Origin of the sequence: Isoptericola sp. NPDC019482 (assembly GCF_040632295.1) — a bacterium.
Lineage (GTDB): Bacteria > Actinomycetota > Actinomycetes > Actinomycetales > Cellulomonadaceae > Isoptericola.
In genome coordinates this window covers 1-56,743 of the sequence record NZ_JBEYBQ010000008.1, presented here as the reverse complement: position 1 = coordinate 56,743, position 56,743 = coordinate 1, and the positions used below count along the sequence as shown (strand labels likewise).

The window sequence follows — 56,743 nt, the reverse complement described above, 5'->3', positions numbered from 1 at the left end:
ACGAGGGGTCCGACGGCGGGCGCTAGCCCTGCTGCGTTGTCGCCGGGCCGGGCTCGACGGCGGGCCGGCCGGCGTGCGCACCGCGCACGACGACCCAGGTGAGCCAGAGGACCAGCCCCCACAGGGGGACGCCCAGCACCAGGTGGGCGGTGCCCAACCAGCCGACGCTGTCGGCGAAGTACAGCGGCACCTTCACCGCGAGCCGCACCGCGAACAGCCCCGCCCAGAACCAGGTGGCGAGCGTGTAGCGCCGCATCAGCTCCGGGTCCTTGCGCCACTCGACGAGAGCGGCGAGGGGGCTCGGGGCGGGGTCCGTCGTGCCGGGCGCGGCACGGTCGGGCGCGGCGTCCTCGGGCGCGGCCTCGTCGGCCGCGGCGGCGGACCGGTCGCCGTCGCCCTGGCGGCCCCGCTCGGCGGCGACGTCGGCGAACCCGCCGCGCACCGCCTCCACCACCAGCCCCACGACGGGCCAGCGGACCGCCAGGGACACGAGGATGGCCGCGAGGTAGGCGGCATTGGTCCACAGCCCCCACACGTAGAAGTTCTGCGCCTCGCCCGAGCGCCACGCCCAGAACACGCCCACGCCGATGCCGAGCAGCCCGCCCAGCGCCTGGGTGATCGGGGTGCGCTGCGCGAGCCGGGCCACGACCGCGACGAGGGCCGCGCCCACGGACGCGACCAGCGCCCAGGTGAGGGCACCGCGCTCGTCGCCCCCCATCGACGCGACGACGTAGATGACCACGAACAGCAGGCCGGGCAGCACGGCCTCGACCACGCCGCGCACGCCGCCGACGGCCTGCCCGAACGAGAACGAGTCCCCCGTGACCGCCCGCACGCCGCGCGCGTCCGGGGCGGGCGTGGTCGGCTCGCCCGCCGTGGGGTACCCGCCGCTCACTCGCCGGCCCGCGCGCGCAGCTCGTACCGCGGGTTGAACATCGTGCGCCGGCCGTCGATGTCGCACACCAGGCCCTCGACGCGGATGCGACGGCCCGGGTCGATGCCCGCGATGGCCCGGCGCCCGAGCCACACGAGGTCGAGGGAGCCGGAGCCGTCGTACAGCTCGGCCTCCACGGTGGGCACCCCCTCGCGCGGGCGCAGCACGACCGAGCGCAGCACGCCGGCCGCGCTCGCGCGACGGCGGTCGCCCAGGTCGGCGACGGGGGTGCAGCCGCGGTGGGCCGCTGCCTCGTGGCGCTCCTCGTCGGCGGCGACCTCGTCGGCGGAGGCCAGCGCGTGCCGGACGGCGGTTCGCAGGGACATCAACAGCTCCAGGCTGGTGGACGACCCGGCCTCGCGGCCGGGTCGGTCACCGGATCTCGGTGATCTCCGGCCCGCGGGTCAGCGGGTCGAACGACGGGGTCTGCGGCGCGGCGCCCTCGGGGCCCGCGGTGGTGTCCTCGCCCGGCGCGTCGCCCTGGCGCGCGCTCTTGGGCAGGGTGAGGGTCAGCAGGTCGCGCGGCGGGCGGGGGTTGCCGTCCCGCACCACGACGACGTTCGCGAACACCGACTCGAGCTGCTTCGCCGCCTCGGGGTCGACGGCCGCGCGACCCGACAGCACGCCCCGCAGGAACCAGCGGGGTCCGTCCACGCCCACGAAGCGGGCGGGGCGCACGGCCGGCTTGCCGTCGGGCGCGGTGGCCGGGATGCGCGCGATCAGCTCGCGCCCGAACGTGCCGGGCACGTCGTCGACGGTGCCGCCCTGGCGCGTGATCGACGCCCCGATCTCGGCGCGCACCTCGTCCCAGATCCCCTCGGTACGGGGCGCGGCGAACGCCTGCACCTGCAGGCCCGAGCCGTTGAGGGTCGTCGAGACGCCGGTGACCTTCTGCGTCTTCTTGTCGACCTCCATGCGCAGCTCGAGGCCGGGCAGGACGGGCAGCCAGATCGCGCCGAGGTCGACGCGGGGACCCATGCCCGTGACCTGGGTCGAGTCGAACGGGCCCCGCTCGGGACGCTCCGCCGCCTGATCGGAGGCGGGGTCGGTGCCGGTGGCGGGCGCCGCGTCCTCGGCGGTCGCGGGCTCGCGGGCCTCGTCGGTCGCCTTTGTCGACGCGTTGCGCCGGAACAGCCCCACGGAGGATCTCCTTCTCGTCGTCCTGCTCGCCCGATGGCGAGCCCTACCCATCTCCCACAGTAGACCGGTTCGCGCATGCCTCCGGTCCGTGTCCGGGGGGCGTCAGCCGCCGGCGAAACCGCCGCTCGAGCCGAACCCGCCCTCGCCGCGGTGCGACCCCGGCAGCGTCGTCGCCACGAGGAAGCGGGCGTGCTCCACCCGCTGCACCACGAGCTGCGCCACGCGGTCGCCGCGGCGCAGCCGCACCGGCTCGGCGACGTCCGTGTTGAGGAGGATGACCTTGATCTCCCCGCGGTAGCCCGCGTCGATGGTGCCCGGAGCGTTCACCACGGTCACGCCGTGCTTCGCGGCGAGGCCGCTGCGCGGGTGCACGAACGCCGCGTACCCCTCCGGCAGCGCGATCGCCACGCCCGTGGGCACGACGACGCGGCCCTGCGGAGGGATCTCGACGTCGACGGTGGTCACGAGGTCCGCGCCCGCGTCGCCCGGGTGCGCGTACGCGGGGGTCGGCACGTCGTCGAGCAGCGTGACGAGCACGTCCACGGTGCTGGGGTCGGTGCTCACAGGGCTGGCGGTGTCAGGCACCCGGGAAGCGTAGCCGACCCACGGGCGGTGGACCGGCGGGCACGGGACCGGGACCGGGAGGGACGAGGCCCGCACGAGTGCTGGGATGATGGCCCCATGAGCGAGCACGCGCCCCACCCGACCCCCGTGACCGGCCCGGCCTTCCGGGAGCGGCTGTCCCCCGGCCCCGCGGCCTGGTGCGGCGCCGTCGGGCTGGGCGTGATCGTCGGGGTGACGCTGTGGCCGCTGGCGCACACGATCGCGGCCGTGGTGGGCGTGCTCGTCGCGGCCGCCACCCTCGCGGCACTCGTCGCGACCGCGCCCGTCATCGAGATCGCGGACGGGCGCCTGCGCGCCGGCAAGGCGCAGATCGCCGTGGACCTCCTGGGCGAGGTGACCACGATGGACGACGCCGAGGCGATGCGCACCGCCCTCGGCCCGGCCCTCGACGCGCGCGCGTTCGTGTGCCTGCGCGCGTGGGCGCGCACCGGCGTCCGCGTGGACCTCGAGGACCCGCTCGACCCGACCCCGTACTGGCTGCTGTCGACCCGGCGACCGCAGGAGCTGGCCGCCGCGCTCGCCCGCTGAACCCGCGCCGCCGGGCGCGGTTCGGGGCCCCCGGACGCCGACCGGGGACGACGAAGGCCGTCACGTCCTCGACGTGACGGCCCGTGTCGTCCGTGGTGCTGGCGCCCCGACCCGGCGGTCGGTCAGGCGGCGCACTCCGTGCAGATCATCTGGCCGTTCTTCTCGTAGGCCAGCTGGCTGCGGTGGTGGACGAGGAAGCAGCTCGTGCAGGTGAACTCGTCGGCCTGGCGGGGCAGGACGCGGACCGCGAGCTCCTCGCCGGACAGGTCGGCGCCGGGAAGCTCGAAGCCTTCCGCGGCCTCCGTCTCGTCCTCGTCGACGACACCCGACGACTTGTCGGAACGACGCGCCTGGAGCTCCTGGATCGAGTCCTGCTCCACGTCCTCGTCGTTCTTGCGGGGGGCGTCGTAGTCGGTTGCCATCTGTGTGGTCACGCTCCGTGATGTCGGTGTCGGTACGCGCTGATAATGCTCGGTGACCGGGTTTTGTTCCCGGTCGGCCCACGGATTGTGCACCATTTCGGGCGGGCGCGCGACACCGCGCGCTGTTCCTCGTGTCACAGCCTGAAGATCGGCCGCTGACCTGCACCGATGCACCCCGGTGCCAGCGTGTTCGCCCTGGGCGTGACGGGCGCGCTGACGCGATTTTTCACCCCGGTGCGCGAGGGCGGAACGACCGAACCTCGTCAGTCGTCAGGGCCCGGCATGCCCTCCGGCCGGTCGGCCCCCGCGGCCTCGAGGAGGCGGACCAGCTCGTCCACCACCGGGGTCGCGCCCGCGACGGTCATGGCGCTGCCCGGACCCCGGCCGTGCAGCCCGCCCACCCACGCGCCGGCCTCGGCGGCGACGAGGGCGCCGGCTGCCATGTCCCACGGGTTGAGCCCGCGCTCGTAGTAGAGGTCGAGCGCGCCCTCCGCGAGCAGGCACAGGTCGATCGCCGCCGAGCCGAGGCGCCGGATGTCCCGCACACGGGGCAGCACGTGGGCCAGGACCTCGGCCTGTCGCGCCCGCCGCTCGGGCGCGTACCCGAAGCCGGTCCCCACCAGCGACCGGGACAGGCCGTCCGGGCGGCTCACCCGCAGGGGCCGCCCGTCGCGCTCCGCCCCGCCGCCGCGCGCCGCGGTCCAGGTGTGCCCGTCGACCACCGAGTGCACGCAGCCCGCGAGCGCCGTCCAGCGAGCCGGGTCGACGGGACCCGCCACGACGGCCACGGAGACCGCGTACGACGCGACGCCGTACAGGTAGTTGACCGTGCCGTCGATCGGGTCGAGCACCCACGTGAGCCCCGACGTCCCCGCCACGTCGTCGCCCTCCTCGCCGAGGATCGCGTCGTCGGGCCGCTCCGCGGCGATCCGACGGCGCAGCTGCGCCTCGACCGCCCGGTCCATGTCCGTCACCGGGTCGACGTCGTTGGACTTCGTGGCGGCGACCGTGACGCGCTCCGGGCGCCCGGCGCGGACCTGCTCCCCCGCCTCGCACGCGAGGCTGCGGGCCAGCTCCCGCAGCGACTCGACGTCGGCCTCTGCGACGACCCCCTCGACGACCCCCTCGACGACCCCCTCGACGACATCGCCCGGGAGCCGGTCCGTCAGGGGGCTCTCCGCTCGTGGTTCCACGGGCTACATCTTGCCCGATCGGCGACCCCACCGGGCGGTCCAGCCCGGCCCCGGGTGCGGCACGGTCCAGCCCCGCGCGAGGGACGCGAGCCGGAACCCGAAGACGAGCGCCACCACGCCGAGCGCCGTCCACGGCTGCAGCAGGCCCTCGTGCCACAGCACGGCGGTGAGCCCGGCGCCGACGAGCGCGGGCACGGCGTAGAGCTGGCGGTCGGCGAACACGAGCGGCACCTCGCCCACCAGCACGTCGCGCAGGATCCCGCCGCCCACGGCCGTGAGCACGCCCACCACCATCGACGCGAGCACGCCGGCCCCGAGGTCGAGCGACTTGGTGGTGCCCTGCAGCACGAACAGGGACAGCGCGGCGGCGTCGAGCACCAGGACGGAGCGCCGCATCCGTTCCAGGCCCGGGTGGAAGAAGAAGATGATCACGCCCGCGGCGAGCGCGGCCAGGACGAGGCGCCAGCTCGAGATGCCCACCGGGGGCGTGTCGCCGATGAGGACGTCGCGCAGGATGCCGCCGCCGAGCCCTGTGACCCACGCGAGGACGAGGACGCCGAACGCGTCGAACCGCTTGCGGACGGCCGCGAGCCCGCCCGAGACCGCCGCGACGAAGACGGCGACGAGCTCCAGGTAGGAGACGGGGCCGGAGGTGAACGCGTCCACGGGACGCCATCCTCGCAGGCGCGCCGGCGGGCGGCTCGTCGGTGGGCGCGCCAATCGACGGCACACCGACGCGCCTGCGCAGCGCCGCCCCGCGCCGATGGCACCCTCGAACAGGCGGACCCGCCCCGACGGACGACCCGTGGGCGACCTGTGAGGGAGGAAGCATGGCCGAGCTCGAGCTCGTGAGGCTGCACGAGGACGGTGAGCGCCTGGTCCTGCGCGGCCCGGACGGCACCGAGAGCACCCTGCCCATCACGGAGGCGCTGCGCGCCGCGGTGCGCCGTGACCGGCCGCGCACGGAGGCGCTGCGCGCCCAGGCGGCGACGACCCTGCGCCCGCGCGACCTCCAGGCGCGCCTGCGTGCGGGGGCGTCGGTCGAGGAGCTGGCCGAGGAGTCCGGGCTCCCCGTCGAGCACGTGCAGCGCTACGAGTGGCCCGTGGCCGCGGAGCGCGACCACGTCATAAGTCAGGTGCGCGCCCACCGGCTGCCGGGCGACGACGAGACGACGACGCTCGGGGAGGTCGCCGACACACGGCTGGCCGCGAGGGGCGTGACCGCCGACGAGGCCCGCTGGTCGGCCCGCCGCGACGGCACGGCGCCGTGGGTGGTCGAGGTGCGGTTCTCCGCCGGCGACCGCGACCGGTCGGCCCGCTGGACCTTCGACCCCAAGGGCCGCGTCGTGACGCCGCTCGACGACGAGGCCCGCTGGCTCGGCCAGCCCGACGACCCGGTCTCGCCCGACGTGCTGGGCGTGCCCTCGACGGGCGGCCGCACCGTCACCCCCCGCCGGCACGTGGACGACGACACCACCGCGCTGCTCCTGGACGACCTCGCGGGACGGCGCGGTCAGCGTCCCGGCGACCGGCGCCGGCCGCCGTCGCGCTCCGTGGACGACGACGTCGTGCCCGCGCCGACCCCCATCCCCGTGGGCCAGGTCAGCGCTCCCCCGACCACACCCGTCGCCGAGTCCGGTGGGACGGAGGAGGGCGACCCGGCCGGCGCGAGCGTCGTCGACCTCGGGTCGCGCCGGGCGGTCCGCCCCGCGGCGCCGGAGCGGTCCACGCACCCCTCGGCGGCGCGCCGGCCCGTGCCGGGCGTGCTGCCGCTCGACGGCGACGAGAGCGACGCCGACGGGGCGGACGGCGACGAGAGCACCGCGGACGCCCGTGCGGACGCGCGGTCCGACGTCGTCGACGACGCCCCGGCGCCGAGCGGTCCGCCCGCGCAGGGCGCCGCCGGGCCGCAGCCCGCTGCGCCCGCTCCCCGCAGCGACAAGCCCGCGGGGGCTCGGCGCTCAGGCCGCAAGGGCCGCGCGCAGGTGCCCAGCTGGGACGAGATCGTCTTCGGCGGCGGGCGCCCGTCGTCCTGACCTCGGGCCCGTCTCCGACCGACGGGGCTACGCGCCGTCGCCCAGGTCCAGCTGGTCCGTGACGGCCGCGCGCCGACGGGCGTCGGCCTGCGTCATCCGCCGCATGTGGTGGCGCCGGCACAGCACCTCGTAGGAGACCGGGCCGCCGTCGGGCGCGCCGGCCACGTCGCCGACCACCACCTGGTCGCCCTCGACGACCATGACGCCGCCCACGGTGCGCGCGTTGTGCGTGGCCCGCGCTCCGCACCAGCACAGGGACCGCACCTGCAGCTCCTCGACGCGGTCGGCGAGCTCGATGAGGCGGGCGGCGCCGGGGAACAGCCGCGTACGGAAGTCGGTCGTGATGCCGAAGGCGAAGACGTCCAGCTCCACCTCGTCGACGAGGCGCGCGAGCTGCTCCACCTGGGCCGGGGAGTAGAACTGCGCCTCGTCGCACACGAGGTAGTCGACCATCCGGCCGGCCTGCCGCTCGGCCGCCACGACGTCCCAGAAGTCGGTGCCGTCCGTGACCTCGCGGGCGTCGACCTCGAGCCCGAGCCGGGACGACAACCGCGAGGCGCCGGCGCGGTCGTCGCGGGTGAAGATCAGCCCGGTCCGCCCGCGGGCGGCGTGGTTGTGGTCGGTCTGCAGCGCCAGCGTGGACTTGCCGCTGTCCATGGTCCCGGAGAAGAAGACGAGCTCGGCCATGGGCAGATCCTGTCAGACCGCGGGGCGTGACCTGCGCCTACTGGCCCACGCGCCCGTCCACGCACTCCCGCAGCAGGTCCGCGTGCCCGCAGTGCCGCGCGTACTCCTCGACGTGGCTGAGGAGCAGCTCCCGCAGGGAGATCGCGCCGCCCGGCTCCGCGCCGAGGTCGGAGAACCCGGCGTTGGTCGCCCCGAGGTCGTCGATCCCGTCGACCATGCGGTCCGTGGCCGCCATCTCCTCGCGCCAGCGGCGGAACGCCTCCTCGACGACGGCGGGGTCGGCGACCGCGCCGTCCCAGTCGCCGTCGCGGTGCGCCTCGCTGCGGTACAGCCATGGCGCGTCCTCGCCGGTCATGATGCGGCGCACGTGCCGTTCGTCCTCCGTGAGGTGCCGCACCAGGCCCAGCAGCGACATCGTCGACGGCGGCACCGAGCGGCGGGCGAGCTGCTGGGCGTCCAGGTCGGCGCACTTCATCTCGACGGTCAGCCGGTACGACCGGAGCGAGTCGAGCAGGATCGCCCGCTCGTCGACCAGCTCGACGTCGCTCTCCCGCGGGTCGTCGTCCGGGTCCACCCACATGTCCGGGTACACCGTCGCCCGGGTCCACCGGGACGCGGGCGCGGGATCCTGCTCACCGTCCTGCACGCGATGCTCCATCGCCACATCGTGGCACCGGAGCCCCGCACCGGCCACGGGATATCCGGCGCGGCTATGCCTGGGCGACCAGCAGCGGCACGACCATCTCCGCGGGCGTCAGCGACCCGTGCACGCCGGGCATCTCGCGGGCGCCGGACGGGTGCAGCCGCGAGTCCACGACGGTCGCCGCCCCACGTGCCGCGACCAGGACGTCGCCCACGGCGGGGAGCACGTGCTCGGCCACGGGGCCCAGCCAGCCGGCCGCGACCGCGTCGTCGCGCAGGACGACGAGCGCGTCCTCACCGAGCACCGCGGCCCAGCGCGCCGCGACGTCCCGCGGGTCGGCGCCGGGCGTGACGTACACGTGGCCGGCGCGCGGCTCGCCGCCCAGCAGCGCGACGTCCCGCGCGAGCTCCGGGTGCGCGGCGACGTCGTGCTGCAGCGACAGGTCGGCCGTCACCTGCCCGTGGTCGGCGGTGACCACGACGAGCGTGCCCTTCGGCACGGAGCGCACCAGGCGGCGCAGCTCGGAGTCGGTCTCCTCGAGGGCGTCGCCCCACTGCCACGACTGCGGGCCGTGCTGGTGCCCGGCCTTGTCGACGGCGCCGTGGTACAGGTACACGAGGCCGGGCTCGCGCAGCTCGCGGACCGTGGCGCCGACCTGGGCGTCGAGCCCCTCGGCGGGCACGTAGCGCGGGCCGCGCAGGGCCGCGCGGGTCATGCCGGAGCCCGCGAACCGGGCCGGACCGGGCGCGACGACGCGCACGCCGTCGGCGGCGAGGCGCTCGAGCACCGTGGGCTCGCGCTGCACGTCCTCGGGCTCGGCGCGCATCGGCCCGGAGAGCTTGGTGCGCCGGTACGGGTCCGACTGCTCGGTCCAGGAGACGGTGGTGGCCAGGCCGCCGGTCGCGGGGTTGCGCTGCGTGTAGCCCAGCAGGCCGGTGCGTCCCGGCGACGTGCCGGTGCCGAACGTCGCGAGGGCGGCCGCCGTCGTCGAGGGGAAGCTGGACAGCACCGACCGGCCGTCCGCGGCCAGCGACCGCAGGAACGGGGCGTGGCCGCCGCGCTCGGCGAGGTTCGCCAGCCCCAGGCCGTCGACCAGGACGACGACCGCGCGGCGCACGCCCGACGGCAGCCCGAGCGCGTCGCGGCAGTCGCCCGACCGCAGCCCCGTGGCGGTCGTGAGGTCCGCCCCCAGCGCGCCCGCGACGGCGGGCAGGACGGCGGCAAGCGACCCGGTGCCGTAGGAGGGGGCGAGCAGGCCTTCGGGCAGCGTGAGCGTCGCCGTCATCGGCCGACGCGCCCGCCCGCCCCCGTCGCGGCCGACAGGGAGCGCGAGAACGCGATCGCGCGGCGCAGGGCGTCCCGGCCCTCCGCGGCCCCGCTGACGCGCACGACGACGTCGTCGGGAGTGAGCGTGCCGGTGAGGCCGTGGTCGGCCTCGCAGCTCGGGTCCGGGCACTGCGCCGGCTCGAGGTCGACGCGGGAGACGGCGCCCCAGCCGATCGCGAGCGTGAGCTCGGACGCGCTGTCGCCGGGCCGGTGCTCGGCCGGCTCGTCCACGACGTGCGTGAGCGCGACGGACCGGATCTCGGTCAGCGGGACGGCCTCCGTGGTCGCGGCCGCCGACGACGGGTGGGCCGCGTCCCCCTCGTGGTCGTCCACGTGCGCCGTGACCAGGCGGGTGGGTGTGAGGGCCAGCACGGTGAGGTGCCGGCGCACGGCGTCGTCGAAGGTCGTCTCGGCCTGCACGAGGTGGGCGAGCACGTCCTCGTCGGCGAGCGCGACGTCGAGGACGTCCTCCACGAGGTCCGGGTAGTACCCGGCCCGGCGCACGTGGACGGACAGGTCGGCACGGAGGTTCTCACGGGCGGTGGCATGCGACACCCGGGCATTGTCCCATCCCCGAGGGCCCGCGTGCGCTCGGGGCTGCTAGGGCGCCAGCCAGGGCATCGCCGCCATGGCGAGGGTCGAGGTGGCCGCCGCCGCGAGCTCGGCGCGGAGCAGGACGTCGCCTCGCCGACGGGCCTCGACCGCGCAGGCGACGGCGTAGCCCACCGCCACCGCGGCCGCGACCACCGGCACGGGTGCGGTCCCGAGCGCCGCCGCGCCGTGGTGGCCCGGCGCGTGCCCCGCGGCCGGCCCGCCCGGCCCGACGGCCGCCGCCAGCACGAGCACGCCCATCGCCACCGGGTGCAGTGCGCGGAGCGCGCCCGGCCCGGCAGGCGGACCGTCGCACGCGGTGCGGCGCCGCGCGGCGAGCGCGACGAGGCCGAGCCCGACGAGCACGGCCGCCCACGCCCACGGGCGTAGCAGTGTGCCGCCCGTCAGCATCGTGTCGGCCATGCCGAGCAGCATCGCGGCCATGCCCGCCCCGGCCGTGGCCCCGACCGGGTGCCGCCCCACGAGGCAGCACCCGGTCCCGACCCCGGCCGCGGCGAGCGAGCCCGCGGCGAGCACGATGTGCACGGTGTGCACGGTCCGGCCTCAGTGGTGGTGCTCGTGGCCCACCGACGCCACCGGCGTGGCTCCGGGACGGGTCCACTGGATCGTCGGACGCCCGCCGGCGCCGTCATTCCCGACGCCGTCGGCGTCCGCACGCCAGAACCAGCAGGGCGCCTTGCCCTGCGGCCAGCCGTCCGGGTAGTCCTGCCATGCCTCCATGCGCCCGCGCGGCGTCATGTCCAGCAGGGCGAGCGCCGGCATCGTGGCCTCGCCACCGCGCCCGGTCAGCGTGCCGGTGAGGAACACCCGCTCGCCGACGCGCAGGAAGCACATCCAGGTCCCGAAGTCCGCCCCGTTCACGTCCGGGTCCGCCACGTCGACCACGGAGTACCAGTGCCGCGGATACCCCATGAACGCGACGAACGGCGCCAGCTCGTCGTACGGCGCCTGGGCGAGCACGGCGAACGACACGCCGCGGGCGTTCAGGTAGGCGGGGTCCTGCGCGGGGAAGTACGTCAGGGTGCAGCCCTCGCACTGGTTCTCGAACGGCTCGCCCGCGTGCCACATGTGCTTGTAGACGACGAGCTCCTCGCGTCCGTCGAACAGGTCGAGCAGGGTGGTCGGGCCGCCGGCCCCGACCACCGTGGCGGCCGCGTCGACCTCCGTCATGGGCAGCCGCCGGCGGGCCGCCGCGATGGCGTCGCCCTCCCGTGTGTGTGCCTTCTCCCGCACGAGCAGCTCGTCGCGGGCGGTCTGCCAGGCCGCCCGGTCGACGACGGGCGGGACGGCTGGCGCTGCGTGGCTCTTCCCGCCGCGGCGGGCGTGGCTCTCGGTGATGCTCATGGCACTCTCCTTGACGTCGTCGGACCGCCGGCATCGCGACGGGATGGCGAGCGCGCCGAGAATCATCGGCACGCTCCACCCGGTCGACGAACGGGAGGCGGGCCGACCGACAGCCTCGGCGAGATCGGCCCCGATCGGCCCGAGGCCTCAGCCGGGCAAGGCCCGGCGGGGCGCGTCAGCCCGCTGCGCCCCCGACCGCAGCCGGACGACGGCGTGCAGCACGCTCACGCCCACCGAGCCGGCGACGACGGGGTACAGCTCGAGCGACGCGAGCTCGGGGAGGTCGTCCGCCAGCACGGACACCCGCGCGAGCACGTCCTCGAGCGCGTCGATGTCCGCCTCGGGCGCGCCGCCGTACCCGAACAGGCGCGGCGCGGCACGCACGGTGCGCACCATCGCCGCCACGTCGACGTCGGTCAGCGGGGGGATGCCGTAGGCGACGTCGTCGAGCAGGTCGGTGGCGTCGCCCGCGAGGCCGAACGACACCTTCGGGCCGAACAGGGGGTCCTCGCCGGAGCGGATGACGCACGGCACCCCGACGGGTGCCATCGCCTGCACCTCCATGGCGGGCTCGTCCTCCCCCAGGACCTCCAGCGCGACCTGGCGCATGCGCTCGACGTCGGCCCGCAGCTCGGCCGCGTCGGCGATGTCGAGGCGCACGCCGCCCAGGTCGGTGCGGTGCCGCAACGCGGTCGACGCGGTCTTCAGCGCGACCGGCCAGCCGAGCGCGTCGGCGGCGGCGACGGCCTCCTCCGCCGTGCGCACGGTGCGCGACCGCCACAGCCGCACGCCGTAGCAGCCGAGCAGCTCCGCCGTCTGGTCCTGCGTCAGCACGCGGCCGTCGCCGCCCTCGGCGGCCGCGAGCCAGCCCTCCACGAGTTTGCGCGCCCGCCGCGCGTCCGTCCCCTCGGGCCGCACGTGCGTGCCCCGGTCCTCCGTGCGCCAGCGTGCGTACGTCACCACCTTGCCCAGCGCCGTCACGGCGTCCTCGGGCGTGGAGAACGCGGGGATGCGCACGGGCGTGCCGTCGGGGCCGGTCGCGGCCAGCTCGTCGGGCAGGCCGCTGAGGCCGAGCATCGACGCGACGGTGGTGCGCCCGGTGCGCGCGGCCGCCTCGGCGACGGCGCGCGCCACCGCCCCGGTCCGCGGCACGACGACGGGCACGTCGACGGCCACGACGACGTCGCACGCCCCCGGCGCGTACAGGGCGTCGGTCACCTGGGCGATCTGCTCGTCGGTGGCGTCCGGCGGCAGGAAGTCGGACGACGCCGCGACGACCAGCCCCGCGGTGGCCGCGGCCTCCGCCACGAGGGCCGCGAGCGCCGCGGACGACGCGAGGATGCCGACCCGGCCGCCGGCGGGCAGCGGCTGGTGCGCGAGCACCTGCGCCACGTCCATGAGCTGGTGGGTGTTCTCGGCCCGGATGACACCGGACTGCCGCAGCATCTCGTCGAGCAGGCGGCGCGGGGCCCGCGTCGCGCGCACCGCGTGCCCCGGCGGCACGACCTGGCCCGACTGCCCGGCGACCACCACGACCACCGGCTTGACCCCGGCGAGGCGGCGCGCGATCCGGGAGAACTTGCGCGGGTTGCCGATGGACTCGAGGTAGAGGCAGACCACGGCGGTGCGCGGGTCGTCCTGCCAGTACTGCATGAGGTCGTTGCCCGACACGTCGGCGCGGTGCCCCGCGGACAGCAGGGCGGAGACGCCGAGTCCGCGGCGCTCGAGCGTCCGCGTGAGCGTGACGGCGGCGGGCGCGGACTGGCAGAACATGCCGACCACCCCGGCGCGGGGCGGCCGCTCGGCGAGGCTCGCGTGCAGGCGGGCGTCCGGCGTCGTGGTGAGCAGGCCGAACGACGCGGGGCCGACCACCCGCATCCCGCCGGCGTGCGCGGCGCGCACCAGCTCGCGCTGGCGGGCCAGGCCGTCCGGCCCGGTCTCGGCGTACCCGGCGGCGAGCACGACGACGCCGCGGACGCCGCGCCCGGCCAGCCGGCGCACGGCCTCGACGGCGGCGGGCGGCGGCACCGACAGGAGCGCGAGGTCGACGCCCTCGCCTCCCAGCGCGTCGTCCCAGGAGGCGGCGACCCGCAGCCCGTCGGCGTCCGGCACGGGTCCGGGGGCGCCGAGCACGGTGAGCAGGGTGTCGCCGGGGTCGGCCGCCGCGACGTCCACGACGCGTTGCGCGAGGTGGTGCTCCGGCGTCGCTCCCCCGGGCCCGGCCGGGCCCGGCCCGACGAGCAGGACGCGGCGGGCGGTCAGCAGCGCCTGCATGGAGCGCGCCTCGGCGCGGTGCTCGCGGTCGGCCATCACCTCGCGGGAGCGCTCCGTGGGGTCGAGGTCGAACGCGACGCTGACCACGCCGTCGTCGAGGTGCTGGCTCACCGCGTACCCGGCGTCGCGGAAGACGGCGAGCATCGAGGAGTTCTGCGGCAGGACGTCGGCGGTGAAGCGGCGCACGCCGCGCTCGCGCGCCGCCGCGGCCACGTGCTCGAGCAGCACCGAGCCCAGGCCTTTGCCCTGCATCGCGTCGGCGATGTTGAAGGCCACCTCCGCCTCCGCGGGCGCCACCTTGTCGTACCGGGCGACGCCGAGCACGTCCTCGCGCGGGTCCCCGGCCTCGTCGACGCCGGGGCGCACGGCCACGAGCGCCACCCGGTCGCGCTGGTCGAGGTGCGTGAGGCGGTTCAGCTCCCGGTCGGTGAGGCGACGCACGGGCGCGAAGAAGCGGAAGTACGCCGACCGCTCGGACTGCGCCTCCTGGAAGCGCTGGATCGCGTCGGCGTCGTCCGGCCGCAGCGGGCGCACGTGCATGGTGGTGCCGTCGCGCAGCACGACGTCCGCCTCCCACGCGACCGGGTAGTCAGGGTCGGGCCGGGCGTGCTGCCGAGCGCCCGCCTGCTCGTCCGGAGTGTCGGGTACGTCCACCCGTGCAGGCTATCCGGGGCCTGCGACGGCGGCTCGTCGCCGCGCCTGCGCGGCCCTGTGGGCGCCGGCGACTAGAGTCTGGTGCCGTCCGCGGAGGACACCCGTACTCCCGCGAGCACGACACCGACACCGTCCGTCCCGCCGAGCCACCCCTCGAACGCCACATCGAACTCAGGAGCCGCACCGCATGGCGCGCAAGAGCAGCAGCGCACCCGCCACCGACGAGCCGTTCGACGAGAAGATCGTCGACATCGACGTCGCGGCGGAGATGGAGACGTCGTTCCTCGAGTACGCGTACTCCGTCATCTACTCCCGCGCCCTGCCGGACGCCCGCGACGGCCTCAAGCCGGTGCACCGCCGGATCCTGTACATGATGTCCGACATGGGCCTGCGGCCCGACCGCGCGCACGTGAAGTCGTCGCGCGTCGTCGGCGAGGTCATGGGCAAGCTGCACCCGCACGGCGACACGGCGATCTACGACGCGCTGGTGCGGCTCGCGCAGGACTTCTCCATGCGGCTCCCGCTGGTCGACGGGCACGGCAACTTCGGCTCGCTCGACGACGGCCCCGCCGCCCCCCGGTACACCGAGGCCCGGCTCGCCCCGCCGTCGATGGCGATGACCGCCGGGCTCGACGAGGACGTCGTCGACTTCGTCCCGAACTACGACAACAAGCTCACGCAGCCGTCGGTGCTGCCGTCCGCCGTCCCGAACCTGCTGGTCAACGGCGCGTCCGGCATCGCGGTCGGCATGGCGACGAACATGGCGCCGCACAACCTCGTCGAGGTCGTCGCGGCGGCCCAGCACCTCATCGCGCACCCGGAGGCCACGCTCGACGACGTCATGCGCTTCGTGCCCGGCCCCGACCTGCCCTCGGGCGGCAAGATCGTCGGGCTCGACGGCGTGCGGGACGCGTACCGCACCGGTCGCGGCACGTTCCGCACCCGCGCCACGGCCCGCATCGAGAACGTCACGCCCCGCCGCAAGGGGATCGTCGTCACGGAGCTGCCCTACGGCGTCGGCCCGGAGAAGGTGATCGAGAAGATCGCCGACGGCGTGAAGGCCAAGAAGATCCAGGGCGTCACCAACGTCCAGGACCTCACGGACCGCACCCACGGCCTGCGCCTGGTGGTCGAGGTGAAGACCGGCTTCGACCCGGACGCCGTGCTGGAGCAGCTGTACCGCACCACCCCGCTCGAGGACTCGTTCGGCATCAACAACGTGGCCCTCGTCGACGGGCAGCCGCGCACCCTCGGCCTGCTGGAGCTGCTGCGCGTGTGGGTGGAGCACCGCATCGACGTGGTGCGCCGCCGGTCGACGTTCCGGCTCGCCAAGCGGCAGGAGCGCCTGCACCTGGTGGAGGGCCTGCTGCTGGCCATCGTCGACATCGACGAGGTCATCCAGGTCATCCGCACCTCCGACGACGCGGCGGCGGCGCGCGAGCGCCTCATGAGCGTCTTCGACCTGTCGGAGCCGCAGGCCACGTACATCCTCGACCTGCAGCTGCGCCGACTCACCAAGTTCTCCCGCATCGAGCTGGAGAAGGAGCAGTCGGAGCTGGAGCGCGAGATCGCCGAGCTGCAGGAGATCCTCGCCGACGACGCCCGCCTGCGCGGCGTCGTCAGCGCCGAGATGAGCGAGGTCGCCTCCACGTACGGCACCCCGCGCCGCACGGTGCTGCTCGACTCCGCCGGCGGCGCCACCGCCCCCGCGGTGACGAACGGTCGCAGCAAGGCGCCGGCCATCAGCCTGGAGATCGCGGACTCCCCCACCCGCGCCCTGCTGTCCGCCACCGGGCTCCTGGCCCGCACGTCGGGCGAGGCGGCGGACGCCCCCCTCGAACGAGCGGGCCGACGGCACGCGCACGACGCGATGCGCGGCGACGTCGCGGCCACCACGCGCGGCGACGTCGGCCTCGTCACCTCCGCGGGCCGCCTGCTGCGGGTGTCCGTGCTCGACCTGCCCGCGCTGCCCCCGGTCGACGGCCCGCCGTCGCTGTCGGGCGGCATCCCGGTCAGCGAGCTGGTCGCGCTCACGCCGGGCGAGACGGCGCTGGCCGTGGTCTCCCTGGACGAGGACGCCCCGACGCTCGCGCTCGGCACCGCGAACGGCGTCGTCAAGCGCGTCGCGGCCGGGGACGCGCCCGCCAACCGCGACGAGTGGGAGGTCATCGCCCTCAAGGACGGCGACCGCGTCGTCGGCGCCGCCCCCGTGGGCGAGGACGACGAGCTCGTCTTCGTCGCCTCGGACGCGAGCCTGCTGCACTTCGACGCCTCCGCGGTGCGCCCGCAGGGGCGGGCCGCCGCCGGCATGGCGGGCATCCGCCTCGGCGCCGGGCAGCAGGTCGTCTTCTTCGGCGTCGCGCGTGCCGCCTCCCGCGACCTGCACACCGTCGTCACCGTGGCCGGCACGTCGGGCGCGCTGCCCGGCACGGGCGGCGGCTCCGCCAAGGTCACGCCGTACGAGCTCTACCCCGGCAAGGGGCGCGGCACGGGCGGGGTCCGCGCGCACCGGTTCCTCAAGGGCGAGGACGGCCTCGTCCTGGCCTGGGTCGGCGAGGGCCCCGCTCGCGCCGTCGGCGGCGCCGGCCAGCCGGCGGAGCTGCCGGAGAGCACCGACCGTCGCGACGGCTCGGGTCAGCCGCTCGCCGCGCCGGTCGCCGCCATCGGCTGACGACCGGCTGACGACTCGCTTCGAGCAAGCGATCTGTCGCGTCATCGCCTCCGATGACGCCACAGATCACCTGCTCGAAGAGTCAGCGGGCGAGCGCCTCGACGATCACGCCCGCCAGGTCCGCGGGTCGTGTGAACATCGGCCAGTGGCCGGTGGGCAGGTCGACGATCTCGTAGGCGTGGTGCCGGGCCAGCTCGGCGACGAACGGGTGCCCCTGTGCCACCAGGCTGCGCAGGGTCTCGGCCGACATCTCGCACGCGATGACCGTCGACGGGATGTCGAGCCGGCGGTCGTCGTCCGACAGCCGGTGCGCCTCGCGCACGGTCCCGCCCGGCTGCGGGATCGAGCCTGCCAGCACCTCGGCACGGATCGTGTCCGTCATGCCGCGCAGCGAGTCCTCCTCGAACTCGCTCCAGTCCAGCGGGTACTCGACGGCGTCGGCCGGGAAGTCCGCGTTGGTGGCCTGCCCGTCGGCCGCCGGCCCCGAGTCCACGTACACGACGTGGGCCACCCGGTCGGGACGGGCGTCGGAGGCCGCGTACACGAGCCCGCCGCCGGCGGAGTGCCCCACGAGCGCCACGGGCGCGTCGCCGGGCACCGCGTCGATCGCGGCGACCACGGCGGCCACGTGGTCCGCGAGGTGGATGCCCGAGCGGTCGGCGTCGGGCGACTCCATGCCCGGCAGGGTCACGGCGTGCGGCATGTGCCCCGCCGCGGCGAGCGCCGGGACGACGTCGTCCCACGCGGAACGGTCGAGCCAGAACCCCGGTACCAGGATGATGTCCATGCTCCGAGATTAGGAGTGACCTCCGACACGACCGGCTGCTTCACTGCCGGCATGCCCGATCTCGTGCTTCCCGACGGCTTCACCCTCACGACGGACCCCGCGCGGATCGACGCGTCCCGCGCGCACGCGCTCCTCGCCGCGCACGCGTACTGGGCGCAGGGCCGCTCCCTCGAGGTCCACCGCGGCGCGATGGCCGGGTCCCGCAGCTACGGGGTCCTCACGGCGACGGGCGACCTGGCCGCCTACGCGCGGCTCGTGACCGACGGCGCGACGTTCGGCTGGCTCGCGGACGTGATCGTCGACCCCGCCCACCGCGGGCACGGCCTGGGGCGCGCCGTCGTCGCGCGCGCCCTGGCCGACGTCGAGTCGCTCGGCCTGAAGCGCGTCCTGCTGCGCGCGTCGGACGAGGGCCGCCGGATCTACGAGCGCGCGGGCTTCACGCCCGTCCCGGAGCCCGGGAGCTGGCTCCAGCTCCAGGCCAGCACCCCCGCCACCAGGAGCGCCTGACCCACCACGTAGGTGAGCATCACCCAGAAGCCGGAGGCGGGCGGGTCGAACCAGCCGGTGAAGGCGCCCAGCGCGATCATCGCGTCCGACGCCAGGAAGACGACGCCCCCCGCCCCGGCCAGGGGGTGCACGCCCGTGGCGAGCACCGCCATCGCGACCAGGCAGACCCCGTACACGACCACGGCGGCCAGCAGCGGCCCGGGTGCGCCGGGGGCGCAGGCGACGACGAGCGCCACGGCCGCGAGCGCGTAGGGGACCAGGAGCGCCGGTCGTCGCGCCACGCTCGCGCCCCGGGTCGGCCAGAACGCGACGACGTACGCCACCTGCGCGAGCAGGAAGAAGCCCACCATCACGAGGAACGCGTTGTCGCCCTCGAACGCCGCGGGCGCCGTGTCCCCGAGCCAGGACAGGCCGAGCGCCACGGTGACCAGACGCACCAACCGCGAGCGGGGGGCGGGAGCGGCGCTCCAGAGCGTCACGGCGAGCAGCGGCATGAGGCAGGCCTGCGTCACCCGCGCCCACGTGCTCGCCTCGGCCACCTGGGCCACGAGGTGCAGCACGGTGAGCATCGCGAGCGCGACGGCGGCCGCGCGGGAGGTGACGGTGGGCAGGAGCCGCTGGGGCGGCGCCGGGATCAGCCCGGGATGAACGACGTCGGTCACGCGGGCAGCCTAGGCCCCTCGGCCGCCGGGTCGAAACCCGCTCCCCCGGCGGTCAGAGCCCGACGGTCAGAGCTCGATCGTCAGCAGCCGCGACCCGTGCCGCTTGCGGTAGCCCAGGCTCGCGTACAGCCCGTGGGCGCCGCTCGGGTTCTGCGTGTCGACGTCGAGCGCGGCGACCGCCATCCCGTCGGCGGCGAACGCCCGCATCCCCGCCGCGAGCAGCGCGACGGCGACCTTGCGGCCGCGGTAGGCGCGGCGCACGCCGAGGGTGTCGGTGAAGCCGAACGGGTGGCCGCGCACGGCGAAGTCCGCCTCGTACCGGGCCGCGACGTGGTAGCCGACGACGAGCGGCTCGCCCGCCCGCAGCGCGGCCGCGGTCTCGGAGTCGGTGCGCGGGTCGGCCAGGAGGGCGGCGACGTCCGGCTCCGGGTCCACGACGACGAACGACCACTCGGGCGCGTAGGTGGCGCGCCCGTCGCGCCACTGCTCGGGCGTCTGCGGCTCGCTCCCCCAGTGGTCGCGGAACGCGTCGTTGTGGGCCAGGCGCGCCGCCTCGTCGTGGGCGTCGTCGAGCGGCAGGAGCACGAGACCGTCGTCGAGCGCGACGGCGGGCAACGGGTGGGCGTCGAGGTCGCGCAGGTCCCGCTCGAGGTCGGAGTAGAAGCGCCGCGGCGTGAAGCCCGCGCGCTCGTAGAGCCGCACCTTCGGGGCGGGTGCGTCGTCCTCGAGGAAGCCCGCGATGCGGCCCGGGAGGTCCGCGCCGGTGGCGGCGAGCAGCTGGCGCGCCCGTGCCTCCTGCCAGGCGAACACCTCGCGGCCGATGCCCTCGCCGCGGCGGTCGGGGTGCACGGCGCCCCACAGGAAGGCGCGCACGCGCGCGGTGTCGCCGGGCATGGTCTCGACGTAGCCGTAGGCGCGCAGCACGCCCGCGGCGTCGAGGCCGAGGACCGAGTCGGTGTCGAACCGGTGCCACGGGGCGTCGAGGATCTCGAGCAGCTCGTCCAGCGACTCCCGGTAGGGCTCGCCGTCCGCCTCGGCGACCGTGTTGCGCAGGTGCAGCAGCGCGCCGGCGTCGTCGCGCGTCGCGGGTCGCCACGTCAGCCCGCCGGCCGTCAGCGGCGGGAGGACCGGCGGTGCTGCCGCGCGCTGCGCGAGGCTCGCGACGGGCGGGGCGGGATCGGCGGTGGTCACCCGTCGACGGTAGGTCTCACGGTGCGACCCGCGCACGGGATTTCCCCGCCCCGCGACTACGCTGCACGGGTGACGACCACGCTCGACCGCTCCGCTGCCGACGCCCGCTCCACGGCCCTGCGCGAGGCCCTGCGCACCCGCGTCGTGGTGGCCGACGGCGCCATGGGCACGATGATCCAGGCCGCGGACCCGACCCTCGAGGACTACGAGGGGCACGAGGGCTGCAACGAGATCCTCAACGTGTCGCGGCCCGACATCATCCGCGCCGTGCACGACGAGTACCTCGAGGTGGGCGTCGACGCGATCGAGACGAACACCTTCGGCGCCAACTGGTCCAACCTGTCCGACTACGGCATCGACGACCGGATCCGCGAGCTCGCCCGCGCCGGCGCGGCGCTGGCCCGCGAGCGCGCCGACGCCTTCGCGACCGCCGACCACCCGCGCTGGGTGCTCGGGTCGATGGGCCCCGGCACCAAGCTGCCGAGCCTCGGCCACACCACGTACGCGCACCTGCGCACGACGTTCGCCGAGCAGGCGGCCGGCCTGCTCGAGGGCGGCGCGGACGCCCTGCTCGTGGAGACGAGCCAGGACCTGCTGCAGGCGAAGGCCGCGGTCACGGGCTGCCACGACGCGATCGCCGAGGTCGGCCGCTCGGTGCCCGTCATCGTCTCCGTGACGGTCGAGACCACCGGCACCATGCTCATGGGGTCGGAGATCGGCGCCGCGCTCACCGCGCTGCAGGCGATCGGCGTCGACGCGATCGGCCTGAACTGCGCCACCGGCCCGGACCAGATGAGCGAGCACCTGCGCCACCTCGCCCGGCACAGCGAGGTGCCGGTCACCTGCATGCCCAACGCGGGCCTGCCGGAGCTGGGGCCGCACGGCGCCGTGTACCCGCTCACGCCCGAGGAGCTGGCCGCGGCGCACACGCAGTTCGTGCAGGAGTTCGGGCTCGGCCTGGTGGGCGGCTGCTGCGGCACGACGCCGGAGCACCTGCGCCAGGTGGTCGAGGCCGTGCGCGGCCGCGCGCTGCCCGACCGGAACCCGCAGCGCGAGAACGGCGTCGCCTCCCTGTACTCGCACACCGACCTGCGCCAGGAGACGTCGTACCTGGCGATCGGCGAGCGCACCAACGCCAACGGCTCCAAGGCGTTCCGCGAGGCGATGCTCGAGGGCCGCTGGGACGACGTCGTCGACATCGCCCGCGCCCAGACCCGCGACGGCGCGCACCTGCTCGACGTCTGCGTCGACTACGTGGGGCGCGACGGCGTCGCGGACGTGCGCGAGGTCGTCTCGCGGCTCGCGTCGGCGTCCACGCTGCCGCTGGTGATCGACTCGACCGAGCCGGCGGTGCTGCAGGCGGGGCTCGAGCTGCTCGGCGGGCGCGGCGTCGTGAACTCCGTGAACTTCGAGGACGGCGACGGCCCGGGCTCGCGCTACGCCAAGATCATGCCGCTGGTGCAGGAGCACGGTGCGGCCGTCGTCGCGCTGACCATCGACGAGGAGGGGCAGGCGCGCACCAAGGACGGCAAGGTCGCGATCGCCACCCGCCTCATCGAGCAGCTCACGGGCGACTGGGGCATGCGGGTGGACGACATCATCGTCGACGCCCTGACCTTCCCCATCGCCACGGGGCAGGAGGAGACGCGGCGGGACGCCATCGAGACGATCGAGGCGATCCGCGAGATCACCACCCGCTACCCCGGCGTGCACACGACGCTCGGCGTCTCGAACGTGTCGTTCGGCCTCAACCCCGCCGCCCGCACCGTGCTGAACTCGGTGTTCCTGCACGAGGCCACGCAGGCGGGCCTCGACTCCGCCATCGTGCACGCCGCGAAGATCCTGCCGCGCAACGCCATCCCCGACGAGCAGTGGGAGGCCGCCGAGGACCTGGTGTGGGACCGGCGGCGGTACGACGACGAGGGCAACCTCGTGCACGACCCCCTGGCGCACCTGCTGGAGCTGTTCTCCGGCGTCGACGCCACGGCCCTGCGCGACCAGCGCGCCGCCGAGCTCGCGGCGCTGCCCGTCGGCGAGCGGCTGGAGCGCCGCATCGTCGACGGCGCGCGCAAGGGGCTCGAGGAGGACGTCGACGAGGCGCTGACCGGCGGCATGAAGGCGCTCGACATCGTCAACACCCACCTGCTGGGCGGCATGAAGGTCGTCGGCGAGCTGTTCGGCTCCGGCCAGATGCAACTGCCGTTCGTGCTGCAGTCCGCCGAGGTGATGAAGACCGCCGTGGCGCTGCTGGAGCCGCACATGGAGAAGGTCGAGGGCGACGGGGGCCGGTCCAAGGGCACCGTGGTGCTCGCGACCGTGCGCGGCGACGTGCACGACATCGGCAAGAACCTCGTCGACATCATCCTCACCAACAACGGCTACACCGTGGTGAACATCGGCATCAAGCAGCCGGTGAGCGCCATGATCGAAGCCGCAGAGGAGCACGACGCCGACGTGATCGGCATGTCGGGTCTCCTGGTGAAGTCGACGGTCGTGATGAAGGAGAACCTCCAGGAGCTGGTCTCCCGCGGCATGGAGAAGCGCTGGCCCGTGCTGCTCGGCGGCGCGGCGCTGACCCGCACCTACGTCGAGGACGACCTGGCCTCCGCGTTCCCCGGCACCGTCCGGTACGCCAAGGACGCCTTCGAAGGGCTGCGGCTGATGGAGCCGCTCGTCGCCATCGCGCGCGGTGCGGACCCCGAGTCGGTGGGCCTGCCCGCGCTGCGCAAGCGCCGGCACGGCGTCGTCACCGTGACCGAGACCGCGCCCGAGGACCTGCCCGCGCGCTCCGACGTCGCCGCCGACAACCCGGTGCCGGAGCCCCCGTTCTGGGGCACCCGCGTCGTCAAGGGCATCCAGCTCGCCGACTACGCCGCGTTCCTCGACGAGCGCGCGACCTTCATGGGCCAGTGGGGGCTCAAGCCCGGGCGCGGGGACGACGGGGCGAGCTACGAGGAGCTCGTGGAGACCGAGGGCCGGCCCCGGCTGGCCGCCTGGCTCGAGCGCGTGCGTACGGACCAGATCATGGACCCGACCGTCGTGTACGGGTACTTCCCCGTGTGGTCCGAGGGCGACGACGTCGTGGTCGCCCACCACGAGGGGCCCGACGGCGGTTCCGGCGGCGAGCCGGGCACCGAGCGCCTGCGGTTCCGGTTCCCGCGGCAGCGCCGCGACCGGCACCTGTGCCTGGCCGACTTCGTGCGCCCGCGGTCGTACTTCGACGAGACCGGGCGGTTCGACGTGCTTCCCGTGCAGCTCGTCACCGTCGGCGACGCCGTCTCCGGGCACACGGCGAAGCTGTTCGAGGCCAACGCCTACCGCGAGTACATGGAGCTGCACGGCCTGTCCGTCCAGCTCACCGAGGCGCTGGCCGAGTTCTGGCACTCCCGCGTGCGCGACGAGCTCGGGTTCGCCGACGAGGAGCCCGACGACGTCGAGGGCCTGTTCAAGCTGCAGTACCGCGGGGCCCGCATGTCCCTCGGCTACCCCGCGTGCCCGGACATGGAGGACCGCCGCAAGGTCGTCGAGCTGCTGCGCCCCGAGCGTGTGGGCGTGACGCTGTCCGACGAGCTGCAGCTGCACCCGGAACAGTCCACCGACGCGTTCGTCTTCCACCACCCCGAGGCGAAGTACTTCAGCGTGTGACCTGTCCCGCAGGCCAGACCGCTACGAGAGACACGCCCGGGCGCCGCTACCATCCGGGACGATGACCTCCGACGAACTGCCCGCGCTCGCCGCGGCCCTGAGATCCGCCCTTCCCGACGGCGTCGTCCTGACCGACGAGTCGTCGGTCGGCCCCTACGCCCACGACGACGCGGAGTGGGCGGAGTACGCCGCTCCGGCCGCCGTCGTCCTGGCCACGAGCATCGACGACGTCGTCACGGCGGTGCGGATCGCGGGCGCGCACGGCGCCCCCGTCGTGCCGCGCGGCGCGGGCACCGGGTTGTCCGGCGGGGCGAACGCCATGCCAGGAGCGGTCGTCCTCTCCCTGGAGCGCATGACCCGGATCCTCGAGGTCGATGTGCCGGAGCGTTTCGCCGTCGCCGAGGCCGGGGTCCTCAACGACGACCTGCGCCGCCGCGTCGCGGCCGACGGTCTCTGGTACCCGCCGGACCCGGCCAGCCAGGCGATCAGCACGATCGGGGGGAACGTCGCGACCAACGCGGGCGGCCTGTGCTGCGTGAAGTACGGCGTCACGCGCGACTACGTCCTGGGCATGACGGTCGTGCTCGCGGACGGCACGGTCGCCCGGCTCGGACGCACCACGGCCAAGGGCGTGACGGGCTACGACCTCACCGGGCTGCTGGTCGGCTCCGAGGGCACGCTCGGGATCATCGTGGACGTCACCCTCAAGCTCCGCCCGCTGGCCGGCCGGGAGGACCGGGCGGTCGTGGGCTGGTTCTCCTCCCTTGCGGACGCCGGCGAGGCGGTGGCCGCGGTCTCCCGCGCCGGCATCGTGCCGGCGGCGCTGGAGCTCATCGACAGCACGTGCCTGCGTGCGGTCGCCGACTGGCAGGGCTGGACGCTGCCCGACGGCGCGGCGGCGCTGCTGCTCGCGAAGGTCGACGAGCCGGGCAGCACCGGCGAGGCGCTGGCGCACCAGGTCGAAGGGCTGTTCGCCGACGCGGGCGGCACCCACGTGGAGCGCGCCTTCGCCCCTGACGAGGTGGACCGACTGTTCCTGGCCCGCCGCCTCGCCTATCCCGCTCTGGAGCGACTGGGGCCCGTGCTCACCGAGGACGTCTGCGTCCCTCGCTCCGCCGTGCCGACGATGCTCGCGCGCATCGAGGCCATCGCCTCCCGGCACGAGGTGGTGATCGCCAACATCGCGCACGCCGGCGACGGCAACCTGCACCCGCTGATCATCGCCCCCGAGGGCGATGACGAGGCGAAGGCTCGCGCGAAGGCGGCGTTCGACCGCATCGTCGACGAGTGCCGCGCGCTCGGCGGCACCGTGACCGGCGAGCACGGCGTGGGACTCCTCAAGCTGCCCGGCGCCGCCGAGGAGCTCAGCCCGGTCACGCTCGCGCTGCACCGCGCCGTCAAGGACGCCCTCGACCCCCGCGGGCTCCTCAACCCGGGCAAGGCGTTCCCTGCCGTTCCCGCCCCCAGCGAAGGATGACCCGATGACCACCCTCGTCGCCGACGACGGCGTCCGCCTCGACTACACCGCGCACGGGGACCCGGCGGGCCGCGCCGTCGTGCTCCTGGCCGGGTTCAAGGCGGCAGCGACGTCCTGGCGCTACCAGGTCGCGCCCCTGGTGGCCGCCGGCTTCCGGGTGCTGACCGTGGACCTGCGCGGCCACGGCGCCGCCGAGCGGCCGGGCGCCGTCGCCATGGACCGCCGCGGGCGCGACGTCGGGGCCGTCCTCGATGCCCTCGACCTGCACGGTGCCGTGCTGGTCGGTGGCTCGATGGGCGCGAGCAGCATCTGGTCGTACCTCGCCCAGGGAGATGCGGACCGCGTCGCGGCGGTCGTCTCGGTCGACCAGACGCCGGCGATGCTCAACGCGGAGGGCTGGCCGCACGGCTTCTACGGCTACGACGAGAGCGTCGCCGACACGTACTTCGCCGCGGGCATCCCCGACACCGGCAAGGGCACGCCCCTCGCCCGGCGGGGGCTGCGGCTGGTGCGTCTCCTGCGCGCGATGCGAGGCGCCGAGCGGACCCTCTCGCCGGACGAGCTCGCGCTCCTCCACGACCACGCGACGCGCGACTGGCGTCAGGTGGTCGCCACCGCGACCATGCCCGTCCTGTTCGTCGCCGGCGCGGACAGCGAGTTCTGGCCCAGCACGCACGCCGCGGCGTCCGCCGCCCTGGCCCCGCGCGGCGAGTCGGCCGTCATCGCCCGCGACGGCCACGCGGCCAACGTCGAGCAGCCGCGGGAGTTCAACCGCGTGGTCCTGGAGTTCCTCGGCCGCGTCGCGCCGGCGCGCTGAGACCCCGGGTCGGGTGGCCCTCAGGCCGAGGTGGCCTCACGCCGAGGCGGCCACGCCGCCCCGCAGGATGGACGTCATCTTCTTGCCCTTGGCGACCTCGTCGACCAGCTTGTCCATCCAGCGGATCTGCTGCATCAGCGGGTCGTCGATGTCCTCGACGCGGACGCCGCAGATCACCCCGGTGATGAGCGACGCGTTCGGGTTCATCGCGGGCGCCTGGGCGAAGAACGTCTCCAGGTCGACCTCGTCGGCGATCACCTTCTCGAGGCCGGCGTCGTCGTAGCCGGTGAGCCAGGTCAGCACCCGGTCCAGGTCGTCGGTGCTGCGGTCCTTGCGCTCCACCTTCTGCACGTACAACGGATAGATGCTGGCGAAGGTCATCCGGCGGATCCGGTCGGCGGGCATCGGTCGCCTCCTGTCGTGACGGTCGGTTCTGCCTCGAGGCTAGCGCGCGGCGACGGCACCGTGGGCCGCCACGGACGCCCGCTCCAGCCGGGTCACGAGGGCGACGAGCCCGGCGGCGAGCGGGACCAGGACGAGGTTGCCCAGCAGCATGGGACGCAGGAACGGCAGCCCGGCGACGTAGCTGCCCAACAGGCCGTCCAGCCCCTCGGGGTAGAACGTGCCCCGCCCGAGCCACCACACGCCCGCGTTGGTCCACAGGTAGAAGAACAGCGAGCTGCCGACGCCGAACCCCAGCGCGGCGACCAGGCGGCCGACGGTGCCCCGCGTCCGCCCCGCCCACCACGCGCCGACGCCGATCGCGGCCCAGGCGGTCCAGGTGAACACCAGCACCGACGAGTTGCCGAGCAGCACGTCGCTCAGCGCGACCACGACGAGGGGCGCGAACATCGCGAGCCGGTGGCGCAGCAGCCCGGCGGCGGCGAACGCCGCGGCGGTCGACAGCTCGAGGTTGGGCGGCGCGCCGAGGTCGGTCTTGACGAGCCGCCAGACGACGGCGCCCGCGACGAGCAGGACCGCGAGCGTCGGGCGCCACCACCGGTGCACGAGCTCACGGACGGTGAGCGGGGAGTCGAGGCGCGGCGCACGCGTCCGCGAGACGGGGGCGGTCACTGCTCGATCTCCTCGAGCTTCCACGTGATGGTCTGCCCGTCCTCGGTCTCGAGCGACCCGGCGCCGACCTGGGCCAGCTCGTCGTCGACGTACAGGCCCCAGAACTCCGTCGCCGGGTCGGCCTCGCGTCCGCGGATCGCGGTGACATAGGCGTTCTCGCCCTCGCCCTGCACCTGCGCGTCCGGGTCCTTCTCCTGGAGGAGCTCGAGCGCCGTCTTGCCGTCCTCACCCGGGTAGGAGAACTCGCTGAGGTTCTCCGCGACCTGCTCCGTCGCGTCGACCGACGCGCTGGCAGATGCCGAGGAGCCGGCGTCGGGCGCCGTGTCGTCCGAGCATCCGGCGAGCAGACCCGCGGCCAGGGCGGTCGCGGGGAGCAGCGCGAGCAGACGGGACGAGGTCGAGCGGGGGATCTTCACGGCCAGAGGGTACCCATCACCGGAGCGCACCCGCCGCTCGGGCCGCCATGCGGACGGCGACGCAGGCCGGCACGAGTCGCGCTCAGGCGTCGATCCGGGACTGGTCCAGCGTGCTGGCCCCCGCGACGATGAACTCCTTGCGGGGCGCGACGTCGCTGCCCATGAGCAGCTCGAACACTCGCTCCGCGGCCTCGGCGCCCTCCACCGTGACGCGGCGCAGCGTGCGGTGCCGCGGGTCCATCGTGGTCTCGGCGAGCTGGTCGGCGTCCATCTCCCCCAGGCCCTTGTAGCGCTGGATGTCCTCCTTGTACCGGCGCCCCGCCCGGTCCAGCCTCTTCAGCGTCGCGGTGAGCTCGGCCTCGGAGTACGTGTACACGTACTCGTTCTTGCGCCGGCCGCTGCCGAGCACCTCCACACGGTGCAGCGGCGGGACGGCCGCGAACACGCGGCCCGCCTCGAGCATCGGCCGCATGTACCGGTAGAAGAGGGTGAGCAGGAGGGTGCGGATGTGCGCGCCGTCGACGTCGGCGTCCGTCATCAGCACGATCTTGCCGTAGCGGGCGGCGTCCAGGTCGAAGGACCGACCGGAGCCCGCCCCGAGCACCTGGATGATGGCGGCGCACTCCGCGTTGCGGAGCATGTCGCTGATCGACGCCTTCTGGACGTTGAGGATCTTGCCGCGGATCGGCAGCAGCGCCTGGAAGTCGCTCGAGCGGGCCAGCTTGGCCGTGCCGAGGGCGCTGTCGCCCTCGACGATGAACAGCTCGCTGCGGTTGACGTCGTCGCTGCGGCAGTCGGCCAGCTTGGCCGGCAGCGACGAGGCCTCGAGGGCGTTCTTGCGCCGCGAGATCTCCTTCTGCTTGCGCGCCGTCACGCGGGCGCGCATCTCGGCGACGACCTTCTCGAGGAGCAGCGCCGACTGGGCCTTCTCGTCGCGCTTGGACGACGTGAGCAGGGCGCCCAGCTCCTTCTCGACGACGCGGGAGACGATCGCCCGCACCGGCGCGGTGCCGAGCACCTCCTTGGTCTGGCCCTCGAACTGCGGCTCCGCGAGCCGCACCGTGACGACCGCGGTGAGGCCGGCGAGGACGTCGTCCTTCTCGATCCGTTCGGCCGCGTCCTTCGTGGAGACCTTGAGGCGCCGCGCGTTCGCCTCGATCTGCTTGCGGACGGTCTTGAGCAGGCCCTGCTCGAACCCGGACAGGTGGGAGCCGCCCTTGGGCGTCGCGATGATGTTGACGAAGGTGCGGACCTCGGTGTCGTACCCGCCGCCCCACCGCAGGGCGACGTCGACCTCGCAGTCGCGCTGCACCTCCTGCGGCGACATGTGACCACGGGAGTCCAGCACCGGGACGGTCTCGGTGAAGTGGCCGCTGCCCTTGAGCTGCCACGTCGACGTCACCGGGGCGTCGGGCGCGAGGAACTCGACGAAGTCGACCGCGCCGCCGTCGTGCTGGAAGACCTCCTCGTGCGGGCCGGTCTCCCCCGGGGACCCCGGCAGGCCGCGCTCGTCGCGCACCGTGATCTTCAGGCCGGGCACGAGGAACGTGGTCTGGCGGGCACGGGTGACGAGCTCGTCGTAGCTGAAGACCGCCGACTTGGGGAACACCTGACGGTCGGCCCAGTAGCGCACCCGGGTGCCGGTCACGCCGCGCTTCGCCTTGCCGACGATCGCGAGCTCCGACCCGGAGACGAACGGCTCGAACGGGGACTCCGGCGACGGGCCGGAGGCCTTGTCGGAGAAGACGCCGGGCTCGCCGCGGTGGAACGTCATGCCGTAGGTCTTGCCGCTGCGGTCCACCTCGACGTCGAGCCGCGCCGAGAGCGCGTTCACGACGGAGGCCCCGACGCCGTGCAGGCCGCCCGACGCCGTGTACGAACCGCCGCCGAACTTGCCGCCCGCGTGCAGCTTGGTGAAGACCACCTCGACGCCGGTGAGCCCGGTCTTGGGCTCGACGTCGACCGGGATGCCGCGCCCGTCGTCCTCGACGGTCACCGACGAGTCGGCGTGCAGCACCACGCGGATCGCCGTCGCGTGCCCGCCCAGGGCCTCGTCGACGGAGTTGTCGATGATCTCCCACAGGCAGTGCATGAGGCCCCGCGAGTCGGTGGACCCGATGTACATGCCGGGGCGCTTGCGCACCGCCTCGAGGCCCTCGAGGACCGACAGGTGGCGCGCGGTGTACCCGGACTCGGAGGTGGCAGTCACGGGAACGAGGGTAGACGACCCGAACAGGTGTTCCGTGTGCTCCACGCCGCTATGCCCGGAGCGAACCCGGCGCGGAACCGGGATGCTCGGGGCCACCGGTCTGGTTGGATGGTCATGTGAGCACCACGACGACCGAACCGACCCAGCCGCTGACCGCCGCCGACCGCTGCGACCGCTGCGGCGCCCAGGCGTACGTGCGAGTGGTCCTGCCTGTCGGAGAGCTCCTCTTCTGCGGGCACCACGCACGCGCGCACGCGGACGCCTACCAGGGTGTCGCCGTCCACGTCCAGGACGAGACGGACCGGCTCCACGAGGAGCACGGGGCGCGCTGACCCGCCACGACGGACGAACCACGAGAGCCCCGCACCACGGTGCGGGGCTCTCGTGCGTCCGGAGCGTTTCACCCGGCGATCACCCCGCACCGCGGTCCCGGCCCTCTCGTCCGCGGCCTCCCTCTCCTCGGCACCGTCCAGCACGATCTCGTGCAGGATCCCGAGCAGCAGGAGAGACCATGACCGGCACCGCACCCACCACGACCCGCGACACGTCGCGGCACGCACGCCTGCACGCCGCGCTGGCCCCGGCGCTCGACGGCGACGTCCTGCGGCCCGGCGAGCCCGCCTACGGCGCCGCGCTCCCCGGCTTCAACCTGGCGCTCGAGCACCGGCCCGCGCTGGTCGTGCGGGCGGCGGGCGTCGCGGACGTCGTCGCGGCCGTCCGCGGCGCCGCCGCCCACGGCGTCGGCGTCGGCGTCCGCTCCACGGGCCACGGGGCGCCGCCGACCGGCCCCGGCGAGCTGCTCCTCGACGTGTCCGGGCTCGACCGCCTCGACGTCGACCCCGGCCGGCGCACCGCGACCGTCGGCCCCGGCGTCCCCTGGTCCGCCGTCCTGGAGGCCGGGGCTCCGTTCGGCCTGGGCGGCCTGTGCGGGTCGTCGCCGCACGTCGGGGTCGTCGGGTACACGCTCGGCGGCGGCCTCGGCCCGCTGGCCCGCACCTACGGCTTCGCCGCGGACCACGTGCGCTCCCTGGACGTGGTGACCGCCGCCGGCGACCTCGTCACCGCGACCGCGGAGCACCACGCCGACCTCTTCTGGGCGCTCCGCGGCGGCGGGGGCGCCTTCGGCGTCGTCGTCGCGATGACGTTCGACCTGTTCCCCCTGTCCATCGTGCGCGCGGGGACCCTCTGGTTCGACGTCGACGACGCGCCCGCCGTGCTGCACCGGTGGCGCGAGCACACGACGACGCTGGCCGACGACGTCTCCACCTCGGTCGCGCGGCTGAACCTGCCGCCGCTGCCGGACGTGCCCGAGCCGCTGCGCGGGCGCGCGGTGCTCGTGGTGCGCTACGTCCGGCACGGCCACCTCGCCGCGCCCGACCCCCTCGTCGAGGACCTCCGACGCGTGGCTGCGCCGATCCTCGACGCGGTCGGGGACCTGCCGTACGCGCAGATCGGCGCGGTGCACGCCGACCCGGACGACCCGATGCCGTTCGTCGAGCGCGGCGGGCTGCTGCGGGAGCTCACCGAGGACGCCGTCGACGCGTTCCTCGGGGCCGTGCCGCCCGACTCCCCCGTCCTCGCGGCGGAGATCCGTCTCCTCGGCGGCGCGGTGGCCCGTCCGTCTGCCGTGCCGAACGCCGTCGGCGGGCGCGACGCCGCCTGCACGTTGTTCACCGGGGCGCTCGGCGCGCCGGTCGGTCCGCCCGACGTCGCCGCGCACCTGCAGGCCGTGCACGACGCGCTGGCGCCGTGGACCACCGGCGGCTCGCTGCTGAACTTCGCCGGCCCCCGGGACGACGTCTCCGCCGCGCTGGTGCGCGAGGCCTACGGCCCGGCGACCTACGCCCGGCTCGTCGAGCTGCGCCGACGGCTCGACCCCGCCGGCGTCCTCGCCCCGTCGTCGCGGTGGTCGGTCGTCGACGGCGCCCGCTGACCCGCGGCGCGCACCACGGGCCCGCACCACGGCCGCACGACGGCCGCACGACCGGCGCACGACCGGCGCACGACCCGTCCGGGCGCGGACGCGCGAGAGCCCCGGTACCCGCCGGTACCGGGGCTCTCGTGACGCCGTGCTGGAGCGGTGGGGATCAGTCCAGGTAGTCCCGCAGCACCTGGGACCGCGACGGGTGCCGGAGCTTGGACATCGTCTTGGACTCGATCTGGCGGATCCGCTCGCGGGTGACGCCGTAGACCTTGCCGATCTCGTCCAGCGTCTTCGGCTGGCCGTCCTGCAGGCCGAAGCGCATGGAGACGACGCCCGCCTCACGCTCCGACAGGGTGTCGAGCACCTGGTGCAGCTGCTCCTGCAGCAGCGTGAAGCTCACGGCGTCGGCCGGGACCACGGCTTCGGAGTCCTCGATGAGGTCACCGAACTCGCTGTCGCCGTCCTCGCCGAGCGGGGTGTGCAGCGAGATGGGCTCGCGGCCGTACTTCTGGACCTCGACCACCTTCTCGGGGGTCATGTCCAGCTCCTTGGCCAGCTCCTCCGGGGTGGGCTCGCGGCCCAGGTCCTGGAGCATCTGGCGCTGCACGCGGGCCAGCTTGTTGATGACCTCGACCATGTGCACCGGGATGCGGATGGTGCGGGCCTGGTCGGCCATCGCGCGGGTGATCGCCTGCCGGATCCACCAGGTGGCGTACGTCGAGAACTTGTAGCCCTTGGTGTAGTCGAACTTCTCGACGGCGCGGATCAGACCGAGGTTGCCCTCCTGGATCAGGTCCAGGAACAGCATGCCGCGGCCGGTGTACCGCTTGGCGAGGGAGACGACGAGGCGCAGGTTCGCCTCGAGCAGGTGGTTCTTGGCGCGCTTGCCGTCGTGGGCGATCCACCGCAGGTCGCGGTACATCTTGCGCTCGTCGGCGTTCGCCTTCGTCTTGTCGAAGGTGGCGTAGTCCTTGGACAGGCGCTCCTCGGCGAACAGGCCGGCCTCGATGCGCTTCGCGAGCTCGACCTCCTGCTCGGCGTTCAGCAGCGCGACCTTGCCGATCTGCTTGAGGTAGTCCTTGACAGGGTCGGCGGTCGCCCCGGCCGTGACGACCTGCTGCGCAGGCTGGTCGTCGTCGTCGGTGTCCGAGACGACGAAGCCGGTCTCCTCGTCCTCGCCCTTGCCGTCCTTGGCGGTGCCCGCCTTCCCGCCCTTGGCGGGGGCCTGCTCGGCGGCCTCGGAATCGTCGTCGACGTCGGTCACGTCGTCGAGCTCGACGTCCTCGACGTCCTCGGGCTCGTCCTTCGACGCCGCCTTGCGTCCGCGCGTCGGCTTGGCGCCCTTGGCCGCGGCCGACTTGGTCGTGCCGCCCTTCGCCGCGGTCTTCTTGGTCGTGGAGGTGGCCTCGGCCGGCTCGTCGTCCGTCGACGCGGACGACTTCGCGGCCGCCACCGTCGAGGTCTTCACCGGGCTGGCGGACCGGGTCGCCGGGGCCTTCGCGCGGGCGGTGGTGCTACGGCCCGCGCTGGCCGCGGCGACCTTGGTGGCCGTGGGCACGCCGATCTCGACGCCCGCGGTCGCGAAGGCGCGCAGGACCGCCTTCAGACGCTTGGGGTCCGCCACCGCGGCGTTCTCGCAGGCAGCGCGGAAGCTCTCGGCGTCGACCCGGCCGTCGGCGGTGCCTCGGGCGAGCAGCCCCTGCAGGGCAGGGTGCTCGAACTCTCGGGGAAGTGCAGGGTTCTGCGCAGTGGACGCCACAAACCGACCTTTCGGCATTCGAGGGGACGGTGCATCGCCGTCAAGGCCTCCGACTCGGACTGTCGTGGCTCAGGCGGACACCTCTATTGTACCGGCGACATCCGCGACGGAAGGGCACCACGGGCTCCTGCGCCCAGTCCCGTACCCACGTCGTCCGTTCCCCGGTCCTCGCTCAACGCACGGGACGTCGCGAAGATTCCCGCCCTCGCGGGCGGAACCACGGGCGAAACTCCCAGCGGTGCGTCCCCGCCCGAACCCTCCGTGCGCCGCGGAGGACCCCACCGGGACGGTCACGAGCGTCACACCACGCGGCGTACCGCTCGCGCGTGTCGTCACGGCTTGACCGCCAGCACCGGGCACGGCGCCTCGAGCAGGATCCGCTGCGCACCTGAGCCGAGGATCAGCTTGCCCACGGGGCTGCGGCGGCGCAGGCCCACGACGATGAGCTCGGCGTGCGCCTCCTGCGCCGTGCGGACGAGGTCGTCCGCGAGGTCGCCCGTGCCGCCCACCACCGAGTAGGTGAGCCCGGACGCGGCCAGGTCGTCCTCGACCGCCTGCCTCTCGGGCCCGCCGTCGTCCCGGGTGACGACGACCGTGAGCGGGACCGACCGCTCGTGCGCCTCGCGCTTCGCTGCGGCGAGTGCCGCCTGTCCCTCGGCCGTGCTCAGGAGTCCGACGACGATCGCCATGGGGGCACGCTACCCGACCGTGGGCCCGGCCACACCGGGCGCCTCACCCCTCGGTTCACCCACCAGGTGCACCGTCCGCACCACCCGGGGCGGGATTCCGTGCCGCGCCCACCCACCCGGGCGGCACGGCGGCCTCGAGCACCCCGTCCACGAGCGCGGCCAGGCGGTAGGACGGGTCCTGCTGCGCGGACTCGCGCACGCGCCGCGCCGCCAGCCACCCGTCGCCGCGCCACCACGCCAGGAAGCCCAGCAGCGCCAGGGGCGGGGCGTGCCACCGCCGGGGCGCGCCGCCCACCACCTGCTCCAGCACGAGGCGTGCCGCGTCGGCCGACGCGGCGTCGGGCGGCACCCCGACCCGCGGGTCCACGACCCGGGCGATCGCCCGAGCGGTGGCCGCCTCGACGTCGCACCCACCCGCGTCGCCGCCCACCCCGGCCGTGCGGTCCGCGGCCTCCCGCGCGCCCGGCACCAGCGACAGCAGCACGGCGTCGCGGACCCGGACGTCCGCGAGCGCCACCGCCAGTCGGCCGAGCCGCGCCGGGGGCAGCTCGACGTCGGCGGCCGCACCCGTGCGCAGCTCCGCCGCCGCCTGGCGCACCAGGTCGCACCAGACGCCGTACGCCTCGGCCCGCCAGCGGGCGGGAGCGTCCCCGACGCCGCGGGCCGGCGCCCGACGAGCCGGTGCCGTCGTCGCGCCGCGCACCACGTCCCCGAGGACGTCGCCGGGACGCTCGCGAGGCACGTCGTGCACCGCGGTGTGGGCCCGCTCCGCGCGCCCGGCCGCCTTGGCGACGCGGTCCCGCATCGCCGCCGACAGGGGACGGATCCGGTGCGCGTCCTGCTCCGAGTCCGCGATCGCCCGCCCGGCGACGACGAACGCCGCACCCACCTCTCCGTGCTCGAGCTCGCTCACGGGGCGTCCCCGCGCCGGGCAGCACGCCGGGTCCACGCAGTCGAGGCCCCGGTAGCCTTCCGGGCCCACCAGCCAGGCCTCGACGTCGGCCGTCGGGGCCAGCAGCTCCTCGAGCGCCGCGGCCACGGCCACCCCGCGTCGCCGGACCAGGTGCGCAGCGGCGGCCGTGTAGACCACGACCAGGGCCAGGCGGGCACCGGCCCGGACGGCGGCCCGTGCGACGACGCCCAGCGCACCGTCCGGGTCGTCGCTGGTCGCCCCGTCCCTCGTGCTCCCGCCCGCGCCGCGGGTCCGGCCTCCGGCGGGATCGTCGAGGCCGGGCAGGGGGGTGCGCGCGACGAGGCCCACCCGCCCCTCTCCCGTCACCGCGACGACGACCACGCACTCCCGCGGCCGGAACCCCAGCAGGTACGGGACGGCCGCGAGCAGGTCGCGGGACGAGCGGAGCACGAGCGGGGTGTCGAAGGCGAGGCCGGGCTCTCCGGCACGGTCGGTGGCGTATGCGGCGTCCATGGCTCCGATCCCAGGGCACGGCGGCGGGCTCGGACACCACGTCGCGCCGGGATGTGGACGGCGCCGGGTTGGGGGCAGGCTCTGCGGCCTGCGGCGTGGTGGGACGTCGTGCGTCGCCCGGGCGTACTGCCCGGTCGCAGGGCCCGCTACGGTAGGCGCCGTGCCCTCGCTCCCCCGCCGCCCGCGCCGCACGGTCCCGTCGCGCCCCGCGCCCGCGACGGCGGCGCGTGGCGTCGGCGCGGCGGCACTGACCGCGGTGCTCGCGCTGTCCGGGTGCGGCCTGCTCGGCGGCGCCGGGACCCCCGGGGACGACGTGTCCGCGACAGGCCAGGACGGTTCGGGGGTCGGGGTGCGCGGGACCACCGAGGCCCCCGCCGCGGAGCCGTCGCCGGACGACGCCTCCGCCCTGCCCACGTTCGACCCGGACACGGCCGTCGGCGGGTACGCCGACGGGTTCCCCGAGAAGCTGCTCGGCGCCCCAGAGGACGCCGCGGTGCTCGCCAGCTCGGCCACCCCGGGCGAGGGCGGGCTCACGGACGTCACCCTCAACCTCAGCACGCAGCGCAGCACGCAGGAGGTCATCGACCAGCTCGCGAAGCGGTTGCGCAAGGCGGGGTTCGAGGAGTCCGAGGCCGCCGCCTTCTCCGGCCTCACCGCCCAGACCACGTTCGGCCGCGAGAGCACGCCGAGGGGGAAGAAGAAGGACGCGGGCCCGGTCGTGGAGTCGGTCACCCTCGGCGTGCTCGACGACGGCGAGCGGCGCCTCGTGACGGTCAGCGGCTCCGTCGTCGTCGGCTGACAGACCTCGGGCGTGCCGCGTGCCGTCAGGACGACCCGGCCGGACGCATAGGCTGTCGGCATGCCCACCGCCGCGTCGCTGGTCGACCTCGAGAACCTCCGCACCGACGTCGACCGCAGGGTCGAGGAGCACCTCGACGCGCTCACCCGGGAGGTCGCCGCCATCGGCGCCCCGGCGACCGCGCTGACCGACCAGGCGGCCGTGCTGCTGCGCGGCGGCAAGCGGCTGCGCGCCGCCTTCTGCTACTGGTCCTACCGCGCTCACGGGGGCGCTGCGGACGGCCCCGAGCGGGACGCCGTGGTGCGGGCCGGAGCCGCGCTCGAGCTCTTCCAGGCCGCCGCCCTGCTGCACGACGACGTCATGGACGCGTCGGACACGCGTCGCGGCGAGCCCACCGCGCACCGCGCCTTCGAGGCCCGGCACGCCGGCGCCGGCTGGTCGGGTTCGGCCGAGCGGTTCGGCACGGCCGCCGCGATCCTGCTCGGCGACCTGTGCCTCGTGGCGTGCCAGCGCGAGATCGCGGCCGCCGTCGCGGACCTGCCCGCCGAACGGGCGTCGGAGGCCCGAGCGCTGTTCGACGCGATGCAGACCGAGGTGGTCGTGGGCCAGTACCTCGACGTCCTCGTGCAGGCCGAGCCCTGGGGCGTGGACCCCGTCGCCGACGAGGAGCGCGCCCGAGGCGTGCTGCGCGCCAAGTCCGCGCGCTACTCGGTGGAGCGTCCGCTCGTGCTCGGTGCGGTGCTCGCGGGGGCGTCGGGCGCACGCGTGACGACGGTCTCGGACGCCGGGCTGCCGCTCGGCGAGGCGTTCCAGCTGCGCGACGACGTGCTCGGCGTGTTCGGCGACCCGTCCGTGACGGGCAAGCCCGCCGGCGACGACCTGCGCGAGGGCAAGCGCACCGTCCTGATGGCCCGCACGCTCGCCGCCGCGGGCACGGCCGACCGCGACCTCGTCGTCGCGCGCCTCGGCGACCCGTCGCTGGACGCCGCCGCCGTCGAACGGCTGCGCGGGGTCATCGCCGGGTCGGGCGCGCTGGATGGCGTCGAGACCCTCATCGACACGCTCGCGGACGGCGCGCTCGACGCGCTGTCGACGGCCGGGCTCGCCGAGCCCGGCCGCGAGGTGCTCCTGGACCTGGCGCGGGCCGCCGTCGACCGGGCGGCCTGACCCGGCCACCCGCGCCGGGGCGCAGGCGTCAGAGCAGCGCCTGGGCCACCCGGCGCACCTCGGCGCGGCGACCGGAGCGCAGCTCCTGGATCGGGGCGGCGCCGATCGAGGGCTCGACGTCGAACAGCCAGCGCAGGATGGCGGCGTCGTCGAGCCCGACGTCCGAGAGCACCAGGACGGTGCCGCGCAGGGTGTGCAGGACGTGCGGGGCGCCGTCGTCGAGCACGAGGAACGCGGCAGGCACCTGGAACGTGTTCCGCTCGCCCCGCTTGATCCCGACGAGGGTGCGCTCCGAGACCAGCCCGCGCACCTTGCTCACCGCGGTGCCGAGCGCCTCCGCCACGTCCGGCAGGGTGAGCCACTCCTCCACGAGGGACTCGAGGGCGGTGCGGTCGTCGAGGCTCTCGCCGGTGCTGCCAGGGGTGGGGGCGCCGGGCTCCGGCGCGGTGGTGTCGCTCACCGGGCCAGCCTACGGGCCTGCCGATGCGGGCGCCCCTACACTCGTCGCGTGGCCATCGCGACGACCGACCCGATGCTCGGCCGCCTGGTCGACGGGCGGTACGAGATCGTCGCGCGCGTCGCCCGCGGGGGCATGGCCACCGTGTACCGGGCCACGGACCGTCGCCTCGACCGCGAGGTCGCGATCAAGGTCATGCACCCGCACCTCGCGGACGGCGTCGACGGCGCCGCGTTCGTGTCCCGGTTCCGCCGGGAGGCGCGCGCCGCCGCCCGCCTCACCCACCCGGGCGTGGTCGCGGTCTACGACCAGGGCGTCGACGGGGACACCAGCTACCTCGCCATGGAGTACGTGCCGGGCATCAACCTGCGCCGGGAGCTGCACGCGTCCGGGGCGCTCACCCTGGGGCGCACGCTCGACGTCGTCGCGCAGGTGCTCGCCGCCCTCGCCGCCGCGCACCGCAAGGGGCTGGTCCACCGGGACGTCAAGCCGGAGAACGTGCTCGTCGTCGGCGACGACGTCGACACGGGCACGCGGGTCAAGGTCGCCGACTTCGGCCTCGCCCGCGCCGTCACCGAGGTGACCACGACCGCCACGGGCACCGTCCTGGGCACGGTCGCCTACCTCGCGCCCGAGGTGATCACCAGCGGAACCTGCGACGCCCGCACCGACGTGTACGCGGTCGGCGTGCTCGCGTACGAGCTGGTCACCGGCACGCTGCCCTATGCCGGCGAGACGCCGATCCAGGTCGCCTTCCGCCACGTGCACGAGGACCTGCCGGCCCCGTCCGCGATCGTGGACTGGCTGCCCGCCGAGGTCGACACGCTCGTCGCGTCCTTCGCGGCACGGGACGCGCAGCAGCGTCCGGCCGACGCCGGCGTCGCGCTCGCCGCGGTCGAGGCGCTGCGCGCGACGCTCGACCCCGACCTGCTCGCACGCCGGGCCGAGCGGCCCGCCGTCGTCGCGGAGCCCGGCCCGTCCGACGCCGGCGGACCGGACGGCGCCGGAGCGAGCGCGCTCGACGAGGGCGAGGACGGCGACGGCCGCGAGGGGACGGACGCGGTCGACGAGATCCCGACCGCGTTCTTCCAGGAGGTGTCCGCGACCTCGCCGGCGCAGCCCACGGACCGGCTCGTCGAGCAGCCCACGGAGACCTACCGGCGTCCGTCCCGGCGCCGGCGCGCGATCGCGTGGGCCCTCACGCTGGTGCTGGTGCTTGCCGGGGGCGGGCTGGGCTCGTGGTGGTGGTTCGCCGACGGCCCCGGCGCGTGGACCTCGGTGCCGAGCGGGGTCGCCGGGGTGGCCGCCGACGAGGCCCGTACCGTCCTGGAGGGCGCGGGGCTCGAGACGACGACCAGCCGGTCGTTCGACGACGACGTCCCGGAGGGATCGGTCGTGACGACCGTGCCCGCGCCCGGCGACCGTGTGCGCAAGGACGGCTCGGTCGAGCTGGTGGTCTCCCGGGGCGTCCAGATGCTCACCGTGCCCGACGACCTGGTCGGCGCCGGTCAGGACGATGCCGAGGACGCCCTGGACGACGCCGGCTTCACGGTCGGCGAGCCCACCCGGTCGTACGACGACGACGCCGGCCGCGGCGAGGTGCTGGACGTGTCGGTCGACGAGGGCTCGCGCCAGCGGCACGACACGGTCGTGACGCTCACCGTCTCCGACGGCCCGGCGCCCGTGCAGGTGCCGCAGGAGGTGGGCAAGGAGAAGGACGCGGCCGTCACCGACCTCGAGGGCCTGGGGCTCGTCGTCGAGCTGGCCGACCCGGAGTACTCGGAGGACATCCCGGAGGGGCACGTGCTGGCACAGGACCCGAAGGAGGGGACCACGGCGCACCGCACGGACACCGTCACTCTGACGATCTCTCAGGGCCCGCCCCTGGTCGAGGTGCCGAACGTCGTGGGCAATCGCTCCGGGCCCGCCCGCACGGCACTCGAGAAGGCCGGGTTCGTGGTCAAGGAGAACGCCTACCTGGGCGGAATCCTCGACACCGTCCGCTTCCAGGACACGACCGGCGAGGCGCCGAAGGGCAGCACGGTCACCCTCACCGTCTGGTGAGGCGACGCCACCGGGTCACCTGCGGTCACCAGCTCGTGAGCATCTCCGCCACGCGGAACGCCATCTCGAGCGACTGCTGGTGGTTGAGGCGCGGGTCGACCAGGGTCTCGTACCGCAGCGCCAGGCCGGCGTCGTCGATCTCCTCGCTGCCGCCCAGCACTTCGGTGACGTCGTCGCCCGTGAGCTCCATGTGCAGGCCGCCGGGCACGGTGCCCAGGGCGCGGTGCACCTCGAAGAAGCCGGTGACCTCGTCGAGCACGTCGGAGAACCGGCGCGTCTTGTAGCCGCTGTCCGAGGTGATCGTGTTGCCGTGCATGGGGTCGGTGACCCAGGTGACGGCCACGCCTGCGGCGGTGACCTTCTCCACCACCTCGGGCAGCACGTCGCGCACCTTGCCGGCGCCCATGCGGGTGACGAACGTCAGCCGCCCCGGCGTGTTGCCGGGGTTGAGCCGCGCCGCGAGCGCGAGCGCGTCGTCGGGCGACGTCGTCGGGCCGAGCTTGACCCCGATGGGGTTGGCGACCCGTGAGAGGAACTCGACGTGCGCGCCGTCGAGCTGACGGGTGCGCTCCCCGATCCACAGGAAGTGGGCCGACGTCGCGTACGCCTCGCCGCTCCGGGCGTCGACCCGGGTCAGGGCCCGCTCGTAGTCGAGGATGAGCGCCTCGTGGCTGAGGTAGAACTCCACGGAGCGCAGGGCGTCGAAGTCGGCGCCGCAGGCCTCCATGAAGCGGATCGCGCGGTCGATCTCGGCCGCGGTGCGCTCGTACCGCGCGTAGGCGGGGTTGCGCATGAACCCGCGGTTCCACTCGTGCACCCGTCGCAGGTCGGCGTGGCCGCCCTGGGTGAAGGCCCGCACGACGTTCGCCGTCGCCGACGAGATCCGGTACGCCTGCTCCAGGCGCACCGGGTCGGGCGTGCGCGACTCCGGGGTGAACTCGTGCCCGTTGACCATGTCGCCGCGGTAGGCGGGCAGCGTCACGCCGTCGCGGGTCTCGAGGTCGGACGAGCGCGGCTTGGCGTACTGGCCCGCCAGCCGGCCCATCTTCACCACGGGCGTGCTCGCGCCGTGGGTGAGCACCACCGCCATCTGCAGGATGGTGCGCATCTTGTTGCGGATGCGGGTCGCGTTCGCGTCCGCGAACGTCTCCGCGCAGTCCCCGCCCTGCAGCAGGAACGCCTCGCCGCGGCCTGCCGCGGCGAGACGTTCCGTGAGCAGCCGGGCCTCGGCCGGCACCACGAGGGGCGCCGCCTGGGAGAGCCGGCCCGCCACCGCCGCGAGCGCCTCGGCGTCCGGCCACACGGGCTGCTGGCGCGCCTCGAGGGTCCGGAACCTGTCCAGTCCCTCGGGGTCGCTCCCGGGCACCACGGTGTCGACGGCGGTGGTCATGCGGGCTGCTCCTGCCTCTGGCTCGGTGGTCGGCGGGTGGCCGTCGTCAGTGCGCGGCGGGCTTCGCGGGCACCAGCGGCTGGCCGATGCCCTCGAGGATCTCGCCGAACCACGGCTGGCTGACGTCGAAGGCCTTGCCGCCGGCGATGCGCGGGAACGCGATCGCCTTGAGGCGGTCGCCGTCCTCCTCGTCGTGGCCGATGACGCCGGCCTCGCCGCGCAGGGCGCACTCGACGGCCAGGTCGGTCATCGACTTGATGAGGCGCAGGTCCTCGGCGTTCGCCGCCGCGGCGCGCGAGTAGTAGCCCGACTTCTGGACCATGACCTTCTCGGCGCCCAGCTTCTCGGCGAACTGCTTCGCGAACCACTGGCCCGGGTTGATGGTGTCGAGCTTGACGTGCCCGAACGGGTCGCGCGGCACCTCCTCGCCGGCGGCCTCGAGCTGCTGCACGATCTCGTTCATGCCGGCACCCTCGGACAGGAAGATGTTGACGTTGCCGATCTCGTCCATGACGGCGCGCAGGCGCGCGGCCTCGGCGTCGATGTCGATCTCCAGCTCGGGCAGGAACACCGCGTGCACGTCCCAGCGCTCGCGCGTGAGGCCGAGGGCGGGCGCCCACTCCTGCGCGTCGAGCCACTTGCGGTACTCCTTGGCCGTGGCGGCGGTGAGCCAGCCGCAGTGGCGGCCCATGACCTCGTGCACGATGAGCATGCGCGGGCCGGAGCGGTGCTCGCCGATCACGTTCGCGGCGAAGCCCGCGGCCTCCTCGGCCGCCGTCCAGGCGCCGAGCGACTGGCGGATGGGCACCACGTCGTTGTCGATCGTCTTCGGCAGGCCGACGACGGTGAGCTCGTAGCCGTTGTCGTGGAGGTAGGCGGCGAGGTCCGCAGCCGTCGTGTTCGTGTCGTCGCCGCCGATGGTGTGCAGCACGTCGACACCGTCGGCCTTGAGCTGCTCGGCAGCGACCTCCAGCGGGTTCTGCCCCTCCTGGACCAGGCCGCGCTTGACGCAGTCCGCGGCGTTGGTCAGCTTGACGCGGGAGTTGCCGATCGGCGAGCCGCCGAAGCGGTGCAGGATGCCGGCCTGCTTGCGGCCCTCGGAGTCGATCACGATCTTCGTGCCCGTGAGGAGCCCGTGGTAGCCGTACTGGTAGGCGATGATCTCGATCGACGGGTCGAGCTCCGTGTAACGCTCGATGAGGCCGCCGACGGCGGAGGACAGGCAGGGCGCGAAGCCGCCGGCGGTCAGGAGAGCCACGCGACGAACCGACATGACAGGGGCTACCTCTCGGTGGGGGACGGGAGCCCTCCCATCCTAGGAGCACCTGCCGGGGCACGGCCCCGGCCGTCCGGCGGGCGAACGCGCCGTGCGCGACGTCGCCCGGCCGTGCGATGATGTCGCGCGAGCCTCCCCCGCCGTCCGGCGCCGGGAGGCTCTTGCGTATGACGACTCCTGCGCCCCACCCCGACCTGTCCGCCCACCTGGCCGGTGCGCCGCTCCCCGTCCGCCGTGCCACGCCGGAGGACCGCGGGCTCCTCGAACGGCTGTGGCTGCTCTTCCGCCACGACATGTCCGCCGTCTCGGGCGAGCTCCCGAGGCCCGACGGCGGCTTCCGCGACGACCGGCTCCGCGCCGCCCTCGACGAGATCGACCGCGACGCGCGGGCGGACGAGGTCGGCTCGGGCCGTCGTGCCGCGACCTGGCGCGGCTACCTGGCGACGCTCCCCGGCGGGGCACCGGGCCGCGCGGACGAGCGACCGGTGGCGTTCGCCCTGATCCGCGGCCTCGACGCGCCGACGCGCGTGCTGTCGGCGTTCTTCGTGGTCCGCGCGGCCCGCCGGCACGGCGTCGGTCGTGAGGTCGCGGCGGCGGTGCTGCGCGACGTGCCGGGCCCGTGGGAGATCGCGTACCAGGACGCCAACGCCGGCGCCGCGGCGTTCTGGCCGCGCGTCGCGACTGACGTCGCGGGCGACGCCTGGTCGGTCAGGCACCGTCCGGTGCCCGGCCTGCCGGACGCACCGCCCGACGCATGGCTGAGCCTCACCGTGCGCTAGCACCGGACGGGGAGACTCAGGTCCCGGCAGGCTCCTCGGGCGGCTGCTGCGCCGCCGCCGCCGCGAGGCGCGCCTTCATCGTGGCCGCGTAGACGTCGACGTACTCCTGCTCGGACAGCCGCAGGATCGCGTACATGATCTCGTCGGTCACCGAGCGCAGCACGAACCGGTCGCCCTCCATCCCGCGGTAGCGGCTGAAGTCGAGGGGCTCGCCGAAGACCATCCCGATCGGCATCGGCTTGGGGACCGAGCGGCCGAGCGGCTGCGCGACGTCGGTGCCCACCATCGCGACGGGGATCACGGGGGCGCCGGACTCCAGCGCCAGCCGGGCGACGCCGGTCTTGCCGCGGTACAGCCGGCCGTCGGGGCTGCGGGTGCCCTCGGGGTAGATGCCGAAGAGGTCGCCGTCGTTCAGCACGCGCAGCCCCGTGTTCAGCGCCGCCTCGCTGGCCTTGCCGCCCGAGCGGTCCACGGGGATCGTGCCGACGCCACGCATGAACCCCGCCACGAGCCGGCCACGGACGCCGCCGCCGGTGAAGTAGTCCGACTTTCCGAGGAACTGGACCTGGCGGTCGAGGACGAGCGGCAGCACGAACGAGTCGATGACGGCGAGGTGGTTGCTCGCCAGGATCGCCGGTCCCGAGGTCGGGACGTTCTCCACGCCCTTCGTCCAGGGGCGGAACGCCAGCCGGAGCCAGGGCCCCACCACCACGTTCTTCATCACCCAGTAGAACAACGGTCCTCCTCGCCCAGTCTCGGCAGCCACCGGTCAGCGGACCGCCGTCGACGGGCCGTGGCGCCGACGGACGGACCGCCGACGCGTTGCTTCGCCCACGACAATAGAGTGAACCCATGCCCGCACCGAACCCGGACGCCGAACCGGACCTGCCGGACGACGACCTGCCCGACGACGCCGTCGAGGCGCGCTGGGCCGACATCGTCGCCCAGCTCGGGCCGCTCGACGAGCCCGACGACGCCGACCGGGCGGACGCGCCGACCACCAGTGGTCCTGCCGCGGACGCGCGTCCCGAGGACGCCGCGGTGCCGCCGGGGCGGGTGGTGAGCCCGGGTCCCCGCGACTGGCCGGTGACGCCGGAGATCGAGGACCTGGAAGAGACGGAGTCTCACTTCACGCCGCCGGTGCCGGAGCCGGTCCTGTCCCGCGACCCGCTCCTCACCCTCGCGTGGGCGGCGGTCGTCGGGGTGCCGGTGCTCGTCGTGCTCGGTGTCGTCCTGCGCGCGGCCGTCCCGGCCCTGCGCATCCCGGGGTGGTCGGGCCCCGTGGCCGGCGTCCTGTTCCTCGTGGCGCTCGGCGTCCTGATCTGGCGGATGCCGCACCGCCGCGACCCCGACGACCACGGCACGGGCGCCGTCGTCTGACCTGCCGGGCCGGCCCACGGCCGCGCGCGGTTCAGCGCCGGGCGAGGTCCGCAGCGCCGATGATGCCCGCCTCGTTGCCGTGCTCGGCGAGCTCGATCTGCGCCACCGGGCGGTGCCCGAGGGCCGAGAGCTGGGCCTCGTACGCCTTGCGCACGGGCAGGAGCAGCAGGTCGCCGGCCGCGCCGACGCCGCCGCCGATGACGATGAGCTCGGGGTCGAGCAGCGCGGCCACGGAGGCCGAGCCCTCGCCGATCCACCGGCCCAGCGTCGCCAGCAGCTCGACCGCGAGCTCGTCGCCCTCCTGCGCCGCCTGCGTGACGTGCGGGCCCTCGAGCGCGGACACGTCCCCGTCCGCGAGCTCGACCAGCCGCGCCGCCCGCTCCGGCTGGGCGATCATGGCCTGCTTCGCGTCCCGCACCAGCGCCGTGCCCGACGCGTACTGCTCCCAGCAGCCCTCGTGGCCGCAGCCGCAGTAGTGGCCGCCCGGGACGACGCGCATGTGCCCGACCTCGGCCGCGACGCCCCACTTGCCGCGCACGAGCTCACGGTCCACCACGATCGCGCCGCCCAGCCCGGTGCCGACCGTCAGCATGAGCATGTCGGTGGCCTCGCGCGCGGCACCGAAGCGGAACTCCGCCCAGCCCGCGGCGTTCGCGTCGTTCTCGACGACCACGGGGACGTCGATCTCCAGCAGGGACTCGATCCGCTCGGCAAGCGGGTACTCGCGCCAGGCGATGTTCGGTGCGAAGAGCACCGACCGCCGGTCGGGGCTCACGAACCCGGCGGCGGCGAGGCCGATCGCGCCGACCTCGTGCTCCTTGGCCAGCTCGGTGCACGCGTCCGCGATCGCCCGGTCGATGGAGGCGACGTCGTCGGCCACCGTCTCGCGCCGCACCTTCGCGAGGATCGTGCCCGCCTCGTCCACCACACCCACGGCAATCTTCGTGCCGCCGATGTCGACTCCGATGGCGTGCATGCAGGAACCTCGCGTTCATCTGTCGGGACGCCGCGTCCGCACGGCGCATCACCCCGTCGCCGTCGCGGCACGGGGGCGCGCGGTGCGCGCAGGGACCAGACTAGCCACCACGACGGGAGGGTGCGACGCTCGTCCATCTCCGGTCCACCACCATCGGTCACGGACCGTCACCGAACTGTGTCCCGGACCACCCGTGAGACCCGGTATCGTGGCGGCCGGGGAACGTACCCCCTGGCCAATGCACTGAGCATGGACGATGGAGTCAGCATGGACGAGATCACCATTCCGCAGGCGGTCGAGCTGCCTGCCACGTCGAACCTCAACGACCTCCTCGCCACCCGCGTGGCGAGCGACCCGCGCGCCACGCTCGCCGAGCGTCCCTCCGGCGACGGCTGGCAGCCGGTCTCGGCCGCCCAGTTCGACGCCGAGGTGGTGGCCGTCGCCAAGGGGCTCGTCGCCCGGGGCGTGCAGCCCGGCGACCCCGTCGGGATCATGTCGCACACCCGCTACGAGTGGACCCTCCTCGACTTCGCCGCATGGGCGGCCGGCGCGGTGCCCGTGCCGATCTACGAGACGTCCTCCGCCGAGCAGGTGGAGTGGATCCTCACGGACTCCGGGATCACGCTGCTCGTCGTCGAGGACTCCGGCCTCGCCGCCACCGTCGCGGAGGTCTCCGATCGCGCGCCGGCGCTGCGCGAGGTCCTCGAGATCGAGGACGGCGCGATCGCCAAGCTCACGGCCGCCGGCGCCGACGTCGCCGACGACGAGATCGCGCGCCGCCGCGGCATCGCGGACCTCGCGGACGTCGCGACGATCATCTACACCTCCGGCACGACCGGCACCCCCAAGGGCGCCGAGATCACGCACGGCAACCTCGCGCTGCTCGGGGTCAACGCCGTCGCCGCCGTCCCCGAGGTCTTCAAGGACGGCGGGCGCACGCTGCTCTTCCTCCCGCTCGCGCACGTGTTCGCGCGCTACATCGAGATCCTCGCGATCGCGAGCGGCACGGTGCTCGGCCACTGGGCGGACCTCAAGACCGTCACCGCCGGCCTCGAGGCGTTCCGGCCCACCTACATCCTCGCGGTGCCGCGCGTCTTCGAGAAGGTGTACAACGCCGCGGAGCAGAAGGCGGCCGCCGGCGGCAAGCTGAAGATCTTCCACTGGGCGGCCGCGACCGGCATCGCCTACTCGCGGGCGCTCGACACGCCGTCGGGCCCGTCGCTGTGGCTCCGCCTGCAGCACAAGGTCGCCGACACCCTCGTGTTCTCGAAGCTGCGGGCGGTGCTCGGCGGGCAGGCCCAGTACGCCGTCTCCGGGGGCGGCCCCCTCGGTGAGCGGCTCGGGCACTTCTTCCGCGGCCTCGGCGTCACCATCCTCGAGGGCTACGGGCTCACCGAGACCACCGCGCCCACCAGCGTGAACCGCCCCGACGCCATCAAGATCGGTTCGGTCGGCCCCCAGCTGCCCGGCTGCGGCGTGCGGATCGCCCCGGACGGCGAGGTGCTGCTGCGCGGCATCCAGGTGTTCCGCGGGTACCACAACAACCCGGAGGCGACCGCCGAGGCGTTCGACGACGGCTGGTTCCGCAGCGGCGACCTCGGCACCCTCGACGACGACGGGTTCCTCACGATCACGGGCCGCAAGAAGGAGATCATCGTGACGGCCGGCGGCAAGAACGTGGCCCCGGCGATGCTCGAGGACCGCATCCGGGCGCACGCGCTGGTGAGCCAGTGCGTCGTCGTCGGCGACAACCGGCCCTTCATCGGCGCGCTGATCACCCTCGACGCCGACGGCCTGCCGGGCTGGCTGAAGATGCACGACAAGCCGGAGATGACGCCCGCGCAGGCCGCGACCGACCCGGACGTGCTGGCCGCGCTCGACGCCGCCGTGACCCGCGCCAACCAGGCGGTCTCGAAGGCCGAGTCGATCCGCAAGTTCGCCGTCCTGCCGGGCGACCTCACGGTCGAGAACGGCTACCTCACGCCCAAGCAGAGCGTGCGCCGCCACGTCTTCGTCAAGGACTTCGCCGCCGAGATCGACGAGCTGTACGTCGACACCCGGCAGAAGTCCGCGAGCTGACGGCCGCGCCTCCCGAACGGCCTGGAGCCCGCCGAGACCCGTCTCGGCGGGCTTTGCCGTCCCGGGCTGTCGGAGGCCGCCGCTACGGTCCCGGCATGCCGAGCACCACCCCGTCCCCAGCGCGCAGCACGGCGCTCCAGCCCTCGTTCGAGGACCTCGGCACCCCCCTGCGGGACGTCACGTTCGTCGTCGTCGACCTCGAGACCACCGGCGGGCGTGCGGCCGACGGCGGCATCACGGAGATCGGTGCGGTCAAGGTCCGCGGCGGCGAGGTGCTCGGCGAGCTGCAGTCGCTCGTCAACCCGGGCCATCCCGTGCCGGCGTTCGTCGCCCGGCTCACGGGCATCACCACCTCCATGGTCGCCACGGCTCCCCCGGTCGAGCTCGTCCTGCCGAGCTTCCTGGAGTTCGCGCGCGACGCCGTGCTGGTGGCGCACAACGCGCCGTTCGACGTCGGCTTCCTGCGTGCCGCCTGCGACCGGCTCGGCTACGACTGGCCGGGCTTCCGGGTGGTGGACACGGTGCCCCTGGCGCGTCGCGTCGTCACCCGCGACGAGGCCCCGAACCACAAGCTGTCCACCCTGGCCGCGCTCTTCCGGGCCCGCGTCACGCCCGAGCACCGCGCGCTCGCCGACGCCCGGGCGACCGTCGACGTGCTGCACGCGCTCCTGGAGCGCCTTGCGCCCCTGGGCATCACGCACCTGGAGGACCTCGCCGGCGCCGCCGACCCCGTGCCGCCGGACGTGCGCCGCAAGCGGACCCTCGCCGACGGACTGCCCGAGGCCCCGGGCGTGTACCTGTTCCGCGGGCCGGGGGACGAGGTGCTGTACGTCGGCACGTCGACGAACCTCCGCAAGCGGGTGCGGTCCTACTTCACGGCGGCCGAGAAGCGCGGACGGATCACGGAGATGGTCCGGATCGCGCATGCCGTCACCCCCGTCGTCTGCGCGACGCCGCTCGAGGCGTCGGTGCGCGAGCTGCGCCTCATCGCGGAGCACGCTCCGCGGTACAACCGGCGCTCCAAGCACCCCGAGCGCCAGTCGTGGGTGCGGCTCACGGACGAGGCCTACCCCCGGCTGTCGGTCGTGCGCGACGTCCGGGCCGGGTCCCCGCACATCGGCCCCTTCACGTCCCGGCAGGCCGCACTGGCCGCCGTCGAGGCGGTCCACGACGCGCTCCCGCTGCGGCAGTGCACGGCCCGGCTCCCCCGCGTCGCACGCACCGCGGGCAGCCCGTGCGCCCTCGCGGGGATGGGCCGCTGCTCCGCGCCGTGCACGGCCACCGGCGCCGCCGACGTCGGGTACGACGCCGTCGCCGACGCGGCGCGCACCGCCCTCACGTCCGACCCCTCGGCCGTCGTCCGCGCCCTCGCGGCGCGCGTGGGGCGGCTGGCCGCCCAGGAACGCTTCGAGGAGGCCGGCACGGTCACCCACCGCCTGCGGGCGTTCGTCCAGGGCGCGGCGCGCGCCCAGCGGCTCGACCCCCTCGCCCGCTGCGCCGAGCTCGTCGCCGCGCGGCCCACGCCCGCGGGCGGCTGGGAGCTCGTCGTGGTGAAGCACGCGCGGCTGGCTGCGACCGCGATGACGGGCCCCGACGAGGACCCGCTCCCCGTCGTCGACGCGCTCCGGGCGACGGCGGAGTCCGTCGACCCGCCCGTGGCGCCCGCGCCCGCGTGCCATCCCGAGGAGGCCGCCCTCGTGCTGGCCTGGCTGGACGAGCCGGGGGTCCGGCTGGTGCACGTGAGCGGCCCCTGGACGTGCCCGGTGCGCTCGGCCGCCGCGCACGCCGACCTCGGCGCGGTCTCGACGACGGTCGCTGGTCTGTGGGCCGCACCGAGCGAGGATGACGAGGCCGTCGGGCGCCTCGCGGACGCGCCGACGGTGGCTACGATGACGGCATGCTGACCGCGATCGTGCTCATCGACACCGAGGCCGACCAGATCCCCGAGGTCGCCACCCAGGTCACCGACCTCAAGGGAGTCAGCGAGGTCTACTCCGTCACCGGCAAGGCCGACCTGGTCGCCATGGTGCGCGTGCGCGAGCACGAGGAGCTCGCCGACGTCATCGCCGACGGGATCAGCAAGGTCCCCGGCGTGGTGCGCACCGAGACCCTCATCGCGTTCCGCACCTACTCGAACGTGGACCTCGAGCAGGCGTTCGCGATCGGTCTCGACGACTGACGCCGCCCCGGCGGACGGCCGGACCCGCGCTCGCGCGCGAAGGATCGGCCGCCCCGCCGCGCACCGCGGGTCAGTGCTGCGTCGCGGCCGCCCAGCGCTCCAGCACGCGGGCGGCAGCGCCGTCGTCGATGCTGCGCGCGGCGTGGCCGATACCGGCCGCCAGCCGTTCCACGAGCGTGCCGGCGTCCGTGCCGGGCAGGCTCCCGTCCGCCACGAGGGCGGCCGCCGCGTTGAGCAGCACCGTCTCCCGCACCGGGCCCTGGTCGACACCCGTGAGGACATCGCGTGCCACGCCGGCGTTGTGGTGCGCGTCGGCGCCGCGCAGGTCGGCGACGTCGATGCGCCGCAGCCCGAGCTCGGCGGCGGCGTCGAGACGCGTCTCGGTGACCTGACCGTCGCGGACCTCCCAGACGGTCGAGCCGCCGGTCGCGGCGAGCTCGTCCAGGCCGTCGTCGCCACGGAACACGAGCGCGCGCGTCCCCCGCGCGGCGAAGACGCCCGCCACCAGAGGCGCCATCCGGGGGTCCGCGACCCCGACGGCCGTGGCCCGGGGCTGCGCCGGGTTCGTCAGCGGACCGAGGAAGTTGAAGGCGGTCGCGACCCCGAGCTCCTTCCGCGCCACGCCGGCGTGCCGGAACGACGGGTGGAAGACCATCGCGAAGCAGAAGGTGATGCCGACCTGCTCGGCCAGCTCCGCGACGCGCTCGGGTCCGTGGTCGAGGCGCACGCCCAGCGCCTCGAGGACGTCGGCCGAACCGGACGACGACGACGCGGCGCGGTTGCCGTGCTTGACCACCTTGACGCCCGTGCCGGCCACGACGACCGCAGCCATGGTCGAGATGTTGACCGTGTGCGCGCGGTCGCCGCCGCTGCCGACGATGTCGACGCTCGGTCCGGGGACCGTGAACCGGCGAGCGTGGGCGAGCATCGTGTCAGCCAGCCCCGTCAGCTCCTCGACCGTCTCGCCCTTGGCGCGCAGCCCCACGAGGAACGCCGCGAGCCGGGCCGCCGACACCTCGCCCGACATGACCGCGTCCATGGCCCAGGCGGTGTCCTGCGAGCTCAGGTCGTGGCCGGCGATGAGCTCGGTGAGCAGGCCGGGCCACGTCTGCTCGGGCGACGTCTGCTCGGGCTGCGCGGGCACGGGACGGTCGTTCGTGGGCACCAGGTTCCTCCGGTTCGGTGGTCGCGCGGTCCGGACGCACCTGGCTCGACCCTCACGGGTCCGTCGGTCAGGCCGTCGCGGCGAGCTCGCCGGCCACGGTGCGCTGCAGCTCGATCGCGTCGAGCGGCCTCGGCACCACGGCGTCGGCGAGCGACCACGATGCTAGCCATCCGTCGTCGGCCCTGCCGGTGAGGACCACGACGGGCGGGCACCGGTACACCTCGTTCTTGAGCTGGCGGCACAGTCCCATGCCGCCGGACTTGTCCGCCTCGCCGTCCAGCACGAGCAGGTCCCACCCGCCGCGGTCGGCCGCGGCGATGAGCGCCGCCGGCGTCGCGACCTCCGCCCAGGCGATCTCCGGGGCGTGGGCGCGCAGGCGGGGCCCGACGGCGGTCCGCACGTGGGCGCGGACGGTCCGGTCGTCGCTGTAGAGCAAGATGCGCGGCCCGCGGGCAGCCGGGCCCGAGCGTGCCGCGGGGGCGATCGCGCCGGTCGGGCTGGTCGGGTTGGTCGGGCTGGTCGTCGTCGGGTCCATCTGGTCCGTCTGATCCGTCAACTTCTGGCTCCCCTTCGCGGACGTGCACGGCACCGGGCACGGGCACGACGTCCGGCGGCTGCACCGCGGCCGTCGGACGTCGACGTTTGCTGGCATCGTGGCACACTCGCGTCACCTCGGGCAGGTGCCGAACGTGGTCTTTTACTGGCACTCTCCAGCGATCCGTCACCTCGTAGCGACAGAGTGGCGAGTTTCCGCAGATTCTGTGCACATCGACTTTGCGCAAGGCCCGTCCGAGTGGCTCGAACCGGCCGTATGTCGGCCATAATGGCTGACGTGTCGACCGCAACGGCTGCTGCCCCCCATGCCCACCAGCACGTGAGCGTCAACCGTCCGAACCCCGTGTCGGTCGGGACGATCGTCTGGCTCGCGAGCGAGCTCATGTTCTTCGCGGGCCTCTTCGCGATGTACTTCACCGTCCGGTCGGTGATGCCCGAGGCGGAGTGGGCCGCTCAGGCGGACAAGCTCAACATCACCTTCTCGACGATCAACACCACCGTGCTGGTGCTGTCGTCCGTCACCTGCCAGATGGGCGTGTGGGCCGCCGAGCGGTTCAAGCCGGTGCGCTCCGGCTCCCTGCTCCAGGTGAACAAGTGGGGCATGCACGAGTGGATGACCCTCACGTACCTCATGGGCGCGTTCTTCATCGGCGGCCAGATCTTCGAGTACACCGAGCTGGTGCACGAGGGCCTGACCATCTCCTCCAGCCCGTACGGCTCGGTCTTCTACCTGACCACCGGCTTCCACGGCCTCCACGTGCTGGGCGGTCTCATCGCCTTCCTGTTCCTGCTGGGGCGCTCTTTCGCCGCCAAGAACTTCGGCCACCACGAGGCCACCACCGCCATCGTCACGTCCTACTACTGGCACTTCGTCGACGTGGTGTGGATCGCCCTCTTCGCCGTCATCTACCTCCTGCGCTGAACCCCCTGCCGGCGTCGCCGCCGGCACTGACCCTGCACCTTCGATCTGCGAGACGAGGATCATTTCGTGAAGGCACTCGCCGCCCGCAGGCACCACCGGTTCGCGCCGGTCGTGCTGTTGCTGCTGGCGCTGCTGGTCACGGGCGGCGTCTACGCCGCCCTGGCCCCGAGCCCGGCCCAGGCCGACACCGCCAGCACCGCGGACATCGAGACCGGGAAGAAGCTCTTCCAGGCCAACTGCGCCACCTGCCACGGCCCGAACGCGGAGGGCACCACCGAGGCGCCGTCGCTCGTCGGCGTCGGCGCGGCCGCGGTCGACTTCCAGGTCTCCACCGGCCGGATGCCGATGCAGATGAACGGCCCCCAGGCCGAGGCCAAGCCCCGGCAGATGGACGAGGAGCAGACCGCCGCGCTCGCCGCGTACGTCGCGTCCCTCGGTGCAGGCCCGGCCATCCCCACCGACGAGCAGGTGGACGGGAGCCAGGGCGACCCCGCCAACGGCATGGCCCTCTTCCGCACCAACTGCGCGATGTGCCACAACGCCGTCGGCGCCGGTGGCGCCCTCTCGGAGGGCAAGTTCGCCCCGCCGCTGTGGGACACCTCCGGCCGCAACGTGTACCAGGCCATGCTCACCGGACCGCAGTCCATGCCGGTGTTCAACGACGCCAACATCACCCCTGACGAGAAGCGCGACATCATCGCGTTCCTCGACGAGCAGGACCAGGGCTCGGCCGGCGGCCTCACCCTGGGTTCCCTCGGCCCGGTCAGCGAGGGCCTGTGGGCCTGGATCATCGGCATCGGCCTGATCATCGGCGGCGCGGTGTGGATCGGAGCGAAGTCCTCGTGAGCGACAACCAGAACCCCCAGGGTCAGGACCTGACCCGGCACGACGGCGACGGCACGGTCGCCCGGACGGACCGGTTCGCCGACCCCGGCGTCCCGGAGCACCACGCGCGCCTCGCGGACACGGACCCCAAGGCGGCCAAGCGCAACGAGCGGATCATCGCGATCCTCTTCGCCATCTCGTGCCTCGGTACGATCGGCTCGCTCGTGGCCTACTTCGCCGTGCGCCCGGACGGCACCACGCCCGGCGTGCGCCTCTCGACCGTGCTGCTCGGCGTCGCGATCGCGGTCTCGCTGTTCGGCATCGGCTTCGCCGCCGTGCACTGGGCCAAGACCCTGATGTCCGGCAAGGAGTACGTCGAGGAGCGGCACTCGAGCGCCAGCTCGGAGGAGGTCCGCGAGGGCGTCCAGCAGCAGTTCAAGGACGGCCTCGAGGACTCCGGCATCGCGCGCCGCCCGGTCCTCAAGGGCGCGGTCGTCTCCGCGCTCGCCCTCTTCCCGCTGACCATCGCCGTGCCGCTCGTCTCGAGCGTCGGCGGCACGTGGAACGTCGGCGCCCTGCGGCACACCCTCTGGACGAAGGGCGTCCGGCTCGCCTACGACCCGTCGGGCCGCCCGATCAAGGCGTCGGACCTCACGGTCGGCTCCGTCGCGCACGTCATCCCCGACGTGCCCGCCGAGGAGCGCGAGTCGCACGAGTGGATCACCGAGAAGTCGAAGGCCGTCGTGCTCCTCGTGCGCATGGACCCCCGCGACCACAAGCGTGACCACCGCGAGGGGGCCTCGTACGACGGCATCGTCGCGTACTCGAAGATCTGCACCCACGTCGGGTGCCCGGTCGCCCTCTACGAGCAGCAGACGCACCACCTCCTGTGCCCCTGCCACCAGTCGACGTTCGACATCTCCGACGGCTCCAAGGTGGTCTTCGGACCTGCCAAGCGCCCGCTGCCCCAGCTGCCCATCACCGTCGACGACGAGGGGTATCTTGTGGCTGAGGACGACTTCAACGAGCCCGTCGGCCCGAGCTACTGGGAGCGCCTGAAGTGAGCACCACGACCACTCCCCCCACCGCGGCGGAGCCGACCACCGTGATCGGCAAGTCCGCCGACTACCTCGACCAGCGGACCAAGGTCGGCGTGCTCGCCAAGCAGCTCGTCCGCAAGGTCTTCCCGGACCACTGGTCCTTCATGCTCGGCGAGATCGCGCTGTTCTCGTTCGTCGTGCTCCTCATCTCCGGCGTGTTCCTGGCGATGTTCTTCGACCCGTCGATGGCGCTCGTCACGCACCACGGGGCGCCGGCGACCATGGACGGCGAGCTCATGTCCACCGCCTTCTCCTCGACGCTCAACATGTCGTTCGAGGTGCGCGGCGGTCTGCTCATGCGGCAGATCCACCACTGGTCGGCGCTGATCTTCGTCGCCGGCATCGTGGTCCACATGATGCGCGTCTTCTTCACCGGCGCGTTCCGCAAGCCGCGCGAGCTGAACTGGCTCGTCGGCACGCTGCTGATGATCCTGTCGCTGGCCGCCGGCTTCTCGGGCTACTCGCTCCCGGACGACGTGCTCTCCGGCAACGGCCTGCGGATCACCGACGGAGTCATCAAGTCGATCCCGATCATCGGGTCGTACCTCTCGTGGTTCGTCTTCGGCGGCGAGTTCCCCGGCGAGCACATCATCCCGCGCCTGTTCACGGTGCACATCCTGCTCGTGCCGGCGCTGATCCTGGCCCTCATCGGGGTGCACCTGTTCCTCATGGTGCTGAACAAGCACACCCAGTACCCGGGCGGCGGCCGCACCGACAAGAACGTCGTCGGCTACCCCGCGGTCCCGGCGTTCGCCACGAAGATGGGCGGCAACTTCTTCATCATCTTCGGCGTGCTGGCCCTCATGGGCGGCACGATGGCGATCAACAACGTCTGGAACTACGGCCCCTACGACCCGTCACCGGTGTCCGCGGGCGCCCAGCCGGACTGGTACATGCTGTTCCTCGAGGGATCGCTGCGCCTCATGCCGGGCCAGGCCGAGATCGTCACGTGGGGGGACTTCACGCTGTCGCTGAACATCCTCATCCCGGCGGTCGTCATCCCGGGCCTGCTGTTCACGTTCCTGTTCGTGTACCCGTTCGTCGAGGCGAAGGTGACCGGCGACCACCGCGAGCACCACGTGCTCGACCGCCCGCGCAACGTCCCGACCCGCACGGGCCTCGGCGTCGCGTTCCTCACGGCGTTCATCATCCTGGCCCTCGCCGGGTCGAACGACCTCATCGCCACGCACTTCGCCTTGTCGATCAACACGATCACCTGGGTCTTCCGGGTCCTGTTCTTCGTCGGCCCGGTGTTCGCGTTCTGGGTCACGAAGCGGATCTGCCTGGGCCTGCAGCGCAAGGACCGCGAGCTGGTGCTGCACGGTCACGAGACCGGTCGCATCGTGCGGTTCGCCAACGGCGAGTACATCGAGGTCCACCGCCCGCTCGACGAGCAGGAGCGCTGGCTGCGCGTCAACTACGAGGCGCGCCGGCCCCTGGAGGTCGAGCCCGCGACCGACGCCCGCGGCGTCAAGCGCAAGGGCTACAAGAAGGACAAGCGCTGGCAGAAGCTGTCGCAGTTCTTCTACGAGGACCGGGTGGAGCCGGTGACGCCGGCCGAGCTGGCCGCGGCGCACGCCCACGGCGAGCACGACGAGCTCGAGCCCGCCCACGACACCCCCGAGCTGGTCTCGGGGTCTGGCAACGTCGAGCGGGAGCACTGAGTCTCCTGCAGGCTGGACCCATGGCCCGCGCTCCCCTCCCCCGATCCGTCGGGCGGGGTGCGCGGGCCGTCGTCGTCCCCGGCCCGTGAGAGCGGCCGGGGGCCAGCCGTCGACGACGTCCCCCACGCACGCCGGTACGACGTGCGGCACGCAACCGGAGGTATCTCAGCATGGCTGTCTACACGCTCCCTGACCTGCCCTACGACTACAGCGCCCTCGAGCCGCACATCAGCGGCAAGATCATGGAGCTGCACCACGACAAGCACCACGCGGCCTACGTCACCGGCGCGAACAC

At 74.3% G+C, this 56,743-nt stretch carries 53 protein-coding genes and 1 pseudogene (1 of these 54 cut by a window edge); 23 read left to right on the top strand and 31 right to left on the bottom strand.

What is annotated here, in order from left to right:
- Positions 1-26: the end of a TrkA family potassium uptake protein gene (locus ABZ493_RS08070; protein WP_430581651.1), read on the top strand. 745 nt of this gene lie to the left of the window's left edge; the window shows 26 of its 771 coding nt (coding positions 746-771); the start codon falls outside the window, past its left edge; the stop codon is at positions 24-26.
- Here ABZ493_RS08070 and ABZ493_RS08065 read toward each other — a convergent pair.
- From ABZ493_RS08065 to dut, 4 genes are all read right to left on the bottom strand, one after another.
- On the bottom strand, positions 23-895 hold the full coding sequence (locus ABZ493_RS08065; protein ID WP_430581650.1) for a DUF3159 domain-containing protein: 873 nt from the start codon (positions 893-895) through the stop codon (positions 23-25). The genes ABZ493_RS08070 and ABZ493_RS08065 overlap by 4 nt on opposite strands.
- Positions 892-1,260, bottom strand: coding sequence for an OB-fold nucleic acid binding domain-containing protein (locus ABZ493_RS08060; RefSeq protein WP_429729800.1), 369 nt, complete (start codon positions 1,258-1,260; stop codon positions 892-894). Before ABZ493_RS08060 ends, ABZ493_RS08065 begins: the two co-directional genes overlap by 4 nt.
- 46 nt (positions 1,261-1,306) lie before the next feature.
- Complete coding sequence (locus ABZ493_RS08055; RefSeq protein WP_430581649.1) at positions 1,307-2,074, bottom strand: DUF3710 domain-containing protein; 768 nt, start codon at positions 2,072-2,074, stop codon at positions 1,307-1,309.
- Between the two features lie 102 nt (positions 2,075-2,176).
- Positions 2,177-2,659: a dUTP diphosphatase gene (dut, locus tag ABZ493_RS08050; RefSeq protein ID WP_430581648.1), complete on the bottom strand. Its 483-nt coding sequence runs from the start codon at positions 2,657-2,659 to the stop codon at positions 2,177-2,179.
- 96 nt (positions 2,660-2,755) lie between these two features.
- Between dut and ABZ493_RS08045 the strand changes: the two genes are divergently transcribed.
- Positions 2,756-3,226 (top strand): DUF3093 domain-containing protein, encoded by a 471-nt coding sequence (locus ABZ493_RS08045; protein ID WP_430581647.1) that lies wholly within the window; start codon positions 2,756-2,758, stop codon positions 3,224-3,226.
- 122 nt (positions 3,227-3,348) lie between these two features.
- Here ABZ493_RS08045 and ABZ493_RS08040 read toward each other — a convergent pair whose 3' ends face one another.
- From ABZ493_RS08040 to ABZ493_RS08030, 3 genes are all read right to left on the bottom strand, one after another.
- The gene (locus ABZ493_RS08040) at positions 3,349-3,648 is read right to left on the bottom strand and encodes a DUF4193 domain-containing protein (protein ID WP_429729811.1); all 300 of its coding nucleotides are present in this window, start codon (positions 3,646-3,648) and stop codon (positions 3,349-3,351) included.
- 263 nt (positions 3,649-3,911) lie between these two features.
- On the bottom strand, positions 3,912-4,730 hold the full coding sequence (locus tag ABZ493_RS08035; RefSeq protein ID WP_430581720.1) for an inositol monophosphatase family protein: 819 nt from the start codon (positions 4,728-4,730) through the stop codon (positions 3,912-3,914).
- Positions 4,731-4,844: 114 nt separating this feature from the next.
- Positions 4,845-5,507 (bottom strand): trimeric intracellular cation channel family protein, encoded by a 663-nt coding sequence (locus ABZ493_RS08030; protein WP_430581646.1) that lies wholly within the window; start codon positions 5,505-5,507, stop codon positions 4,845-4,847.
- Positions 5,508-5,671: 164 nt separating this feature from the next.
- Between ABZ493_RS08030 and sepH the strand changes: the two genes are divergently transcribed.
- On the top strand, positions 5,672-6,877 hold the full coding sequence (sepH, locus tag ABZ493_RS08025) for a septation protein SepH (protein ID WP_430581645.1): 1,206 nt from the start codon (positions 5,672-5,674) through the stop codon (positions 6,875-6,877).
- 27 nt (positions 6,878-6,904) lie between these two features.
- Here the strand turns inward: sepH and ABZ493_RS08020 are convergent, their stop codons facing one another.
- The 7 genes from ABZ493_RS08020 to ABZ493_RS07990 form a co-directional block, all read right to left on the bottom strand.
- Positions 6,905-7,564, bottom strand: coding sequence for a thymidine kinase (locus ABZ493_RS08020; protein WP_430581644.1), 660 nt, complete (start codon positions 7,562-7,564; stop codon positions 6,905-6,907).
- Between the two features lie 37 nt (positions 7,565-7,601).
- On the bottom strand, positions 7,602-8,222 hold the full coding sequence (locus ABZ493_RS08015) for a DinB family protein (RefSeq protein ID WP_430581643.1): 621 nt from the start codon (positions 8,220-8,222) through the stop codon (positions 7,602-7,604).
- A gap of 52 nt (positions 8,223-8,274) precedes the next feature.
- Positions 8,275-9,492 carry a nucleotide pyrophosphatase/phosphodiesterase family protein gene (locus ABZ493_RS08010; protein ID WP_430581642.1) on the bottom strand — a complete coding sequence of 406 codons (1,218 nt, stop codon included), beginning with the start codon at positions 9,490-9,492 and terminating at the stop codon, positions 8,275-8,277.
- Entirely contained in the window at positions 9,489-10,088 is a 600-nt protein-coding gene (locus tag ABZ493_RS08005; protein WP_430581641.1) for a DUF5998 family protein, read from the bottom strand. The genes ABZ493_RS08010 and ABZ493_RS08005 overlap by 4 nt, the downstream gene beginning before the upstream one ends.
- 45 nt (positions 10,089-10,133) lie before the next feature.
- The gene (locus ABZ493_RS08000) at positions 10,134-10,679 is read right to left on the bottom strand and encodes a hypothetical protein (protein ID WP_430581640.1); all 546 of its coding nucleotides are present in this window, start codon (positions 10,677-10,679) and stop codon (positions 10,134-10,136) included.
- Positions 10,680-10,688: 9 nt separating this feature from the next.
- A complete protein-coding gene (locus ABZ493_RS07995) occupies positions 10,689-11,489 on the bottom strand; it encodes a DUF899 family protein (RefSeq protein WP_430581639.1) in 801 nt (266 codons plus the stop codon).
- A 147-nt stretch (positions 11,490-11,636) separates the two neighbouring features.
- Positions 11,637-14,417 (bottom strand): GNAT family N-acetyltransferase, encoded by a 2,781-nt coding sequence (locus ABZ493_RS07990; RefSeq protein WP_430581638.1) that lies wholly within the window; start codon positions 14,415-14,417, stop codon positions 11,637-11,639.
- A 187-nt stretch (positions 14,418-14,604) separates the two neighbouring features.
- Here ABZ493_RS07990 and ABZ493_RS07985 point away from each other — a divergent pair, with 187 nt between their 5' ends.
- Positions 14,605-17,088 (top strand): DNA topoisomerase IV subunit A, encoded by a 2,484-nt coding sequence (locus ABZ493_RS07985; RefSeq protein WP_430581637.1) that lies wholly within the window; start codon positions 14,605-14,607, stop codon positions 17,086-17,088.
- Between the two features lie 82 nt (positions 17,089-17,170).
- Here ABZ493_RS07985 and ABZ493_RS07980 read toward each other — a convergent pair whose 3' ends face one another.
- Positions 17,171-17,875 carry an alpha/beta hydrolase gene (locus ABZ493_RS07980; RefSeq protein ID WP_430581636.1) on the bottom strand — a complete coding sequence of 235 codons (705 nt, stop codon included), beginning with the start codon at positions 17,873-17,875 and terminating at the stop codon, positions 17,171-17,173.
- Positions 17,876-17,926: 51 nt separating this feature from the next.
- On the opposite strand from ABZ493_RS07980, the gene ABZ493_RS07975 reads away from it, so the two are divergent.
- Positions 17,927-18,382: a GNAT family N-acetyltransferase gene (locus ABZ493_RS07975; protein WP_430581635.1), complete on the top strand. Its 456-nt coding sequence runs from the start codon at positions 17,927-17,929 to the stop codon at positions 18,380-18,382.
- Here the strand turns inward: ABZ493_RS07975 and ABZ493_RS07970 are convergent.
- Together ABZ493_RS07970 and ABZ493_RS07965 are read right to left on the bottom strand one after the other, a co-directional pair.
- Complete coding sequence (locus tag ABZ493_RS07970) at positions 18,295-19,044, bottom strand: lysoplasmalogenase (RefSeq protein WP_430581634.1); 750 nt, start codon at positions 19,042-19,044, stop codon at positions 18,295-18,297. The two genes, ABZ493_RS07975 and ABZ493_RS07970, sit on opposite strands and share 88 nt — an antisense overlap.
- A 66-nt stretch (positions 19,045-19,110) precedes the next feature.
- Positions 19,111-20,235 carry a GNAT family N-acetyltransferase gene (locus tag ABZ493_RS07965; protein WP_430581633.1) on the bottom strand — a complete coding sequence of 375 codons (1,125 nt, stop codon included), beginning with the start codon at positions 20,233-20,235 and terminating at the stop codon, positions 19,111-19,113.
- A 69-nt stretch (positions 20,236-20,304) separates the two neighbouring features.
- On the opposite strand from ABZ493_RS07965, the gene metH reads away from it, so the two are divergent.
- From metH to ABZ493_RS07950, 3 genes are all read left to right on the top strand, one after another.
- Positions 20,305-23,880 (top strand): methionine synthase, encoded by a 3,576-nt coding sequence (gene metH, locus ABZ493_RS07960; RefSeq protein ID WP_430581632.1) that lies wholly within the window; start codon positions 20,305-20,307, stop codon positions 23,878-23,880.
- A gap of 61 nt (positions 23,881-23,941) precedes the next feature.
- A complete protein-coding gene (locus ABZ493_RS07955) occupies positions 23,942-25,357 on the top strand; it encodes an FAD-linked oxidase C-terminal domain-containing protein (protein WP_430581631.1) in 1,416 nt (471 codons plus the stop codon).
- 4 nt (positions 25,358-25,361) lie between these two features.
- Positions 25,362-26,174, top strand: a complete 813-nt coding sequence (locus ABZ493_RS07950; protein ID WP_430581630.1) for an alpha/beta hydrolase — start codon at positions 25,362-25,364, stop codon at positions 26,172-26,174.
- Positions 26,175-26,210: 36 nt separating this feature from the next.
- Here the strand turns inward: ABZ493_RS07950 and ABZ493_RS07945 are convergent, their stop codons facing one another.
- The 4 genes from ABZ493_RS07945 to ABZ493_RS07930 form a co-directional block, all read right to left on the bottom strand.
- Complete coding sequence (locus ABZ493_RS07945; protein ID WP_430581629.1) at positions 26,211-26,579, bottom strand: DUF2200 domain-containing protein; 369 nt, start codon at positions 26,577-26,579, stop codon at positions 26,211-26,213.
- A gap of 39 nt (positions 26,580-26,618) precedes the next feature.
- Entirely contained in the window at positions 26,619-27,248 is a 630-nt protein-coding gene (locus tag ABZ493_RS07940; RefSeq protein WP_430581628.1) for a DUF6580 family putative transport protein, read from the bottom strand.
- Positions 27,245-27,664 (bottom strand): DUF4430 domain-containing protein, encoded by a 420-nt coding sequence (locus tag ABZ493_RS07935; RefSeq protein ID WP_430581627.1) that lies wholly within the window; start codon positions 27,662-27,664, stop codon positions 27,245-27,247. The genes ABZ493_RS07940 and ABZ493_RS07935 overlap by 4 nt, the downstream gene beginning before the upstream one ends.
- Positions 27,665-27,746: 82 nt before the next feature.
- Positions 27,747-29,873 carry a DNA topoisomerase IV subunit B gene (locus ABZ493_RS07930; RefSeq protein WP_430581626.1) on the bottom strand — a complete coding sequence of 709 codons (2,127 nt, stop codon included), beginning with the start codon at positions 29,871-29,873 and terminating at the stop codon, positions 27,747-27,749.
- Between the two features lie 116 nt (positions 29,874-29,989).
- Here ABZ493_RS07930 and ABZ493_RS07925 point away from each other — a divergent pair, with 116 nt between their 5' ends.
- Both ABZ493_RS07925 and ABZ493_RS07920 read left to right on the top strand, forming a co-directional pair.
- A complete protein-coding gene (locus ABZ493_RS07925) occupies positions 29,990-30,205 on the top strand; it encodes a DUF7455 domain-containing protein (protein WP_429729875.1) in 216 nt (71 codons plus the stop codon).
- A gap of 179 nt (positions 30,206-30,384) precedes the next feature.
- Positions 30,385-31,806, top strand: a complete 1,422-nt coding sequence (locus ABZ493_RS07920; RefSeq protein WP_430581625.1) for an FAD-binding protein — start codon at positions 30,385-30,387, stop codon at positions 31,804-31,806.
- Positions 31,807-31,960: 154 nt separating this feature from the next.
- On the opposite strand, the gene ABZ493_RS07915 is transcribed toward ABZ493_RS07920, so the two are convergent.
- From ABZ493_RS07915 to ABZ493_RS07905, 3 genes are all read right to left on the bottom strand, one after another.
- Entirely contained in the window at positions 31,961-33,556 is a 1,596-nt protein-coding gene (locus ABZ493_RS07915) for an RNA polymerase sigma factor (protein WP_430581624.1), read from the bottom strand.
- 332 nt (positions 33,557-33,888) lie between these two features.
- Positions 33,889-34,245: a universal stress protein gene (locus ABZ493_RS07910; RefSeq protein WP_430581623.1), complete on the bottom strand. Its 357-nt coding sequence runs from the start codon at positions 34,243-34,245 to the stop codon at positions 33,889-33,891.
- Positions 34,246-34,300: 55 nt separating this feature from the next.
- Positions 34,301-35,671 carry a DUF4192 family protein gene (locus ABZ493_RS07905; RefSeq protein ID WP_430581622.1) on the bottom strand — a complete coding sequence of 457 codons (1,371 nt, stop codon included), beginning with the start codon at positions 35,669-35,671 and terminating at the stop codon, positions 34,301-34,303.
- A gap of 160 nt (positions 35,672-35,831) precedes the next feature.
- Here ABZ493_RS07905 and ABZ493_RS07900 point away from each other — a divergent pair, with 160 nt between their 5' ends.
- Together ABZ493_RS07900 and ABZ493_RS07895 are read left to right on the top strand one after the other, a co-directional pair.
- Complete coding sequence (locus ABZ493_RS07900) at positions 35,832-36,470, top strand: hypothetical protein (RefSeq protein ID WP_430581621.1); 639 nt, start codon at positions 35,832-35,834, stop codon at positions 36,468-36,470.
- A gap of 60 nt (positions 36,471-36,530) precedes the next feature.
- Positions 36,531-37,637: a polyprenyl synthetase family protein gene (locus ABZ493_RS07895; protein WP_430581620.1), complete on the top strand. Its 1,107-nt coding sequence runs from the start codon at positions 36,531-36,533 to the stop codon at positions 37,635-37,637.
- A 28-nt stretch (positions 37,638-37,665) separates the two neighbouring features.
- Here ABZ493_RS07895 and ABZ493_RS07890 read toward each other — a convergent pair whose 3' ends face one another.
- Positions 37,666-38,097, bottom strand: coding sequence for an Rv2175c family DNA-binding protein (locus ABZ493_RS07890; RefSeq protein WP_430581619.1), 432 nt, complete (start codon positions 38,095-38,097; stop codon positions 37,666-37,668).
- Between the two features lie 48 nt (positions 38,098-38,145).
- Here ABZ493_RS07890 and pknB point away from each other — a divergent pair, with 48 nt between their 5' ends.
- Positions 38,146-40,158 (top strand): Stk1 family PASTA domain-containing Ser/Thr kinase, encoded by a 2,013-nt coding sequence (gene pknB, locus ABZ493_RS07885; RefSeq protein ID WP_430581618.1) that lies wholly within the window; start codon positions 38,146-38,148, stop codon positions 40,156-40,158.
- Between the two features lie 25 nt (positions 40,159-40,183).
- Here pknB and ABZ493_RS07880 read toward each other — a convergent pair whose 3' ends face one another.
- Both ABZ493_RS07880 and ABZ493_RS07875 read right to left on the bottom strand, forming a co-directional pair.
- On the bottom strand, positions 40,184-41,548 hold the full coding sequence (locus tag ABZ493_RS07880; protein ID WP_430581617.1) for a class II 3-deoxy-7-phosphoheptulonate synthase: 1,365 nt from the start codon (positions 41,546-41,548) through the stop codon (positions 40,184-40,186).
- A gap of 46 nt (positions 41,549-41,594) precedes the next feature.
- Entirely contained in the window at positions 41,595-42,821 is a 1,227-nt protein-coding gene (locus ABZ493_RS07875; protein WP_430581616.1) for a pyrophosphate--fructose-6-phosphate 1-phosphotransferase, read from the bottom strand.
- Positions 42,822-42,991: 170 nt separating this feature from the next.
- Here ABZ493_RS07875 and ABZ493_RS07870 point away from each other — a divergent pair, with 170 nt between their 5' ends.
- A complete protein-coding gene (locus ABZ493_RS07870) occupies positions 42,992-43,603 on the top strand; it encodes a GNAT family N-acetyltransferase (RefSeq protein WP_430581615.1) in 612 nt (203 codons plus the stop codon).
- 16 nt (positions 43,604-43,619) lie between these two features.
- Here ABZ493_RS07870 and ABZ493_RS07865 read toward each other — a convergent pair whose 3' ends face one another.
- Entirely contained in the window at positions 43,620-44,339 is a 720-nt protein-coding gene (locus ABZ493_RS07865) for a lysophospholipid acyltransferase family protein (protein WP_430581614.1), read from the bottom strand.
- Positions 44,340-44,455: 116 nt separating this feature from the next.
- On the opposite strand from ABZ493_RS07865, the gene ABZ493_RS07860 reads away from it, so the two are divergent.
- The gene (locus tag ABZ493_RS07860; protein WP_430581613.1) at positions 44,456-44,983 is read left to right on the top strand and encodes a hypothetical protein; all 528 of its coding nucleotides are present in this window, start codon (positions 44,456-44,458) and stop codon (positions 44,981-44,983) included.
- A gap of 31 nt (positions 44,984-45,014) precedes the next feature.
- Here ABZ493_RS07860 and ABZ493_RS07855 read toward each other — a convergent pair whose 3' ends face one another.
- Positions 45,015-45,959 (bottom strand): ROK family glucokinase, encoded by a 945-nt coding sequence (locus ABZ493_RS07855; RefSeq protein ID WP_430581612.1) that lies wholly within the window; start codon positions 45,957-45,959, stop codon positions 45,015-45,017.
- A 267-nt stretch (positions 45,960-46,226) separates the two neighbouring features.
- On the opposite strand from ABZ493_RS07855, the gene ABZ493_RS07850 reads away from it, so the two are divergent.
- The 3 genes from ABZ493_RS07850 to ABZ493_RS07840 all read left to right on the top strand — a co-directional run bounded on the left by ABZ493_RS07850 (position 46,227) and on the right by ABZ493_RS07840 (position 50,217).
- On the top strand, positions 46,227-48,038 hold the full coding sequence (locus ABZ493_RS07850) for a long-chain fatty acid--CoA ligase (protein ID WP_430581611.1): 1,812 nt from the start codon (positions 46,227-46,229) through the stop codon (positions 48,036-48,038).
- A gap of 95 nt (positions 48,039-48,133) precedes the next feature.
- Complete coding sequence (locus tag ABZ493_RS07845; protein WP_430581610.1) at positions 48,134-49,942, top strand: DEDD exonuclease domain-containing protein; 1,809 nt, start codon at positions 48,134-48,136, stop codon at positions 49,940-49,942.
- Entirely contained in the window at positions 49,936-50,217 is a 282-nt protein-coding gene (locus ABZ493_RS07840; protein WP_430581609.1) for an Lrp/AsnC ligand binding domain-containing protein, read from the top strand. Before ABZ493_RS07845 ends, ABZ493_RS07840 begins: the two co-directional genes overlap by 7 nt.
- Positions 50,218-50,287: 70 nt before the next feature.
- Here the strand turns inward: ABZ493_RS07840 and trpD are convergent, their stop codons facing one another.
- Positions 50,288-51,382, bottom strand: coding sequence for an anthranilate phosphoribosyltransferase (gene trpD / locus ABZ493_RS07835; protein WP_430581608.1), 1,095 nt, complete (start codon positions 51,380-51,382; stop codon positions 50,288-50,290).
- 67 nt (positions 51,383-51,449) lie between these two features.
- Positions 51,450-51,938 (bottom strand): hypothetical protein, encoded by a 489-nt coding sequence (locus ABZ493_RS07830; protein ID WP_430581607.1) that lies wholly within the window; start codon positions 51,936-51,938, stop codon positions 51,450-51,452.
- A 267-nt stretch (positions 51,939-52,205) separates the two neighbouring features.
- On the opposite strand from ABZ493_RS07830, the gene ABZ493_RS07825 reads away from it, so the two are divergent.
- The 5 genes and pseudogenes from ABZ493_RS07825 to ABZ493_RS07805 form a co-directional block, all read left to right on the top strand.
- A complete protein-coding gene (locus ABZ493_RS07825; RefSeq protein ID WP_430563693.1) occupies positions 52,206-52,859 on the top strand; it encodes a heme-copper oxidase subunit III in 654 nt (217 codons plus the stop codon).
- 66 nt (positions 52,860-52,925) lie between these two features.
- The gene (locus ABZ493_RS07820) at positions 52,926-53,705 is read left to right on the top strand and encodes a cytochrome c (RefSeq protein WP_430581606.1); all 780 of its coding nucleotides are present in this window, start codon (positions 52,926-52,928) and stop codon (positions 53,703-53,705) included.
- Between the two features lie 29 nt (positions 53,706-53,734).
- Entirely contained in the window at positions 53,735-54,748 is a 1,014-nt protein-coding gene (locus ABZ493_RS07815) for a Rieske 2Fe-2S domain-containing protein (protein WP_430581719.1), read from the top strand.
- Entirely contained in the window at positions 54,745-56,448 is a 1,704-nt protein-coding gene (locus ABZ493_RS07810; RefSeq protein WP_430581605.1) for a cytochrome bc complex cytochrome b subunit, read from the top strand. The genes ABZ493_RS07815 and ABZ493_RS07810 overlap by 4 nt, the downstream gene beginning before the upstream one ends.
- A gap of 170 nt (positions 56,449-56,618) precedes the next feature.
- A pseudogene (locus ABZ493_RS07805) lies at positions 56,619-56,743 on the top strand (superoxide dismutase); the annotation flags it as partial.

Coding starts and splice junctions, on each gene's coding strand:
- ABZ493_RS08060 (WP_429729800.1), bottom strand. CDS start 1,260: ATGTCCCTGCGAACCGCCGTCCGGCACGCGCTGGCCTCCGCCGACGAG.
- ABZ493_RS08045 (WP_430581647.1), top strand. CDS start 2,756: ATGAGCGAGCACGCGCCCCACCCGACCCCCGTGACCGGCCCGGCCTTC.
- ABZ493_RS08040 (WP_429729811.1), bottom strand. CDS start 3,648: ATGGCAACCGACTACGACGCCCCCCGCAAGAACGACGAGGACGTGGAG.
- sepH (WP_430581645.1), top strand. CDS start 5,672: ATGGCCGAGCTCGAGCTCGTGAGGCTGCACGAGGACGGTGAGCGCCTG.
- ABZ493_RS08020 (WP_430581644.1), bottom strand. CDS start 7,564: ATGGCCGAGCTCGTCTTCTTCTCCGGGACCATGGACAGCGGCAAGTCC.
- ABZ493_RS08015 (WP_430581643.1), bottom strand. CDS start 8,222: ATGGAGCATCGCGTGCAGGACGGTGAGCAGGATCCCGCGCCCGCGTCC.
- ABZ493_RS08010 (WP_430581642.1), bottom strand. CDS start 9,492: ATGACGGCGACGCTCACGCTGCCCGAAGGCCTGCTCGCCCCCTCCTAC.
- ABZ493_RS07995 (WP_430581639.1), bottom strand. CDS start 11,489: ATGAGCATCACCGAGAGCCACGCCCGCCGCGGCGGGAAGAGCCACGCA.
- ABZ493_RS07985 (WP_430581637.1), top strand. CDS start 14,605: ATGGCGCGCAAGAGCAGCAGCGCACCCGCCACCGACGAGCCGTTCGAC.
- ABZ493_RS07980 (WP_430581636.1), bottom strand. CDS start 17,875: ATGGACATCATCCTGGTACCGGGGTTCTGGCTCGACCGTTCCGCGTGG.
- ABZ493_RS07975 (WP_430581635.1), top strand. CDS start 17,927: ATGCCCGATCTCGTGCTTCCCGACGGCTTCACCCTCACGACGGACCCC.
- ABZ493_RS07955 (WP_430581631.1), top strand. CDS start 23,942: ATGACCTCCGACGAACTGCCCGCGCTCGCCGCGGCCCTGAGATCCGCC.
- ABZ493_RS07950 (WP_430581630.1), top strand. CDS start 25,362: ATGACCACCCTCGTCGCCGACGACGGCGTCCGCCTCGACTACACCGCG.
- ABZ493_RS07945 (WP_430581629.1), bottom strand. CDS start 26,579: ATGCCCGCCGACCGGATCCGCCGGATGACCTTCGCCAGCATCTATCCG.
- ABZ493_RS07920 (WP_430581625.1), top strand. CDS start 30,385: ATGACCGGCACCGCACCCACCACGACCCGCGACACGTCGCGGCACGCA.
- ABZ493_RS07910 (WP_430581623.1), bottom strand. CDS start 34,245: ATGGCGATCGTCGTCGGACTCCTGAGCACGGCCGAGGGACAGGCGGCA.
- ABZ493_RS07905 (WP_430581622.1), bottom strand. CDS start 35,671: ATGGACGCCGCATACGCCACCGACCGTGCCGGAGAGCCCGGCCTCGCC.
- ABZ493_RS07895 (WP_430581620.1), top strand. CDS start 36,531: ATGCCCACCGCCGCGTCGCTGGTCGACCTCGAGAACCTCCGCACCGAC.
- ABZ493_RS07880 (WP_430581617.1), bottom strand. CDS start 41,548: ATGACCACCGCCGTCGACACCGTGGTGCCCGGGAGCGACCCCGAGGGA.
- ABZ493_RS07875 (WP_430581616.1), bottom strand. CDS start 42,821: ATGTCGGTTCGTCGCGTGGCTCTCCTGACCGCCGGCGGCTTCGCGCCC.
- ABZ493_RS07870 (WP_430581615.1), top strand. CDS start 42,992: ATGACGACTCCTGCGCCCCACCCCGACCTGTCCGCCCACCTGGCCGGT.
- ABZ493_RS07860 (WP_430581613.1), top strand. CDS start 44,456: ATGCCCGCACCGAACCCGGACGCCGAACCGGACCTGCCGGACGACGAC.
- ABZ493_RS07855 (WP_430581612.1), bottom strand. CDS start 45,959: ATGCACGCCATCGGAGTCGACATCGGCGGCACGAAGATTGCCGTGGGT.
- ABZ493_RS07850 (WP_430581611.1), top strand. CDS start 46,227: ATGGACGAGATCACCATTCCGCAGGCGGTCGAGCTGCCTGCCACGTCG.
- ABZ493_RS07845 (WP_430581610.1), top strand. CDS start 48,134: ATGCCGAGCACCACCCCGTCCCCAGCGCGCAGCACGGCGCTCCAGCCC.
- ABZ493_RS07840 (WP_430581609.1), top strand. CDS start 49,936: ATGCTGACCGCGATCGTGCTCATCGACACCGAGGCCGACCAGATCCCC.
- ABZ493_RS07825 (WP_430563693.1), top strand. CDS start 52,206: ATGGCTGACGTGTCGACCGCAACGGCTGCTGCCCCCCATGCCCACCAG.